General features: G+C 43.6%; 48 protein-coding genes and 2 pseudogenes. 40 read left to right on the top strand and 10 right to left on the bottom strand.

Annotated features, from left to right (window positions below; all coding sequences use genetic code 11):
• Positions 1 to 748 precede the first annotated feature (748 nt).
• A complete protein-coding gene (locus tag HMPREF2955_RS03385) occupies positions 749 to 1,675 on the bottom strand; it encodes a tyrosine-type recombinase/integrase (protein WP_070720970.1) in 927 nt (308 codons plus the stop codon).
• A 101-nt stretch (positions 1,676 to 1,776) separates the two neighbouring features.
• On the opposite strand from HMPREF2955_RS03385, the pseudogene HMPREF2955_RS17030 reads away from it, so the two are divergent.
• Together HMPREF2955_RS17030 and HMPREF2955_RS17025 are read left to right on the top strand one after the other, a co-directional pair.
• A pseudogene (locus HMPREF2955_RS17030) lies at positions 1,777 to 2,274 on the top strand (restriction endonuclease subunit S); the annotation flags it as partial.
• Positions 2,275 to 2,439: 165 nt separating this feature from the next.
• Positions 2,440 to 2,913: a restriction endonuclease subunit S gene (locus tag HMPREF2955_RS17025; RefSeq protein ID WP_371326379.1), complete on the top strand. Its 474-nt coding sequence runs from the start codon at positions 2,440 to 2,442 to the stop codon at positions 2,911 to 2,913.
• Here HMPREF2955_RS17025 and HMPREF2955_RS03375 read toward each other — a convergent pair.
• The 4 genes from HMPREF2955_RS03375 to HMPREF2955_RS03360 form a co-directional block, all read right to left on the bottom strand.
• Positions 2,906 to 4,099: a restriction endonuclease subunit S gene (locus tag HMPREF2955_RS03375; RefSeq protein WP_070720966.1), complete on the bottom strand. Its 1,194-nt coding sequence runs from the start codon at positions 4,097 to 4,099 to the stop codon at positions 2,906 to 2,908. The two genes, HMPREF2955_RS17025 and HMPREF2955_RS03375, sit on opposite strands and share 8 nt — an antisense overlap.
• Positions 4,100 to 4,211: 112 nt before the next feature.
• Complete coding sequence (locus tag HMPREF2955_RS03370) at positions 4,212 to 5,765, bottom strand: type I restriction-modification system subunit M (RefSeq protein ID WP_070720964.1); 1,554 nt, start codon at positions 5,763 to 5,765, stop codon at positions 4,212 to 4,214.
• Between the two features lie 4 nt (positions 5,766 to 5,769).
• Complete coding sequence (locus tag HMPREF2955_RS03365; RefSeq protein WP_139145465.1) at positions 5,770 to 6,321, bottom strand: hypothetical protein; 552 nt, start codon at positions 6,319 to 6,321, stop codon at positions 5,770 to 5,772.
• 4 nt (positions 6,322 to 6,325) lie between these two features.
• On the bottom strand, positions 6,326 to 9,169 hold the full coding sequence (locus HMPREF2955_RS03360) for a type I restriction endonuclease subunit R (protein ID WP_070720959.1): 2,844 nt from the start codon (positions 9,167 to 9,169) through the stop codon (positions 6,326 to 6,328).
• Positions 9,170 to 9,710: 541 nt separating this feature from the next.
• Between HMPREF2955_RS03360 and HMPREF2955_RS03355 the strand changes: the two genes are divergently transcribed.
• The 37 genes from HMPREF2955_RS03355 to rplQ all read left to right on the top strand — a co-directional run bounded on the left by HMPREF2955_RS03355 (position 9,711) and on the right by rplQ (position 34,221).
• Positions 9,711 to 9,905: a hypothetical protein gene (locus HMPREF2955_RS03355; protein ID WP_139145464.1), complete on the top strand. Its 195-nt coding sequence runs from the start codon at positions 9,711 to 9,713 to the stop codon at positions 9,903 to 9,905.
• 594 nt (positions 9,906 to 10,499) lie between these two features.
• The gene (locus tag HMPREF2955_RS03350; RefSeq protein WP_070721013.1) at positions 10,500 to 11,942 is read left to right on the top strand and encodes a Fic family protein; all 1,443 of its coding nucleotides are present in this window, start codon (positions 10,500 to 10,502) and stop codon (positions 11,940 to 11,942) included.
• Positions 11,943 to 12,315: 373 nt separating this feature from the next.
• Complete coding sequence (locus HMPREF2955_RS03345) at positions 12,316 to 13,455, top strand: Fic family protein (RefSeq protein WP_070720952.1); 1,140 nt, start codon at positions 12,316 to 12,318, stop codon at positions 13,453 to 13,455.
• A gap of 582 nt (positions 13,456 to 14,037) precedes the next feature.
• Positions 14,038 to 14,625 (top strand): porin family protein, encoded by a 588-nt coding sequence (locus HMPREF2955_RS03340; protein ID WP_070720950.1) that lies wholly within the window; start codon positions 14,038 to 14,040, stop codon positions 14,623 to 14,625.
• An 800-nt stretch (positions 14,626 to 15,425) separates the two neighbouring features.
• Complete coding sequence (gene rpsL, locus HMPREF2955_RS03335) at positions 15,426 to 15,809, top strand: 30S ribosomal protein S12 (RefSeq protein WP_009231178.1); 384 nt, start codon at positions 15,426 to 15,428, stop codon at positions 15,807 to 15,809.
• A gap of 322 nt (positions 15,810 to 16,131) precedes the next feature.
• Positions 16,132 to 16,608 carry a 30S ribosomal protein S7 gene (gene rpsG / locus HMPREF2955_RS03330; RefSeq protein WP_009231177.1) on the top strand — a complete coding sequence of 159 codons (477 nt, stop codon included), beginning with the start codon at positions 16,132 to 16,134 and terminating at the stop codon, positions 16,606 to 16,608.
• A gap of 25 nt (positions 16,609 to 16,633) precedes the next feature.
• Positions 16,634 to 18,748: an elongation factor G gene (gene fusA / locus HMPREF2955_RS03325; protein WP_070720947.1), complete on the top strand. Its 2,115-nt coding sequence runs from the start codon at positions 16,634 to 16,636 to the stop codon at positions 18,746 to 18,748.
• A 104-nt stretch (positions 18,749 to 18,852) separates the two neighbouring features.
• A complete protein-coding gene (gene rpsJ / locus HMPREF2955_RS03320; RefSeq protein WP_009231175.1) occupies positions 18,853 to 19,158 on the top strand; it encodes a 30S ribosomal protein S10 in 306 nt (101 codons plus the stop codon).
• Between the two features lie 128 nt (positions 19,159 to 19,286).
• Positions 19,287 to 19,901, top strand: coding sequence for a 50S ribosomal protein L3 (gene rplC / locus HMPREF2955_RS03315; RefSeq protein ID WP_009231174.1), 615 nt, complete (start codon positions 19,287 to 19,289; stop codon positions 19,899 to 19,901).
• Complete coding sequence (gene rplD / locus HMPREF2955_RS03310; RefSeq protein WP_070720944.1) at positions 19,901 to 20,530, top strand: 50S ribosomal protein L4; 630 nt, start codon at positions 19,901 to 19,903, stop codon at positions 20,528 to 20,530. The genes rplC and rplD overlap by 1 nt, the downstream gene beginning before the upstream one ends.
• A 16-nt stretch (positions 20,531 to 20,546) precedes the next feature.
• A complete protein-coding gene (gene rplW, locus HMPREF2955_RS03305; protein WP_009231172.1) occupies positions 20,547 to 20,891 on the top strand; it encodes a 50S ribosomal protein L23 in 345 nt (114 codons plus the stop codon).
• A gap of 8 nt (positions 20,892 to 20,899) precedes the next feature.
• A complete protein-coding gene (gene rplB / locus HMPREF2955_RS03300) occupies positions 20,900 to 21,724 on the top strand; it encodes a 50S ribosomal protein L2 (RefSeq protein ID WP_009231171.1) in 825 nt (274 codons plus the stop codon).
• Between the two features lie 14 nt (positions 21,725 to 21,738).
• Positions 21,739 to 22,005: a 30S ribosomal protein S19 gene (gene rpsS / locus HMPREF2955_RS03295; RefSeq protein WP_009161014.1), complete on the top strand. Its 267-nt coding sequence runs from the start codon at positions 21,739 to 21,741 to the stop codon at positions 22,003 to 22,005.
• A 31-nt stretch (positions 22,006 to 22,036) separates the two neighbouring features.
• Positions 22,037 to 22,441 (top strand): 50S ribosomal protein L22, encoded by a 405-nt coding sequence (gene rplV / locus HMPREF2955_RS03290; protein WP_070720939.1) that lies wholly within the window; start codon positions 22,037 to 22,039, stop codon positions 22,439 to 22,441.
• Between the two features lie 7 nt (positions 22,442 to 22,448).
• Entirely contained in the window at positions 22,449 to 23,183 is a 735-nt protein-coding gene (rpsC, locus tag HMPREF2955_RS03285; RefSeq protein ID WP_009231169.1) for a 30S ribosomal protein S3, read from the top strand.
• A 15-nt stretch (positions 23,184 to 23,198) separates the two neighbouring features.
• Entirely contained in the window at positions 23,199 to 23,627 is a 429-nt protein-coding gene (gene rplP, locus HMPREF2955_RS03280) for a 50S ribosomal protein L16 (protein WP_070720936.1), read from the top strand.
• A gap of 3 nt (positions 23,628 to 23,630) precedes the next feature.
• On the top strand, positions 23,631 to 23,825 hold the full coding sequence (gene rpmC, locus HMPREF2955_RS03275) for a 50S ribosomal protein L29 (protein WP_009231167.1): 195 nt from the start codon (positions 23,631 to 23,633) through the stop codon (positions 23,823 to 23,825).
• 13 nt (positions 23,826 to 23,838) lie between these two features.
• Positions 23,839 to 24,096, top strand: coding sequence for a 30S ribosomal protein S17 (gene rpsQ / locus HMPREF2955_RS03270; RefSeq protein WP_009231166.1), 258 nt, complete (start codon positions 23,839 to 23,841; stop codon positions 24,094 to 24,096).
• A gap of 2 nt (positions 24,097 to 24,098) precedes the next feature.
• Complete coding sequence (gene rplN / locus HMPREF2955_RS03265; protein ID WP_009231165.1) at positions 24,099 to 24,464, top strand: 50S ribosomal protein L14; 366 nt, start codon at positions 24,099 to 24,101, stop codon at positions 24,462 to 24,464.
• 20 nt (positions 24,465 to 24,484) lie between these two features.
• Positions 24,485 to 24,802: a 50S ribosomal protein L24 gene (gene rplX / locus HMPREF2955_RS03260; RefSeq protein WP_070720933.1), complete on the top strand. Its 318-nt coding sequence runs from the start codon at positions 24,485 to 24,487 to the stop codon at positions 24,800 to 24,802.
• 2 nt (positions 24,803 to 24,804) lie between these two features.
• Positions 24,805 to 25,359, top strand: coding sequence for a 50S ribosomal protein L5 (rplE, locus tag HMPREF2955_RS03255; protein ID WP_009237631.1), 555 nt, complete (start codon positions 24,805 to 24,807; stop codon positions 25,357 to 25,359).
• 5 nt (positions 25,360 to 25,364) lie between these two features.
• Positions 25,365 to 25,667, top strand: a complete 303-nt coding sequence (gene rpsN / locus HMPREF2955_RS03250) for a 30S ribosomal protein S14 (RefSeq protein WP_009231162.1) — start codon at positions 25,365 to 25,367, stop codon at positions 25,665 to 25,667.
• A 147-nt stretch (positions 25,668 to 25,814) separates the two neighbouring features.
• Entirely contained in the window at positions 25,815 to 26,210 is a 396-nt protein-coding gene (gene rpsH / locus HMPREF2955_RS03245; protein WP_009231161.1) for a 30S ribosomal protein S8, read from the top strand.
• A 16-nt stretch (positions 26,211 to 26,226) separates the two neighbouring features.
• Entirely contained in the window at positions 26,227 to 26,793 is a 567-nt protein-coding gene (gene rplF, locus HMPREF2955_RS03240; protein ID WP_009231160.1) for a 50S ribosomal protein L6, read from the top strand.
• 18 nt (positions 26,794 to 26,811) lie between these two features.
• Complete coding sequence (gene rplR / locus HMPREF2955_RS03235) at positions 26,812 to 27,156, top strand: 50S ribosomal protein L18 (RefSeq protein WP_070720930.1); 345 nt, start codon at positions 26,812 to 26,814, stop codon at positions 27,154 to 27,156.
• A 6-nt stretch (positions 27,157 to 27,162) separates the two neighbouring features.
• Complete coding sequence (gene rpsE / locus HMPREF2955_RS03230; protein WP_009231158.1) at positions 27,163 to 27,675, top strand: 30S ribosomal protein S5; 513 nt, start codon at positions 27,163 to 27,165, stop codon at positions 27,673 to 27,675.
• An 11-nt stretch (positions 27,676 to 27,686) separates the two neighbouring features.
• Positions 27,687 to 27,863, top strand: coding sequence for a 50S ribosomal protein L30 (gene rpmD, locus HMPREF2955_RS03225; protein WP_009231157.1), 177 nt, complete (start codon positions 27,687 to 27,689; stop codon positions 27,861 to 27,863).
• Between the two features lie 25 nt (positions 27,864 to 27,888).
• A complete protein-coding gene (gene rplO, locus HMPREF2955_RS03220; RefSeq protein WP_070720927.1) occupies positions 27,889 to 28,335 on the top strand; it encodes a 50S ribosomal protein L15 in 447 nt (148 codons plus the stop codon).
• Positions 28,336 to 28,339: 4 nt separating this feature from the next.
• Positions 28,340 to 29,683: a preprotein translocase subunit SecY gene (secY, locus tag HMPREF2955_RS03215; protein WP_070720923.1), complete on the top strand. Its 1,344-nt coding sequence runs from the start codon at positions 28,340 to 28,342 to the stop codon at positions 29,681 to 29,683.
• Between the two features lie 21 nt (positions 29,684 to 29,704).
• Positions 29,705 to 30,505, top strand: a complete 801-nt coding sequence (map, locus tag HMPREF2955_RS03210) for a type I methionyl aminopeptidase (RefSeq protein WP_070720920.1) — start codon at positions 29,705 to 29,707, stop codon at positions 30,503 to 30,505.
• 181 nt (positions 30,506 to 30,686) lie between these two features.
• On the top strand, positions 30,687 to 30,905 hold the full coding sequence (gene infA, locus HMPREF2955_RS03205) for a translation initiation factor IF-1 (protein ID WP_009160996.1): 219 nt from the start codon (positions 30,687 to 30,689) through the stop codon (positions 30,903 to 30,905).
• A 13-nt stretch (positions 30,906 to 30,918) separates the two neighbouring features.
• Positions 30,919 to 31,035 carry a type B 50S ribosomal protein L36 gene (gene ykgO / locus HMPREF2955_RS14910; protein WP_009237638.1) on the top strand — a complete coding sequence of 39 codons (117 nt, stop codon included), beginning with the start codon at positions 30,919 to 30,921 and terminating at the stop codon, positions 31,033 to 31,035.
• 36 nt (positions 31,036 to 31,071) lie between these two features.
• Entirely contained in the window at positions 31,072 to 31,452 is a 381-nt protein-coding gene (gene rpsM, locus HMPREF2955_RS03200) for a 30S ribosomal protein S13 (protein WP_009231152.1), read from the top strand.
• Between the two features lie 81 nt (positions 31,453 to 31,533).
• Positions 31,534 to 31,920, top strand: a complete 387-nt coding sequence (gene rpsK, locus HMPREF2955_RS03195) for a 30S ribosomal protein S11 (protein ID WP_025815525.1) — start codon at positions 31,534 to 31,536, stop codon at positions 31,918 to 31,920.
• 77 nt (positions 31,921 to 31,997) lie between these two features.
• Entirely contained in the window at positions 31,998 to 32,603 is a 606-nt protein-coding gene (gene rpsD, locus HMPREF2955_RS03190; protein ID WP_009231150.1) for a 30S ribosomal protein S4, read from the top strand.
• A gap of 12 nt (positions 32,604 to 32,615) precedes the next feature.
• Positions 32,616 to 33,608: a DNA-directed RNA polymerase subunit alpha gene (locus HMPREF2955_RS03185; RefSeq protein WP_009231149.1), complete on the top strand. Its 993-nt coding sequence runs from the start codon at positions 32,616 to 32,618 to the stop codon at positions 33,606 to 33,608.
• A gap of 79 nt (positions 33,609 to 33,687) precedes the next feature.
• Complete coding sequence (rplQ, locus tag HMPREF2955_RS03180; RefSeq protein WP_019189032.1) at positions 33,688 to 34,221, top strand: 50S ribosomal protein L17; 534 nt, start codon at positions 33,688 to 33,690, stop codon at positions 34,219 to 34,221.
• A gap of 514 nt (positions 34,222 to 34,735) precedes the next feature.
• Here the strand turns inward: rplQ and HMPREF2955_RS03175 are convergent.
• The 5 genes and pseudogenes from HMPREF2955_RS03175 to HMPREF2955_RS14900 form a co-directional block, all read right to left on the bottom strand.
• Entirely contained in the window at positions 34,736 to 35,071 is a 336-nt protein-coding gene (locus tag HMPREF2955_RS03175; protein ID WP_070720917.1) for a hypothetical protein, read from the bottom strand.
• Positions 35,072 to 35,092: 21 nt separating this feature from the next.
• A complete protein-coding gene (locus HMPREF2955_RS03170) occupies positions 35,093 to 36,520 on the bottom strand; it encodes a hypothetical protein (RefSeq protein WP_070720914.1) in 1,428 nt (475 codons plus the stop codon).
• 2 nt (positions 36,521 to 36,522) lie between these two features.
• Positions 36,523 to 37,707, bottom strand: a complete 1,185-nt coding sequence (locus HMPREF2955_RS03165; RefSeq protein WP_070720911.1) for a 3'-5' exonuclease — start codon at positions 37,705 to 37,707, stop codon at positions 36,523 to 36,525.
• A gap of 6 nt (positions 37,708 to 37,713) precedes the next feature.
• On the bottom strand, positions 37,714 to 40,119 hold the full coding sequence (locus HMPREF2955_RS03160; RefSeq protein WP_070720908.1) for an Hsp70 family protein: 2,406 nt from the start codon (positions 40,117 to 40,119) through the stop codon (positions 37,714 to 37,716).
• Between the two features lie 693 nt (positions 40,120 to 40,812).
• Positions 40,813 to 41,096, bottom strand: a pseudogene (locus tag HMPREF2955_RS14900) (transposase); the annotation flags it as partial.
• A 305-nt stretch (positions 41,097 to 41,401) separates the two neighbouring features.
• Here HMPREF2955_RS14900 and HMPREF2955_RS15610 point away from each other — a divergent pair.
• Complete coding sequence (locus HMPREF2955_RS15610; RefSeq protein ID WP_139145463.1) at positions 41,402 to 41,851, top strand: hypothetical protein; 450 nt, start codon at positions 41,402 to 41,404, stop codon at positions 41,849 to 41,851.
• Positions 41,852 to 42,046 lie beyond the last annotated feature (195 nt).

Below are 42,046 nucleotides of genomic sequence, written 5' to 3'. Positions count from 1 at the left end.
TTAGCGGCAAAACGCATTGCATTTAGCACCAAAATGCACTGCAAAATGCAGCTAAACACTGGCCAATATGCTGCAAAACGCAAGGTTAAATGCAATAATATGCACAACATAATGCAACAAAATACGGTGAGTATTGGCACTTAAAGCATTTGTTTCGATAGTATGACGTATAGAATAAGGGCGAAATACACTTCAAAATGTGGTTTTTTAGGTGCAAAATGCAGGAAATTGGGGGTGGAGAAAACACGAACAGGCTACCATCTAGAAAGGCAAAATGGTGCTAAATGCACTCCGTGTTCTTAAAAGTGGATATATTAAGAGCGGCGGAATATGGGAAATAGCGTTCTTTTTCCTACTTTTAGACCATTGTTTTCGCTAGAATGTGTTGGTGAGCAGCGTGTGTTTTGTCAAGTATTATTACAGCAATTAACTTTCTGGGGTTATGGGTTTGTTAGTTCGTGGGTTGCCGATATATCCAGTTAATGAGTAGTTAAGTTTAAGGCTTAGGGGGTAAGTTATTAAACCTATCTTTTCATACTCCTTGTATACGCTGTCATTGAACCGCGCTTAAAGCAACATCTTTTGCTGTCTTTCTGTTTTTGTCTGGTATCTTTCACTTGCCTTTTCGATGGCATAGCCCAACGATGCTCACTCAAAATGCAGGTGAAAGATGCCAGATAAGTCCCAAAAACTGACAAAGACGTTTTTTAGGACTTGCCTTTAGCCATTGACTATCGCAAAAACAGACTTACTTATTGAGGTATTTAAGCATTTTTGTGATACACCGTTTCTTCTGATCCATATTGGGGTGAACATAGAGATTGAGGGTTGTTGTGATGTTCGCATGCCCAAGCAACACGCTTACTGTTTTATAGTCGCAGTTGCTTTCAATGCAGCGCGTGGCAAAACTGTGGCGCAGTCCGTGATATTTCAGCCGAGGAATATCCAAATGTCCCATCAACCGATGGAAATAGTTTCGGTAGGTTCGTGGCTCTGTGGGTTTTTCTTCATTGGTTAGCACATAGAAACTTGCGTTTACCACTTTTTTCAGTGGTTTCACCATAGCCAATAGTTCTTTGTTCATCGGTATCTCACGGCAAGAATTCTTAGTCTTTGGCGTGTTTATAACCAGCTCCGTGTGTTTGCGCTCACCTTCTACGATATAGATACGCTCGATGGTACGGCTTACGGTGATTGTGCCCGTGTCTGTGTTGATGTCGGCCCACGTCAAACCACATATCTCACCAATCCGCAAGCCAGTGGTTAGGCTGATGTAGATGCCAAGGTTGCGAAATGTGAAGTTCTGCCTGATGAAATCGAGTATCTTTTTGTGTTGTGCCACCGTCAGCACTTCTATTTCTCTGTTGCCCTCTGTGGTTGGGTACTTAATGTCCCACTCGCAATAGTTCATCCAACCGTTCTTCACTCCAAACTTCATCACCATTCTCAATACGATGAGCATGTCTTTCACCGTTTTAATGCTGAGCCCGGCATTGAGTTTTTGCAGCACAAATTCTTGTACTAGTTTCTCACTAAGAACGTCACAATCACCAAACGATGACAGTAAATGGTTCTCTAAAATCAACACATAAGCAGCATAGGTGGACTGCTTAACGTAGCGTTGCTTTTCACTTTTCCAAGCCAACGCAATTTCTCTAATTGTTTTTGCTTTCATATTTAATCCTTAATCTAGAAAAGGTACATAATAATTAGAGAAAAGCATTAACTTATGTCCCAAATCTAAGATTTCCGGAGTTTGAGGGGGAGTGGAAAAGTTGCAAGTTGGGTGCTATTGTGGTGGTAGTTGGTGGCGGTACTCCAGATACAAATAACCATAAATATTGGAATGGCGATATTCAATGGTTCACTCCATCAGAGATTGGTAGAGACAAATATGTAACCAATAGCTTGCGTACAATATCAGAAGAAGGTTTGAATAAATCCAGTGCAAAACTTCTTCCGATTGGGACAATATTGTTAAGTTCCAGAGCGACAGTAGGAGAATGTTCTATAAACAAAGTGGAATGCACAACTAATCAAGGATTCCAATCTTTAATTCCCAAGGAATATTTCTCGAAGGAGTTTGTATTTTATTTGATGCAGACCAAACGAAAAGAGTTAATAAGAAAATCTTGTGGTTCTACCTTTTTGGAAATTTCAGCAAACGAAGTACGAAAAATAGAAATAGCAGTACCGACATACAAGGAGCAGGAGAAAATAAGTAAACTTTTAGCTTTACTTGACGAGCGCATTTCTACTCAAAACAAAATCATTGACAAGTTGCAATCCTTAATCAAGGGGCTAAATAATTCTTTATATTCTCAGTATAGTCATGAGGTTTTGACTTCTTTTGCAAAACTTGGCATTTCATATTCTGGATTATCGGGCAAATCTGCACAAGATTTTGGTTCAGGAAAACCTTTCATAACGTACTTGAATGTGTATTCCAATAATATCATCAATGATAAAGATTTTCAATATGTATCAATCAAAGATGGTGAAAAACAAAATGTTGTCGAATATGGGGATGTATTATTTACTCTGTCATCGGAAACGCCAGAAGAAGTTGGTATCGGTTCTGTATATCTCGGCAAGGAGAAGGTGTACTTGAATAGTTTCTGTTTTGGTATTCATATCATAAATACAGAGGTTGTCTTTTCTCCATATCTATCTTACTATGTATCATCAACACCATTCCGCAAATTTATCTATCCTTATGCACAAGGAAGTACAAGGTTCAACCTTTGTAAGGCGGATTTTGAAAAAGCCAGTATCAAACTGCCCTCTTTGGAAAACCAAAGACGTATATATTCAGTATTGTGTCATATAACCAGTAAAGTAGAAACAGAGAAAAGTTTACTTGACTTCTACAATGCTCAAAAACAATACCTGCTTCGCCAAATGTTCATATAAACATCTGACGGAGCAAGTATTGTTTTTGTTTCTGATATTGTTGTAGTATGCTTTTCTGATATTTAATCTTGTCATTAAAAGAAAGTAACAATTTTGAGATCAGTAATAGTTCATTAGCACATACAGGCATCGGGACACTATTTTCTAAGAATCGTTGATTTGTAATGTTGATGGTGTTCTTTGCTCCTTTTTGAATCAGCGGATGCAAATAGTTGTGCGTATTTATTTCACTCATAAAATATTCATGGAGATATGTTCCAACAGAAAGACTATTGGGTATATAAACACCATATAGTGGTGAAACTGCAACATTTTCTTGGTTAAGGTTTTGTTTAACTATGCCATAAGGGTATGCTCCCGTAGGACTTTTTGTATAAACTAAGTCACCATAATGTACTACATTATATTTTGATATGTCTCTAGCTGCAAATGAACGTCCAAGATAATCTACTTGATTAATAACACCTCGACTAACAGAAACAGAAAAGACTTGATAAAAGTTAGTGTTACGTTCATCCCTTTCCGTGAGAACTTTACTAAGAAGTACATTTCTCCAATTGCCTTTATTTTGTCCTTGCTTTTGCAGTTCAACCATAATCCCCTTGATTAAGGATTGCAACTTGTCAATGATTTTGTTTTGAGTAGAGATACGCTCATCAAGCAATGCCATAAGTTTAGCGATTCTTTCCTGTTCTGCTAATGTTGGGAATGAAAAAGAAAGGCTCTTTACAATATCCGTTGATAGATTCCCTTGTCCACCCTGTAAATATTTCATTAGGATTTTTGAAACGTGTTTATTCCAAACAGACTCAATAAATTTCTTGTTCTGTTTGGTCCTGATACATAGTATTGCTTGATTTATTGCACCTTTAATCTTTGATATAGCGATATCACCGCTCGTTGCTCCATACATTGCTAACAATAAATCTCCTACATCTACCATTTTTGCAGAAGAACTTTCAAATCCTTTCTGCGTAATAAACAATTCTGTTTTATTTGCATGAAGTTCACCAGATCGAATAAATGCAATTTTTCCTCCATAGAAATCTTTGTTAGAGGAGTTTGGCGTTCCACCAGAAAAGAATGTGCAAAGGTCTGATAATTTGCATTTCTCCCACTCCCCCTCAAACTCCGGAAATCTTAGATTTGGGACATTGAGGACTTTTTTATCTTTATTTTCTACCATGGTTGTTACTCTTTAATTATGTTGGTATGTTGAGTTGTTGCAAAGTAGGGTATGTGTATCTTTTCTTTTTAGCACAACTGCTGTGTTGTTACGTTTTTTGCAATTTCTCATATTACACTATTCCCAATTCTTTCAGATACACCTCAATCTCCTTATCCAGTTCCGCGCGTTTGGTTTCCAGTTCCTTGATTTCCGCCATTACAGCCTTTATGTCGATTGGCTCTTCCTCTTCGAAAGTATCAACGTAACGGGGGATGTTGAGGTTGTAGTCGTTTTCGGCTATTTCCTCCAAGGTAGCAAGATGGCTGTACTTTTCTATTTCCTTGCGGTCGCGGTAGGTGTCTACAATCTTTTGGATGTGCTGGGGGCGGAGTTTGTTCTGCGTCTTCACTTTCTCAAACTCCTTGCTGGCGTCGATGAAGAGAATGTTTTCGTCTTCTTTACGGCATTTTTTAAACACCAAGATACAGGTGGGTATGCTTGTGCCATAGAAGATATTGGCAGGCAATCCGATAATTGCATCAACATAGTTTTTCTTCTCTATGAGGAAACGGCGGATAACGCCTTCGGCATTTCCACGAAAGAGCACACCGTGAGGAGCAACGCAAGCCATTGTGCCACCCTCATTCAGGTGGTAAATCATGTGGAGGATGAATGCATAATCGGCAGTTTTACGGGGAGCGAGTCGCCCTGTTTTGCTGAAACGGTCGTCGTTGTTGAACTTCTCGGCAGCACTCCACTCTGCCGAGAACGGCGGATTGGCAACAACCGCATCAAACTGAGTGTCGCCAAAGGCATCAGCTTCGAGCGTATCGCCATTCTCTATGCGGAAATTGCTGAACTTGATGCCGTGCAGCAACATGTTCATACGGGCAAGATTGTAGGTTGTGGGGTTTTTCTCCTGCCCAAAGATTTCGTTAGCATGGCCGATGTTTGCAGCGCGAAGCAAAAGTGAGCCACTGCCGCAAGTAGGGTCGTAAACATTGCGAAGACGTGCGTGGCCCAGGGTTACAATGTCGGCCAAGATGTGGCTTACTTCTTGCGGAGTGTAAAACTCGCCTGCTTTTTTACCAGCACCAGCGGCAAACTGACTAATCATATACTCATAGGCATCGCCAAGAATGTCTATCTCTTGTGAGGCCTCCACACCAAAGTCTATGTCGTCAAGGGCAAGAAGCACGTTGCTTACTAATGTGTTTTTATCGTCTGCTGTCTTGCCTAGTTTGGGCGAAGCGAGGTCGATGTCAGAAAATAGTCCTCCAAAATCCTCTTCGCTATCTTGCCCAAGCGTGCTGTCCTCAATACGTTTCAACGACCGTTCAAGTATAGGCAGTATGTTTTCTTTCTTTTTAATGTTCTCAATGATGGACGAGAATAGGAAATGTGGCTCAATGAAGTAGCCGATATTCTCCAGGCATTCGGTTTTTACTTCTTGTTGTAGGGCTTCAATGTCATCATCATTCTCCATTGCCCACAGTTCTTTAAACGTGACCTCATCATCAGCCAATGCCTCATTGGCATGCTTCTCTATTTTCTCTGACAAATACTTGTAGAAAATAAAGCCAAGGGTGAAATACATGAAGTCGCTGGCAGACATGTTGCCACGCAACTTGTTTGCGACTTCCCAAAGCTGGTCACGGAGTTTTTGTTGTAATTCCTCGCTCATATTGTTATTTCTTTTGTTGCTTTTTTAATTTCTTTGAAACATATAAATAGTAGTTGAACGCACTGTCATTTGCCTTGTTGACAATGACATCTGCTACAATGTTAGCAGGAGAACTCCTTGATAATTTGCTCCAGGCTATTCCGCTGTTTGGGTTTATCCATTCTGACAGCACATATACATTGCTTGTTGGCAAATAGAAGTTTATCTTATTAAGCATCTTGTCACCACCCACTTCGCCTACGAAATAGGATGTTAACATGTTCTCAACAAGCGTCACGTCATTATGAGACGCCTTTTTATTTGCGAAACAGCCAAGCCATATTTCATTGATCCTTGAAAAATCATTAATATGGTGGTCCTTGTCCTTAAATCTATCAGTTATTAGGTTTCGCTCTGTTTTCCCTATATAGTAGTGGATTGATGATTTGGCATACTTCTTCATGCCACTCATCAAATACAGACTGCAAGGAATATGGTTATTCAATTCCCAATGCCTTATGCTTTCCACATCAGGAAAAGGCCCATACCATCTTATTATGTATATGTTCTTCTCCATAATGTTATTCCAAACAGTATGTTCGTATGATATAATGCAACCTGTCCATGATACGTTTTAACGTGTTGCGCCTTTTTACTAAGCCCAAATGCTTTTCTTTCAGTGCCTGTTGTATAATTTCAGGTTGCTCTTTTTGCAAGTAATCATATTCGGACAAGTAATGATTGAGAACCGTTACATCCAAGTCTTCGTCTTTTGCAAGTTCATCCACAGCGTCGTTTCGCTTGTTGGTGATGTAGTTGTTCAATTGCTCTTCAAGGTCGCTTGTGCCATCAGCCCGTTGTTTGCGTGCCATAAAGTTGTCGCGGTCGTCATCCACGTTCTGCTGTATAAAGTCGTCAATCAGTTTTGCCTTGCTACGTAACTCAGCATCTTTAATCATCGTGTCGATGATATGCGTACGTTTTTCTTGATAATCCTCACTATAAGGATTGAGGTCGGCAATCAGCTCAAGTATGTAGGTAACATTGATGATGTCGCTATGCAACAATTCCAGACAGAAATCAATGTCACCAATTACTGAGTCTGTTGAAGTTTCTGTGGGCTCTGCGTCTTCGTCGGGCGTTGAGTCTTCTCCCGAAGGTTTGCGTCCACCATCAACTGCATCGTAAATATCAAGGTATTTGCTTCGGAAGTCCATAAACTGTTGTTCGGACATGCCAAGGTCTGTTGCATCTTCTTCAAATTCATCGTAAATCTGAATTTCTGCATGTTTCTTAATAACATCGCGGAATGCAAGAATAAACTGCGTTTTGTCTCGTTCGCTCTGCAACAAATCTATGCTACTCGGCGTTGGGTATTGCTCCAAGAAACTTGTTGTAAGTTCTTGATAATTCTTCTTTACTTCATTAAAAGGTGGGCGAATAATATCTTCAAGATTGTTGCTGTTGCTGAAAAGCTTGATAGAAGCATCCACTTTGCTTTTCAAATCACGGAAACAGACAATCTTACCGAAGCGTTTCTTTTCATTCAATACCCGGTTGGTTCGACTGAATGCTTGCAACAAGCCGTGGTAGTCCATGTTCTTATCTACGTAGAGCGTATTGAGTTTTTTGCTGTCAAAACCAGTCAAGAACATACCAACTACCAAACAAAGGTCGAGCGACTTCATGTCTGCTTTCTTTTTCTTCATGCGCAGATTGACGTCATCATAATATGCACGGAAGTTTTCTGTAGTGAAACTTGTACCAAACATATCATTATAATCATCCATAATAGCTTGCAACTCGTCTGCTTCTCCCGTGCTGTCACTTACATAGCCACCCGTGTTCATGCCTGTAAGGGCGTCGTCCTGGCTACTATTGGCTGCATATGTAAACACGGCACCAATTCTTATTTTAGGATTAAGGCTCTTAAACAGCTTATAATATCGTATAAGCATTGGTACAGACTGCACTGCAAACAATGCGTCAAACTCTCCGTCGAAGGTCGACTTATTGAAATTATTAAGGATAAACTTGGCAATTTCGGTCATGCGGTTTTGGTCGGCATTGTCTACATCTGCATTGCCATGATAATATTCTACAAGGAAACCAAGCACGTTTTCATCGGCAATGGCATCCTTTATGAGATACTTGTGAAGATTGTTGCCAAAGATTTCCTTTGTAGTATGCCCTTCCACAGCATTCTCTACGAAGATAGGCGTACCGGTAAACCCGAACATCTGTGTGTTGTCGAAGAACTTAACAATATTCTTGTGGCAATCTCCGAAATGACTGCGATGACACTCATCAAAAATCATCACAATGCGAGAATGGCGGATTTCTTCGATTCGGCTACTATACCACTGCTTAGTAACTGCTGCATTGAGCTTTTGGATAGTGGTGATGATAATTTTAGAATTACTGTGAAGGCGTTTCACAAGTTCGTCCGTATTATCGGTGCCATCAACCGCACCAGGCTCAAAGGCTTCATATTCAGCTTGTGTCTGTGTGTCAAGGTCGTGGCGGTCAACCACAAACATTACCTTGTCAATGTCGCTCAATTCAGCAACAAGCTGAGCTGCCTTAAATGAAGTAAGTGTTTTGCCAGCACCTGTTGTATGCCAAATATAGCCATTGTCATTGGAGTTTACAACACGGTCGAGAATTTTTTCAACCGCATAAAACTGATAAGGACGGAGCACCATTAGGCATTTGTCGCCCTCATGCAGTACGATATACTTGCCTATGATTTTACCCAAAGTGCACTTATCAAAGAAAGTGGTGGCAAACTTCTCCAAGTCATTGAAAGGGATATTGGCAGCGTCTGTCCAATTGAATGTGAATTTGTACCCGCTGTTGGGATTATTGGCAAAATAGCGTGTGTTCACCCCATTGGAAATCACAAACAATTGAATATAGTCGAACAGCCCGTGGAAGGAAGTTTTATGATAACGTTGTATTTGGTTGTAGGCTTGTTTCAGCTCCACACCTCTTCGCTTTAACTCAATCTGCACCAAAGGCAAACCGTTTATCAGTATCGTTACGTCATAACGACATTTCTTTCTCCCCTCGACAGTAATTTGATTGGAAACCTGGAACTCGTTTTGACACCAGTGCGTGCGGTTCAGAAATTCCACCCACAGCCGTTCGCCGCTTTCCAATTCAAGTGGAAAGAGGTCACGAAGTTTCTTTGCTTTTTCAAAACGTGTGCCGCCCTCAAGATAAATAAGGATTTTCTCAAATTCAGATTCGGTGAATTTGGTACGTCCGAATTCTTCCAGCCTCTTTCGATTATGCTTTTCTAATTGAGTTTTGAAGTTGGCACGTAGGTTCTTTTCTTCTTCGATGTGCACATAGCCATAACTCATTTGCTGAAGAGTAGCAATAAGTCCGTTCTCAAGGGCAGCTTCACTTTGTACTGGCATGTTTTTGTTTTATTTTAGTTGTTCGTTGCAATAAGATTCTCTGCACGAACTATTTCATTTTGCAAATCGTTTCACAGACACCTTGTTTCCACAGCTAGTACAGTCTTAATTCTATTTATCGCTGTTGTCTGTTGATTTATTTTCGTTCGTTGCAGAATACGCAGGTACAAAGGTACGCTTCTAAGTTTATTATTCCAAACCGAATCTAAAAATGTTGTGTTCAAGGACCAAAAATAGTGGCGAGTGCTATGAACGCTCTACAACTCAAAGGCGACATTCTGCAACTTGTCAAGGGCGACATACTGGGGCGCATGGTATAGGATCTGGAGATAAAGACTAAGAAAAGGGCTTCAAAGAAATAGGCGATGGAAAAGCTGGACGTAGTGGCCTGTTTTGATTGGCTGGAAAAAGAAGAGAAGGTAGGTATGCTAGGACATGAAACCCTGCGGAGCTCTGACGTGTTCTCATTCGAGTTTGACGGTGACTTGCTGAAATGTTGTGCCGATATCTGCTTTGGCAGAGATTTACCAAGGTTGAGTATATGCAGAAAGACGTGATGGCGCAGCGAAAAACCTCCACCAAATATCTCGATAGAATAGTCGAGGCGGGATTACTCCAAAAGATGAAGTTCGGCTGTAGCGATTATTACATCAACATGACGTTGATGGATTTGTTTATCCATCATCGTGTTGACGAAAGCAACGACACCGAGAGTATTGAGTCTGTCAGAGAGTGAGAATATGTATCCTAGAATGGATTTTCAGGTACACATTGGTTTGGATATGTACCCGAAAACGCGAAAACGGGTACATGTTGGCTTGGATGTGTACCCAAGAACGTCATTGGGGTACATATAGTTCAGCTCATACGGTTCACGGTCTCCATAGTGCCTTACTGTCAGGCTGTGAAGAAATTTGTTAAACCCCAATCGGTTCATTCATTGAGAATAGGGTTGAATGCCCTAGGCGGAGTATGCCTTATCTTTTCGCACTCCTTATTATATATAGGTGTCGCTTAGCTGTTTCTTAGGTGATAGATCTTTGCTTATGTGCAGAAAAGGCATGCTATAAAACAAGCAATATAAAGTATTATTAGTTAAACATTATTTCGTATCTTTGTATCACAAAAGATGCATTATGACGAAATTTACCAAATCGAACTGGATGACCAGAGGGTTGCAGGAGAAACTGAATGTTGTTGGTGAACAGTTTCGCCTAGCAAGGCTTGAGAACATTGCGGAATACAAGAAAGAGTTGGAGTCACTTCTAACCCCTCAATTTCCGATTGGTTGATTCTTAAGCCACTTCGTTTTGACTACATAATAGAGGCTATGGTAACAAAAGAAGAAATACTTGAACTTTTGCACAGTACAGAGAGCTACAGGATAGAGCGTACCGTTTCCACTGGGGATATGGATAAGTTTCAGGAAGCCATTTGTGCATTTTCAAACGATTTACCCAATTCCCGAAAAAATGGTTATCTTATTTTGGGCGTCCGAGATAATGGAGCTTTATCGGGCTTAAAGGTTGATGACGCTTTGATGAAGAAAATAGCAGGCATTCGTTCTGATGGCAACATACTTCCGCTGCCTATTATGTCAGTAGAAAGGTTTGAGTATGATGAAGGAGATTTACTTGTCGTAGAGGTGTCGCCTGCGTGGGTGCCACCAGTGCGCTATCGTGGCCGCACCTTTATTCGCATAGGCCCTCGTAGGGATATAGCAACCGAATCGGAAGAAAGAATCCTTTTGGAAAAAAGGACATCTTATATGGCGACATTCGATGCCACGCCTTGTTTTGGGTCGTCGCTGAAGGATATTGATACACAGTTTATACAAAAAGAATATCTCCCGCAGGTTATAGATGCTGATATTCTTCTGACAGATAAACGCCCTTTGAAAGAGCAATTGGCAGCAATTCATCTTTATGACATTACCAACGATTGTCCTACAAATGCTGCTATTATCCTTTTCGGGATGAATGCCTCTTTTTTCTTGCATGGTTGTTATGTTCAATATGTGCATTTCGCAGGAGAGGACACTGGAAGTAAAATTCTTAACGAAAGGCAGATTCGTGGCAGTCTGTGTTCAATACTGCCTAAATTGGAAAGCTTTGTAAGAGACGCAATTGTTACGACCCGTCCGATGCCTGTTAGTATGCTACGAGAACAGATTGTGTTTAACTACCCAGAATTAGCACTTAGGGAACTGCTGATGAACGCTTGTATGCACCGAGACTATCAATCCAATATGCCTATCAGAATTTACCAATTCAGCAATCGTATTGAAATTCTCAATGCTGGAGGCTTGTATGGGGAAGCCCGTCCTGAGAACTTCCCTACGGTTAATGATTATCGAAATCCTATTATTGCGGAGGCTATGCGTGGAATGAAATACGTTAATATGTTCAACCGCGGTGTTCAGCGTGTCAAGAACATGCTAAGAGAAAATGGAAATCCAGAGCCAAAATTCAATGTGAGTAAAGTAACGGCTTTTGAAGTGATGGTGAAACCGTCTATGTCACTTAACTTAGTCACTGGTGACGAAAAAGTGACTAAGTCGGCTGCTAAGTCTACTGATACGATGAACGAGGTGTTGGCTTTCTGCAATCAAGCCCGAAGTCTTACGGAGATTATGGCGCACTTAGGCCTAAAGCACCGTAATAATGCTAAAAGTAGATACATCGACCCGTTGATAGAGGGTGGTTTTCTTGAAATGACGATACCAGACAGGCCTAACAGTAGAAACCAAAAATACGTAAGGTCTTTATCTTAGTCACTTATCTTAGTCGCTTATCTTAGTCGCTTAGAAGTGACTAAGTCGCCTTGTTGGTAATTCCAATTATAGAATAACATTTTCAGTGGGTAAATTCTCAATTTGTGTATAGTAATTCGCAATTTGTAATATGGTATTCAAGACGAAGAAAGAAGGAATGATATAAAAGAAGTATAAACTTGGTTTAGAGCAACTCATCATTTTATCTTTCAGAAGTAATGTGTTATAACGGAAGAACCATTTTTTTTCGTATGCAACACTGGCTTTTTTGAAGTAATTTGCTGAGTCTTGTTTTTCAGAGTTTCCCTGCGGTGTAAGAAGTTGACAACCAATATCAATATACGAAACAAAAACGATAGAACTATGAAAGGATATGAAACAGAAATATAATGTACCACAGTTGCCCCTTCCATACGATTTTGAAACGAAAGCTGTATTGAGACAAGTAAATGCTGCCAACCGACGACTGGCGGAATTGAAAGGAATAGCCCTGACCATTCCTAATGAGAATATCCTGATCAGCACTTTGGTTTTGCAAGAAGCGTTAGACAGTTCGGCTGTTGAGAACATTGTCACCACTTCTGACGACCTATACAAAGCCGACTTGAATATGGAGGGGCATATCAGCAATGCTGCTGCTAAAGAGGTGTTGCTGTATAGGGAGGCCATGTCTATAGGATTTAGCCTTGCTCGCAACAATAAACTTCTTACACTCAATGATATGCTTGCTATACAGCGAGTTTTAGAACGTAATAGTGCTGGATTTCGTAAGGTGCCTGGCACTGTGTTGAGGTCTTCAAACGGCGATGTGGTATATACTCCGCCTCAGGAGTATGATGAGGTGATACGCCTTATGACCAATCTTGAACAATACATCAACGACAGCAGTATGCACGAGGTGGATCCCTTGATAAAGCTAGCTATCATTCACCACCAATTTGAAAGCATTCACCCTTTTTATGACGGCAACGGCAGAACGGGCAGAATACAGATTATATTGTACCTCATCATCAATAACCTACTGGATTTGCCAATTCTCTATTTGAGCCGATATATCACGCACAACAAGGGGGAATATTATCGCCTTATCCAACTCATAAGGGAAAAGAATACCGACAACTTCAAGGAATGGGAGCAATGGGTGTTGTTTATGCTTAAAGGCATAGAAGAAACGGCGATGCAAACGATTGAGCTTATCAAGCAGATTTCAAACCTTATGGCCGAATACAAGCGTAAATTACGCCCACTTTTTGGAAGGTTGTATAAGCACGAACTAATAAATAACCTATTCTTTCATCCATACACCAAAATTGAGTATATGCAGAAAGACATGATGGTGCAGCGAAAAACTGCCACCAAATACCTCGATAGAATTGTTGAGGCGGGCTTACTCCAAAAGGTAAAGTTCGGCCGCAGCAATTATTACATCAATACGAAACTGATGGATTTGTTTATCCATCATCGTGTTGACGAAAGCAACGACACTGAGAGTATTGAGTCTGTCAGAGAGTGAGAATACGTATCCTAGAACGGAATTTCAGATGCACATGGAGTTGGATGTGTACCCAAAGATGTGAAATAGGGTACATGTTGGGGCGGATATGTACCCAAAAACGCGAAAACGGGTACACGTTGGCTTGGATGTGTACCCAAGAACGGTATTTTGGGTACACATAAAGTTCAGCTCATACGCCTCACGGTCTCGATAGTGCCTTACTGTCAGGCTGTGAAGAAATTTGTTAACCCCAAATCGGTTCGTTAATTAAGAATAGGGTTGAATGCCTTAGGCAAATTATGCCTTATCTTTTCATACTCCTTATTATATATAGGGGTGTCGCTAAGCTGTTTCTTTTGAGGTAAATCTTTGCTTTTGTGCAGTAAAGTGCATACCTTTGCATCCGCATTTTGACGTTGTTCTTGTCTTAACGCAGGCGGCTCCTTAAAGAAGGGTGTGGACTTGGCTAGTATAGGACGCCATTTGGCTGACTATCTACTATGCGGGCAAGTAGGCGCATGAACAAATCAAAGTTAGCAGGCAAGGGTTGTTATGTCGAACTTGCATAGATGTAATATGTTTGTAGTTTTAGAATAGAGAATGAAGAAGATAATTTATATTTTGATGTTGGCCATCGTGTTTAATGGCATTGCCAACGCGCAGCATGAAGTGAAGTCGTTATCGTTGCAACCTAAAATAGGGTTGAATTTGTCGAAACTAACCAACCACTTCGATTCTGATTTTAAGCCAGGTATGGTTGTTGGACTTGAAACTGAGTGGCAATCGAAGGCCAAGTTTGGATGGTCTGTTGGTTTGCTTTACTCGCAACAAGGTACAAAATACGCTTTGGGCGAGTTTAAGTACACTTACAATTACAACTATATTAATGTGCCTGTGCTGGCTAACTTCTATGTGGCTAGAAACCTTGCGCTCAAAACAGGCTTGCAGTTTGACTTTAATGTAAGCAATGGTTATACCATTGAGGGACCAGGCTCGAAAGAAAACCGCAACGACCCTGACGTTAAAGCTGTGGAGGCCTCGATACCCCTGGGAGTATCGTACGAGTTTAATCAGTTTGTGGTAGAGGCTCGATACAACTTGGGGTTGACGTATGCCGTGCCGCGCACAAGGTTTAGTACCTTCCAATTTACACTTGGTTATCGGTTTGATGTGGTGAAGGGAAATTAAGGATAGCTTATGGCTTAGCTAGGGCAAGTGGAGTTAGGGCTGGTTTAGAAAAACCAAACTTGATGTTGCCATAACTTAGACGTAAATAAAACTCCCATCGGAGCATGCAGCCTGCAATGGCCTGCTTGTGGGCGATGATTTGTAACGCTTAACAGCAGTCGATTGTAGGCTGTATGTGTAACCCAAGGGTGCTAGTGCGTTTTTGGCTTTCCGAAATATCCTTCTCTTTTGCACATTGTAACCGATGGCTATGTGGGTAAAGGCTTTTGTGCGAGTTATAGAAAAGGACAACTATTCTCTGTGTATATCCTCTTTAGCTATTGTTGCATGTTCGTTTTGCAGGTGTTTTTATAGTTGTTTGGCGTTGGTTCGTCGGTAAATGTCCTAGCCGTGAGGTGTTAGTATTTTCTTGAAATGTTAGGTTGGAGTTAGACCAATTTTACCTATACGCCCTCTTGCATGTTCTTACAGATTTTGCCATCTTTTGGATGTGGGTTGTGTTGTATTTTTTGCTAGATTATGGAGAAGCAGCTGTCTTCGCTCAGTTGATGTTTAAACAAGGACGTTTTTGTTGATTTTATCGACCGAAGGCGTGCGAATGATGTGGGGTGGGGGATGTGTTGTATGTTAATAATGTTTAAATAAATCAAAATATTATATCGTGGACGGAAATGAAAGGGATGTATGTTAGGTAGTTAGGAGAATTGTTAGTAACTTTGCACCCCGAAAAGGCATATTGTGCCGTTTCTGTATTCGCTTGATAATAACGAAAATAACATATAAAATTAAAAAGTAAAATTATGCCTACTATTTCACAGCTAGTAAGAAAAGGCAGAAAGGTGCTTGTGGACAAGAGCAAGTCGCCTGCGTTGGACTCGTGTCCGCAACGCCGTGGCGTTTGTGTTCGTGTTTACACCACAACCCCTAAGAAGCCTAACTCGGCAATGCGTAAGGTTGCCCGTGTGCGTCTGACAAACCAAAAGGAGGTTAACTCTTACATTCCCGGAGAAGGCCACAACCTGCAAGAGCACAGCATCGTGCTTGTTCGTGGCGGTCGTGTTAAAGACCTCCCTGGTGTTCGTTACCACATTGTTCGCGGTACGCTTGATACCGCAGGTGTAGCCAACCGCACGCAGCGCCGTTCGAAGTATGGCGCAAAACGTCCTAAGGCCGCTAAGAAATAACATGCGCGCCGCAATAAGTTTTTAAGTTCGTGAACTCATACGCCGGTAAGGCTTGCGGTAGCAAGGACTTCGGGGCTAGGCGAGAGGTGTTTGCCGGGGTTTGCAAACTTAAAAGCTTATTCAGAAAAAGACAAGTGAACAGAAACGTCGTGGTGCAGACGATAAAGGCACCAAGAAAGTATAAACCGTTTTGCTGGTGAATTGTTTGAGGCGGGTTTTGATAAGTTTTGTAACACGCCTAAAAGGTTGAGTAAACATCCGGGTGCGGAAGTTGAAGAACAAGTGACAACCCCATGCAGAATTATTTTTTTTCAAAACAAAAATGAGAAAAGCAAAACCAAAGAAACGCGTGATCCTTCCCGATCCCGTGTACAACGACCAAAAGGTCTCTAAGTTCGTTAATCACCTGATGTACGATGGTAAGAAGAATGCCTCGTACGAAATTTTCTACAACGCCCTTGATACCGTAAAGGCAAAGATGGAGAAGGAAGAGAAGTCGCCCCTCGAAATCTGGAAGACGGCCTTGGACAACATCACACCTCAAGTGGAGGTGAAGAGCCGCCGTATTGGTGGTGCCACGTTCCAAGTTCCTACCGAAATACGTGCAGAGCGCAAGGAAAGTATCTCGATGAAGAACATGATTTCTTACGCCCGCAAACGTGGCGGCAAGACCATGGCCGACAAATTGGCTGCCGAGATTATGGACGCCTTTAACAACCAAGGCGGCGCTTACAAGCGTAAAGAAGACATGCACCGCATGGCAGAGGCAAACCGCGCATTCGCACATTTCAGATTCTAATATATAAATAGGTATACAAAAGACAATGGCAAATCGCGATTTACATTTGACTCGTAACATCGGTATCATGGCTCACATTGATGCCGGTAAGACCACAACTTCTGAACGTATCCTTTTCTATACGGGTAAGACCCACAAGATAGGTGAGGTGCACGACGGTGCCGCCACGATGGACTGGATGGCCCAAGAGCAGGAGCGTGGTATAACCATTACTTCTGCCGCTACGACGTGTAACTGGAACTATGACGGGAAGTCGTTTAAGATTAACCTCATCGACACTCCGGGTCACGTTGACTTTACCGCCGAGGTGGAACGCTCGCTGCGCGTTCTCGACGGTGCTGTGGCTACCTATTCGGCTGCCGACGGCGTTCAGCCCCAATCGGAAACCGTATGGCGCCAAGCCGACAAGTATAACGTTCCACGTATTGGCTACGTGAACAAGATGGACCGTTCGGGTGCCGACTTCTTCGAAACGGTTCAGCAGATGAAGGACATTTTGGGCGCAAACCCTTGCCCCGTACAGATACCTATCGGCGCCGAGGAAAACTTCAAAGGCGTTGTAGACCTTATCAAGATGAAGGCCATCCTGTGGCACGACGAGACGATGGGCGCCGAATACAGCATCGAGGACATTCCCGCCGACTTGCTTGACGAGGCCAAGGAATGGCACGACAAGATGGTGGAGAATGCCGCCAACTTCGACGATGCCCTGATGGAGAAGTACCTCGAAGGCGTGGAGCCTACGGAGGAAGAGCTGATTGCCGCAATCCGCAAGGCAACCATCGCAATGGAACTTACGCCTATGGTGTTGGGTTCCTCGTATAAGAATAAAGGTGTGCAGCCCCTTTTGGATTATGTTTGCGCATTTTTGCCTTCGCCGCTAGATACGGTGGCCATCGTTGGCGTTAACCCCAACACCGACCAGGAGGAAGAGCGTAAGCCTAGCGAAGACGCACCCACTTCTGCGTTGGCGTTTAAGATTGCTACCGACCCCTTCATGGGCCGTTTGGTGTTCTTCCGCGTTTATTCGGGTAAGGTTCAGGCCGGTTCGTATGTTTACAATGCCCGTTCGGGTAAGAAAGAGCGTATCAGCCGCTTGTTCCAGATGAACTCTAACAAGGAAATCCCGATGGAGAGCATCGACGCTGGTGATATTGGTGCTGGTGTAGGTTTCAAAGATATTCGCACAGGCGACACGCTTTGCGACGAGAACGCGCCTATCGTGCTCGAATCGATGACCTTCCCCGATACGGTTATCTCTATCGCCGTTGAACCTAAGAGCCAGGCAGACATTGCCAAGCTTGACAACGGTTTGGCTAAGCTGGCCGAAGAGGACCCCACTTTTACCGTTCGTACCGACGAGCAGAGTGGTCAGACCATTATCTCGGGTATGGGTGAGTTGCACTTGGACATCATCATCGACCGTTTGAAACGCGAATTTAAGGTGGAATGTAACCAAGGTAAGCCCCAGGTTAACTACAAGGAGGCTATCACCAAGGACGTTACACTTCGCGAAGTATATAAGAAACAGAGTGGTGGTCGTGGTAAGTTTGCCGACATCATCGTTACCGTTGGGCCTAAGGACGAAGACTATAAGGAGGGCAACTTCCAATTCATCAACGAGGTGAAGGGCGGAAACGTTCCCAAGGAATTCATCCCCTCGGTACAGAAGGGATTCGAGAGTGCCATGAAGAACGGCGTGCTTGGCGGATATCCGATGGAGAACTTGAAGGTAACGCTGACCGACGGTTCGTTCCACCCCGTAGACTCTGACCAACTTTCGTTCGAATTGGCAGCCATCAACGCTTATCGCAACGCTTGCCCCAAGGCAGGTCCTGTGCTGATGGAGCCTATCATGAAGGTTGAAGTGGTAACGCCCGAAGAGAACATGGGTGACGTTATCGGCGACTTGAACAAACGCCGTGGCCAAGTGGAAGGCATGGACGAGGCTCGTAGCGGTGCGCGCATCGTGAAGGCACAAGTGCCATTGGCAGAGATGTTCGGCTATGTTACTGCTCTGCGTACCATCACATCGGGCCGTGCAACGAGCTCGATGGAGTACGACCACCATGCACCGCTGTCTAGCTCGATTGCTAAGGCAGTGCTTGAAGAAGTAAAGGGACGCACCGACTTGGTGTAACAACATCGTAAGAACGGAGGGACGGAGCGTTGGTTAGCGAATGACTCTTAACCGGCGTACTTCGTTCCTCTACATAATAATCATTTAAAAACAACTTAATCGACATGAGTCAGAAAATTAGAATTAAGCTGAAGAGTTACGACCACAAGTTGGTGGACAAGTCAGCAGAGAAAATCGTAAAGGCTGTTAAGGCCACAGGTGCAATCGTAAGCGGACCCATCCCCTTGCCTACACACAAGCGCATCTTCACCGTTAACCGAAGCACCTTCGTTAACAAGAAGAGCCGCGAACAATTCCAGTTGCAGAACTTCAAGCGTCTTATCGACATTTACAGCTCGACGGCTAAGACCGTAGATGCACTGATGAAGCTAGAATTGCCCAGTGGTGTGGAAGTAGAAATCAAGGTGTAGTGAATGGCTTATGAGAGCAAAGCAGGCGTGTAGGCATTTACACTTAACGGTGCAGACGCGCAGCAAGCTTGATAAACCTTACAGCTTATAAACGTTTAAACTATTTATTTTATTAATATATTATTGAAATGCCAGGATTAATTGGAAGAAAAATCGGAATGACATCCGTTTTCAGTGCCGACGGTAAGAATGTACCGTGCACTGTTATCGAAGCTGGTCCTTGTGTTGTTACCCAGGTTAAGACCGTAGAGACCGACGGCTACAAGGCTGTTCAGTTGGCTTACGGCGAGGCAAAGAAAAACCGCACCACCAAAGCAATGGCCGGTATCTTTGAAAAGGCAGGAACGACACCGAAGAAGCACTTGGCCGAGTTCAAGTTTGATACGGAATACAACTTGGGTGACACCATCACGGTGGACCTTTTCGAAGGTGCCGAGTTTGTAGACGTAGTAGGAACCTCGAAAGGTAAGGGTTTCCAAGGAGTTGTTAAGCGTCATGGTTTCGGTGGTGTGGGACAAACCACTCACGGACAGGACGACCGCGCCCGCAAACCGGGTTCAATCGGTGCTTGTTCTTACCCTGCAAAGGTGTTCAAGGGCATGCGCATGGGCGGCCAAATGGGAGGTGACAGAGTAACGACTCAGAACCTTAAAGTGTTAAAGGTAATTCCTGAACACAACCTCATCCTTGTGAAAGGTAGTGTTGCCGGATGCAATGGTTCAACCCTTTTAATTAAGAAATAATGGAAGTTAGCGTATTGAATATCAACGGTCAGGAGACCGGAAGGAAAGTTGTGCTCAACGACGCGATTTTCGGCATCGAGCCCAACGACCACGTTCTTTATCTAGACGTGAAGCAGTATCTCGCTAACCAACGCCAAGGCACAGCCAAAACGAAGGAAAGGAGTGAGATGAGCGGTTCGACCCGCAAGCTCGGCCGCCAAAAAGGCGGTGGCGGCGCACGCCGAGGCGACATCAACTCGCCCGTTCTAGTTGGCGGTGCTCGCGTGTTTGGCCCCAAGCCTCGTGATTACAGCTTTAAGCTCAATAAGAAGGTGAAGGTTCTGGCCCGTAAGTCGGCCCTGAGCTACAAGGCAAAGGAAAATGCCATCATCGTGGTAGAAGACTTCGAAATGGTAGCTCCAAAGACAAAAGAATACGTAAATATAGTTAAAAATCTCCAATTGGGAGAGCGTAAGTCTTTGCTTCTTTTGCCAAATGTGAATAAAAATGTATATTTGTCGGCTCGTAATTTGCAACGTTCCGAAGTGATGACCGCCAGCGCCCTCAACGCCTACAAGGTGTTGAACGCCGACGTGCTTGTTATTACTGAGAAATCGTTGGAGGCTATCGACGGAATCTTAAACAAGTAAAAGGAGACAAAAGAAAATGGGATTTATCATAAAACCTATCGTCACCGAGAAGATGACGGCAATTACAGAAAAGTCTTCTCGCGATAAAAGCTATAAGGTAAAAGGTGAAGTTAGAACCAAGGCTGCTACGCCACGCTATGGTTTCATCGTTCGCCCCGAAGCCAACAAGCTGCAGATTAAGAGCGAAATCGAGAACTTGTATAATGTTACGGTGTTGGACGTAAACACCATGCGTTATGCAGGCAAGCGTTCGAGCCGTTATACGCGTGCCGGCCTCGTGAGAGGACAGAAGAGCGCTTACAAGAAGGCTATCGTCACCTTGAAGGCTGGCGACGAAATTGATTTTTACAGCAATATTTAAAATAAGAAATGGCAGTACGTAAGTTTAAACCGGTAACCCCGGGACAAAGACACAAGATTATTGGCACGTTCGAGGAGATTACTGCATCCGTGCCAGAGAAGTCTCTCGTTTACGGAAAACGCTCAACCGGTGGTCGAAACAACACCGGTAAGATGACCGTTCGCTACATGGGCGGCGGCCATAAGAAGAAGTATCGTGTAATCGACTTTAAGCGAGAGAAAGATGGTGTTCCCGCCGTAGTTAAGACAATCGAATACGATCCGAACCGTTCGGCTCGTATCGCCTTGTTGTATTATGCTGACGGCGAAAAACGTTACATTATTGCTCCCAATGGACTGCAAGTGGGCTCCACGTTGTTGTCGGGTGCGGAGGCGGCTCCTGAGATTGGAAACGCCATCCCCTTGGCAAACATTCCCGTAGGTACCGTAATTCACAACATTGAATTGCGCCCCGGACAAGGAGCTCTATTGGTTCGTTCGGCTGGTAATTTTGCTCAGTTGACTTCTCGTGAGGGCAGTTATTGTGTTATTAAGCTTCCTTCAGGCGAGACCCGCAAGGTTCTCTCCGCTTGTAAGGCTACCGTGGGTAGTGTAGGCAACTCTGACCACGCCTTGGAACAGTCTGGTAAGGCAGGCCGTTCTCGCTGGTTGGGTCGTCGTCCTCACAACCGTGGTGTTGTTATGAACCCTGTAGATCACCCCATGGGTGGTGGCGAAGGCCGTCAGAGTGGTGGACACCCACGCTCGCGCAAGGGCTTGTATGCTAAGGGTCTGAAGACACGCGCACCCAAAAAGCAGTCTAACAAGTATATCATTGAAAGAGCTAAAAAATAATTAAAGAGTAAATTATGAGTCGTTCATTAAAAAAAGGACCATATATCAACGTATCACTCGAGAAGAAAATTCTCGCCATGAACGAAAGTGGCAAGAAGAGTGTCGTTAAGACATGGGCTAGGGCATCGATGATTTCCCCCGACTTCGTGGGTCATACGGTGGCAGTTCATAACGGAAACAAATTCATCCCTGTCTACATTACCGAGAACATGGTTGGCCATAAGCTGGGCGAGTTTTCTCCCACGCGTCGTTTTGGCGGCCACTCTGGTAACAGAAAGTAAAGGGACAACCATTTAAATTATAGGAATAATAATGGGAGCAAGAAAACATATAGCGGCCGAAAAGATGAAGGAGGCCCGTAAAAATTTGTATTTTGCCAAGCTCAAAGGCGTTCCTTCTTCCCCACGTAAGATGCGCTACGTTGTAGACATGATACGCGGAATGGAGGTTAACCGTGCTCTGGGCGTGCTCAGGTTTTCCAAGAAGCAGGCAGCTGCCGACGTAGAGAAACTGTTGCGTTCGGCTGTGGCTAACTGGGAAACGAAAAACGACCGCAAGGCTGACGAAGGAGAACTTTACATAAGCAAGGTGTTTGTTGACGAGGGCGTGACGATGAAGCGCATGAGACCAGCCCCCCAAGGGCGCGGTTATCGCATCCGCAAGCGTTCGAACCACGTTACTTTGTTTGTTGACGCCAAAACTAACGACGAAAAATAAATAGATAATGGGACAGAAAGTTAATCCGATAAGCAACCGTCTAGGTATTATCCGTGGTTGGGATTCAAATTGGTTTGGTGGAAAGAACTTCGGCGACAACATCGTTGAGGACATGAAGATACGTAAGTATCTCAACGAGCGCTTGGCTAAGGCCAACGTTTCGCGCATCGTCATCGAGCGTACGCTGAAGCTGGTTACCATCACCATTTGCACAGCCCGCCCCGGTATCGTCATTGGTAAAGGTGGACAAGACGTTGATAAGCTCAAGGAAGAGCTTAAGAAACTCTATAAGAAGGATATCCAGATCAATATCTTCGAGGTGAAGAGACCTGATCTAGACGCCACAATTGTTGCGAACAACATCGCTCGCCAGGTAGAGGGTAAGATTGCTTACCGCCGTGCTATCAAGATGGCCGTTCAAAACACGATGCGTGCTGGTGCCGAGGGTATCAAAGTTCAAATCACAGGACGTCTCAACGGTGCCGAAATGGCCCGTAAGGAAATGTACAAGGAAGGCCGTACGCCGCTCCATACTTTCCGTGCAGACATCGATTACTGCCAAGCAGAGGCGCTGACCAAGGTTGGTCTTCTGGGTATTAAGGTGTGGATTTGCCGTGGCGAAGTTTACGGCGACCGCGATCTCACGCCTAACTTTACTCAGGACAAGCAGAGTGGTGGCCGTTCTAATAACGCTGGTGGCCGTTCGGGCCGCGGTAATCGTAAGAGAAACAATAACCGCTAAAAGTAAGAAGTTATTATGTTACAGCCCAAAAGAGTAAGATATAGAAGACCACAAGACGGCCGCGGCAACAAAGGCAATGCCAGCCGTGGTACGCAATTGGCGTTCGGCTCGTTCGGCATCAAGACCCTTGAGGCCAAATGGATAGACAGCCGCCAGATTGAAGCAGCACGTGTGGCCGTGAACAGATATATGCAACGCGAAGGCCAGGTTTGGATTCGCATCTTCCCCGACAAACCCATCACTCGCAAGCCCGCCGACGTGCGTATGGGTAAGGGTAAGGGAGATCCCGCTGGATGGGTGGCACCCGTCACTCCCGGCCGCATCCTCTTCGAAGTGGAAGGCGTAAGTTTCGAGATCGCCAAAGAGGCCTTGCGCCTTGCAGCACAGAAACTGCCCGTTAAAACCAAGTTTGTTGTTAGACGTGATTACGATAAAAACGCTTAAGATATGAAGATGAAAGAACTGAAAGAACTCGAGACCAAGGACTTGGCCGAGAAGCTGGAGAATGCTGTGGCAGCTTACGACCAGATGAAGCTCAACCATAACATCACCCCGCTTGAAAATCCATCGCAGATCAAGAGCGCTCGTCGCGACATCGCTCGCATGAAGACGGAACTTCGTCAGAGAGAACTTAACAAATAATAATGGTCCACAGATGGAAACAAGAAATTTAAGAAAAGTAAGACAGGGTGTTGTCTTGAGCAACAAGATGGATAAAACCATTGTTATTGCAGCTAAGTTCAAAGAGAAACACCCGATATATGGTAAGTTCGTTCAGAAAACGAAGAAGTACCATGTTCATGACGAGAAGAACGAAGCCAACATCGGCGACACGGTTCTTATCATGGAAACCCGTCCTTTGAGCAAAACGAAGCGATGGAGATTAGTTCAAATAATTGAAAAGGCTAAGTAATTATGATACAAGCAGAATCAAGACTTACAGTATGTGATAACAGCGGTGCGCGCGAGGCTCTTTGCATTCGCGTATTGGGTGGAACCCGCCGCCGTTACGCTAGCGTGGGCGACGTGATTGTCGTTTCTGTCAAGAACGTTATCCCTTCAAGTGATTTGAAGAAAGGTGCGGTATCAAAGGCCCTGATTGTTCGTACGAAGAAAGAGATTCGTCGTGCAGACGGTTCTTACATTCGTTTCGACGACAACGCCTGTGTGTTGCTCAACAACGCCGGCGAAATTCGTGGTAGCCGTATCTTCGGCCCCGTTGCTCGCGAGCTTCGCGCCGTTAACATGAAGGTGGTTTCTTTGGCCCCTGAGGTTCTTTAATATTTAATAAACAGAAAGTAATGAGTAAGTTACATATTAGAAAAGGTGACGAGGTTATCGTTCTGGCCGGAGACGACAAGGGCCGGAAGGGTAAGGTGCTCAAAGTCTTGGTGGATAAGCAGCGCGCCCTCGTTGAAGGCGTGAACATGGTCTCCAAGAGCATGAAGCCTTCTGCAAAGAACCCCCAAGGTGGTATCGTTAAGCAGGAAGCACCCATCCACGTCTCGAATTTGAGTTTGATTGACCCTAAGAGTGGCAAGGCTACTCGCGTAGGAATGAAGAAAACCGACGACGGCAAGAAAGTGCGTGTCGCCAAGAAAAGCGGGGAGGTGATTTAATAATGAATACAGCACAATTAAAGAAGGTTTACGCCGAGACTATCGCCCCGGCATTGCAAAAGCAGTTCAACTATTCTTCTTCCATGCAGGTTCCTGTCTTGAAGAAAATCGTCATCAACCAAGGCTTGGGCGATGCTACGCAAGACAAGAAGATTATCGAGGTGGCCATCAACGAGATTACCGCCATCACGGGTCAGAAGGCTGTTGCAACGTATTCGAAGAAAGACATCGCCAACTTCAAACTCCGTAAGAAGATGCCCATCGGTGTGATGGTTACCCTTCGTCGCGAGAGGATGTACGAGTTCTTAGAGAAACTCATCCGCGTGTCGCTGCCCCGTATCCGCGACTTCAAGGGTATCGAGAGCAAGTTCGACGGTCGTGGCAACTATACGCTTGGTATTGCCGAACAGATTATCTTCCCTGAGATTAACATCGACGGCATCGACCGCATTCAGGGTATGAACATCACGTTCGTTACCACTGCCAACACCGACGAAGAGGGATACGCTTTGTTGAAGGCATTCGGCCTTCCTTTCAAGAACGCTAAAAACGATTAAGCAATATGGCAAAAGAATCAATGAAAGCCCGCGAGGTGAAACGTGCCAAACTCGTTGCCCGTTACGCCGAGAAGCGTGCTGCTCTGAAAAAGATTATCGCTACTTCTGAGGATTACGCCGAAGCTTACGAGGCAGCTCGCAAGTTGCAGTCGATTCCCAAGAACGCTAACCCCATCCGCCTGCACAATCGCTGCAAGATTACTGGCCGCCCCAAAGGCTATATCCGCCAGTTCGGTCTGTCGCGTATCCAGTTCCGCGAGATGGCTTCGGCCGGACTTATCCCCGGTGTGAAGAAAGCAAGTTGGTAATCACGGAGCAAGATGAAAGTTTTCGATTAGTGGCGGGGCGTTGTCCCATGTGGCCGATGGTTTGTCGCTAATCCTAACCTTCCATCTGCAAACAAGAAATTATTTAATATTGTCGGGAAAGTCCCGATCAATTAAACATTTTATAATATGACAGATCCAATAGCAGATTATCTGACCAGACTTAGGAACGCAATCATGGCGCACCATCGCGTGGTTGAAGTTCCTGCGTCTAATTTGAAGAAAGAGATCACCAAGATTCTCTTCGAAAAGGGTTATATCCTGAACTACAAGTTCGTGGAAGACGGCCCCCAAGGTTCAATCAAGGTTGCCTTGAAGTACGACCCCGTGACGAAGGCCAACGCCATCACGAGTCTGAAACGTGTCTCTACTCCCGGTTTGCGCCAGTACACCGGCTATAAAGACATGCCGAGAGTAATTAACGGATTAGGTATCGCCATCTTATCTACATCCCAAGGTGTAATGACTAACAAAGAGGCTGCCGCCTTGAAGATTGGTGGCGAGGTGCTTTGCTACGTTTATTAATAAGGAGGGTATAAGTATGTCAAGAATAGGTAAATTGCCAATCAGCATCCCCGCGGGTGTTACCGTTACTCAGGCCAACGGCGTAGTTACCGTTAAAGGTCCCAAGGGCGAGTTGTCGCAACATGTCGACTCTTCCATCAAGGTGAACATTGAAGATGGTCAGATTGTCTTCGAAGTAGATGAAAACAGCCCCGTAAACATTAAGCAGAAGCAAGCATTCCACGGCTTGTATCGTTCGTTGGTTCACAACATGGTTGTTGGCGTAAGCGAAGGTTACACCAAGGTGTTGGAACTTGTCGGCGTAGGTTATCGCGTATCCAACCAAGGCAACCTCATCGAGTTCTCCTTGGGTTACACGCACCCCATCTTCATTCAGCTCCCTGCCGAAGTGAAGGTAGAAACCAAGTCGGAAAGAAACCAAAACCCCTTGTTGATTTTGGAGTCTTGCGACAAGCAGTTGCTGGGTCTCATCTGCGCTAAAATTCGTTCTTTCCGCAAGCCTGAACCTTATAAGGGTAAAGGTATCTTGTTCAAGGGTGAGGTTATTCGCAGGAAGTCTGGTAAGACGGCCTCAGCTAAGTAACTTTAAATTTAGACGATTATGACAACAAAGAAAGTAGAAAGACGAATTAAAATCAAATATAGAATTCGCAAGAGCGTTAACGGCACTGCCGAGCGTCCCCGCATGAGCGTGTTCCGTTCGAACAAGCAGATTTACGTTCAGATTATCAACGACATCACCGGCACCACCCTTGCCTCTGCCTCTTCGCTGGGCATGGAAGCCATGCCTAAGAAAGAACAGGCACAGAAGGTTGGCGAACTTGTTGCCCAAAAGGCACAGGCTGTTGGCATCACCGCCGTTGTATTCGACCGTAACGGCTACCTCTATCACGGCCGTGTGAAAGAATTGGCTGATGCAGCCCGCAAAGGTGGACTTAATTTTTAAACGATTATGGCAATGAATAAAGTAAGAGTGAATAGTGACGCAGAATTGAAAGACCGCTTGGTTGCCATCAACCGTGTTACCAAGGTAACAAAGGGTGGTCGTACCTTTACGTTCGCTGCTATTGTCGTTGTGGGTGATGGCAATGGCGTTATCGGTTACGGTCTGGGTAAGGCCGGCGAAGTAACAACGGCTATCGCCAAGGGCGTTGAGTCTGCAAAGAAAAACTTGGTTAAGGTTCCCGTACTCAAAGGCACTGTTCCCCACGAAGTGGAGACTTCGTACGGTGGAGCACAGGTATTGCTTAAACCAGCTGCTGCCGGTACCGGTTTGAAGGCTGGTGGTGCTATGCGTGCCGTGCTCGAGAGCTGTGGCATCACCGACGTGATTGCCAAGTCGAAGGGTTCTTCCAACCCCCACAACCTGGTGAAGGCCACCATCGAGGCACTCAGCCTCATGCGCGACGCCTATACCATCGCTGGTGTTCGTGGTATCAGTATGGACAAAGTTTTTAACGGATAAGGAGCAACATCATGGCAACGATTAAAATCAAACAAGTAAAGAGTAAGATTGGTTACCCCATCGACCAGAAGCGTACGCTCCAGTGTCTGGGACTTCGCAAGATTTCTCAGGTTGTTGAAGTGGAAGACACTCCCAGCATCCGCGGTATGATTAGAAAGGTTCACCATCTGGTAACCGTAGTTGAATAACAAACTTAGTCAAATTAGCACATTTATGAAATTACATAATTTGAAACCGGCTGCTGGTTCCACTCATTCACGTCGTCGTATCGGTCGCGGCCCAGGTTCGGGCTTGGGCGGAACGTCTACCCGTGGACACAAGGGTGCCAAGTCGCGCTCCGGTTATAAGAGGAAGATTGGTTTTGAAGGTGGACAGATGCCGTTGCAACGCCGCGTGCCGAAGTCGGGTTTCAAGAACATCAATCACAAGGAGTATTTCCCCGTTAACCTTTCAACACTTCAGGCTTTGGCCGAGAAGAAGGGGCTGACCAAAATCGGTGTTGCCGAACTCAAAGAGGCTGGCCTGTTCAATGGCAAGTCGCTCGTGAAGGTTCTTGGCAACGGCGAAATCAAGGCCGCCCTAACTGTTGAAGCTAACGCATTCTCCAAGTCTGCCGAAGAAGCTATCAAGGCAGCAGGAGGTAACACTACTTTAATCTAAGACAATGAAAAAGTTTATCGAGGCACTAAAGAACTGTTGGAAAGTTGAGGACTTGCGTCAGCGTCTCCTCATTACCATTCTATTTGTAGCTATTTATCGTTTTGGATCGTTTGTAGTACTTCCCGGTATCAACCCGTCCCAGCTCGACACACTACAAAAGCAGACCTCTGGTGGCTTGATGTCGCTTTTGGATATGTTTTCCGGTGGTGCATTCTCCAACGCCTCTATCTTCGCGTTGGGAATCATGCCTTACATCTCAGCCTCCATCGTGATGCAGATTTTGGCCGTGGCAGTGCCATATTTCCAGAAGATGCAGCGTGAGGGCGAGAGTGGACGGAAGAAAATAAACTGGTACACGCGTGCCCTGACGGTAGTTATCCTACTGTTTCAGGCACCGTCGTACCTTATCAACCTAAAGATGCAGGCCGAGGGTGCCTTGGCTTCTGGCATCTCATGGTCGGTGTTTATGATTCCTGCCACCATCATACTTGCAGCAGGTAGTATGTTCGTTCTTTGGTTGGGCGAGCGTATCACCGACAAGGGAGTAGGAAACGGTATCTCATTGATTATTATGGTTGGCATCATCGCCCGCTTGCCACAGGCTTTCATCCAGGAAGCGGGTTCGCGCCTGGAAGCAATCGCAGGTGGCGGTCTTGTCATGTTCATCGTCGAGATACTCGTTCTCTATGCCATCGTTTGTGCCGCAATCCTTTTGGTACAAAGCACACGTAAGGTTCCCGTGCAATATGCCAAGCGCGTAGTTGGCAATAAGCAATACGGCGGCGCACGTCAGTATGTGCCCCTCAAGCTTTTCGCTGCCAACGTTATGCCTATCATCTTTGCACAGGCCTTGATGTTCATTCCCTTGGCCCTCGTGAGATATCAATCCGAGAATGCAAGCTATGTGGTACAGTCGCTGATGGACAACCGCTCTTTGCTGTATAACATCATTTATGTGACGCTCATCATCGCGTTCACCTATTTCTATACGGCAATTACGCTCAACCCCACTCAGATGGCTGAAGACATGAAACGCAACAACGGTTTCATTCCAGGCATTAAGCCAGGAAAAGACACGGCCGACTATATCGACACGGTGATGTCGCGCCTCACTCTTCCCGGTTCTCTGTTTATCGCGTTCATCGCCGTGATGCCCGCGTTGGCCGGATTGCTCAACGTGCAACAAGGTTTCTCGCAATTCTTCGGCGGAACTTCGTTGCTCATTCTCGTGGGTGTGGTTATCGACACCTTGCAGCAGATAGAGAGCTATCTCATGATGCGCCATTACGATGGTTTGCTCAATTCGGGCCATACTCGTAACGCCGCAGGCGTGCCTTCGGCTTATTGATTTGCCTTGTGAACTTCGCAAATGAAGGTTTATCTCAAGACTGAAGATGAAATCCAGCTGATGCGCCAGGCCAACCAACTTGTTGGTAAAACCTTGGCAGAATTGGCTAAACATATTGTTCCGGGTGTAACGACCCTCCAATTGGACAAGATAGCGGACGAGTTCATCCGCGATCATGGGGCCATCCCCACGTTCAAGAACTTTCCCAATCCTTTTGGAGGGCCTTTCCCCGCGAGCATCTGCACCTCGGTTAACGAGGTTGTAGTGCACGGCGTACCTAGCGAAAAGACCGTGTTGAAAGACGGAGACATTATTTCTGTCGATTGTGGCACACTTCTTGCGGGGTATAACGGTGACAGTTGTTACACGTTTTGTGTCGGAGAAGTGGCACAAAATGTCAGAGATTTCCTCTCTGTGACACGAAAGTCGCTGTATCTTGCCATCGAGGCTGCCGTTGCCGGCAACCATCTTGGCGACATAGGCCATGCCGTGCAATCGTTTTGCGAGAGCCACGGGTATGGCATTGTGCGCGAACTAACCGGCCACGGCATCGGCCGCGAAATGCACGAAGAACCCAAAGTGCCCAATTATGGCAGTCGCGGAAGCGGCATGATGCTTAAAGAAGGCATGTGTATCGCCATCGAGCCGATGGTTACGATGGGCGATCGTCGCATAGGGCTCTTACCCGACAAATGGTCTATCCGCACCGTCGACGGCAGTTGGGCTGCTCATTACGAGCACACCATCGCCATCAGGAAAGGCAAGGCCGAGATTTTATCATCATTCAAAGAAATAGAACGTTTAGTTCAGCCAAATGGCTAACAACGAAGACTGGCAGAGAATGTTGTTAACTCGTTAATCCTTTAACTTGTTAGCTAACACCCAGACGTCTTTGTTATGCCGAAAGGTAAATGTCAAGCTTGCTTGAACCATAGCCGTTGCGCAGAAACTAACCGTTCGAGAAACGAGAAAAGAACTTACAGATAAAGCAAAGAGTTAATTTATGGCAAAACAATCTGCTATTGAACAAGATGGAACAATTGTAGAAGCATTGTCTAACGCGATGTTTCGCGTAGAGCTTGAGAATGGTTGCCCCATAACGGCGCACATATCAGGAAAGATGAGGATGCACTACATCAAGATACTGCCTGGCGATAAGGTAAAGGTGGAGATGAGCCCCTACGACCTTACCAAGGGTAGGATTGTGTTTAGATACAAATAATTCAATTTAGAATATGAAGACAAGAGCATCGTTGAAGAAACGTACACCCGACTGCAAGATTGTTCGTCGTAAAGGTCGCTTGTTCGTTATCAACAAGAAGAACCCTAAGTACAAGACGCGTCAGGGTTAAACGTTTAATCATTATCAAATCATTTATCATTAACAAATGGCAATAAGAATTGTTGGAGTAGATTTGCCCCAAAACAAGCGTGGCGAAATCGCATTGACTTATATCTACGGTATAGGTCGAAGTAGTTCAGCAAAGATATTGGACAAGGCTGGTGTGAACCGTGACCTGAAAGTCAGCGAGTGGACTGACGACCAGGCAGCCAAAATCCGTGAAATTATCGGCGCTGAATTCAAAGTAGAAGGTGATCTCCGTTCGGAGATTCAATTGAACATCAAGCGTCTCATGGACATTGGTTGTTATCGTGGCGTACGTCATCGTAACGGTCTTCCCGTTCGCGGCCAGAGCACCAAAAACAATGCTCGCACCCGTAAGGGAAAGAAGAAGACTGTTGCTAACAAGAAGAAGGCTACTAAGTAATATTTAGTTGGAAGTTGAAAGGCGGGGCTTGCCCCGATGCTTAAAACTCGAAACTTGAAACTTTTAAACTAAAAAGAAATTATGGCAAAGAAAATAGCAGCAAAGAAGAGAAACGTCAGGGTAGACGCTCTTGGACAACTTCATGTTCATAGCTCATTCAATAACATCATTGTGTCTTTGGCTAACAGCGAAGGTCAAGTAATCTCTTGGTCGTCGGCTGGTAAGATGGGGTTCCGTGGTTCTAAGAAGAACACGCCCTATGCCGCCCAAATGGCAGCCGAAGATTGCGCCAAGGTAGCATTCGACCTCGGCCTCCGTAAGGTTAAAGCCTACGTTAAGGGTCCCGGCAACGGCCGCGAAAGCGCTATCCGTGCCGTGCACGGTGCAGGTATCGAAGTAACCGAGATTATCGACGTTACGCCGCTGCCCCACAATGGATGTCGTCCTCCCAAGCGTCGCCGCGTATAACACGCACTTTTCACAACGCTTGCACCCAGTGTGGCAGGCAACAAAGATACACAAACAAAAAAGTTATAAAATAAACAATGGCTAGATACATAGGTCCGAAATCTAAAATTGCTCGTCGTTTTGGTGAACCCATCTTCGGCGCAGACAAAGTTTTGTCCAAGAGAAACTTCCCTCCTGGACAGCATGGCAACAACCGTCGTAGGAAAACTTCCGAGTACGGCGCCATGTTGGCAGAGAAGCAAAAGGCTAAATACACTTACGGCGTGTTGGAGCGTCAGTTCCGCAACATGTTCGAGAAGGCAGCTAAGGCTAGCGGCATCACCGGCGAGGTGCTGTTGCAAAACCTCGAAAGCCGTCTGGATAACGTAGTGTTCCGTCTTGGTCTGGCTCCTACCCGTGCAGCCGCACGCCAGCTCGTTGGCCACAAGCATATCGTGGTAGACGGCAAGGTAGTAAACATTCCTTCTTATTCAGTGAAAGCCGGCCAAGTTGTCGGCGTGCGCGAGAAAGCTAAGTCGCTCGAAGTTATCGAGGCTGCCTTGGCTGGTTTCAACCACAGCAAGTACCCCTGGATTGAGTGGGACGACGCCTCAAAGAGCGGTAAGTTCCTGCACAAGCCCGAGCGTGCCGACATTCCTGAGAACATTAAGGAACAGTTAATCGTTGAGTTGTACTCTAAATAAATCATTGAATTAATGGCGATATTAGCATTTCAAAAACCTGATAAAGTTGTAATGTTGGAGGCCAACGACAAATTCGGTCGTTTCGAATTTCGTCCACTTGAGCCTGGGTTCGGCGTTACCATCGGTAACTCCCTCCGCCGCATTCTCCTTTCATCGCTAGAAGGTTTCTCCATCAATACCGTGCGCATCGCCGGTGTTGAGCACGAGTTCTCTTCTGTGCCTGGTGTTAAGGAAGATGTGACCAACATTATCTTGAATTTGAAACAAGTAAGATTCAAGCAAGTAGTAGAAGAATTCGAGAACGAGAAAGTTAGTATCACGGTTGAGAACACCACCGAGTTCAAAGCTGGTGACATTGGCAAGTATCTGACTGGATTTGAAGTGTTAAACCCCGATTTGGTGATTTGTCATTTAGATGCCAAAGCTTCATTGCAGATTGATCTCACCATTAACAAAGGACGTGGCTACGTGCCTGCCGACGAAAATCGTGAGTTCTGCACCGATGTGAATGTAATTCCTATCGATTCCATTTACACCCCCATCCGTAACGTACGCTATTCGGTTGAACCTTATCGTGTTGAACAAAAAACCGACTACGACAAGCTCGTTATCGACGTGACGACGGACGGCTCCATCAGTCCCAAAGACGCGCTGAAAGAGGCCGCTAAAATCCTCATCTATCACTTTATGCTCTTCTCCGACGAGAAAATCGCCGTTGAGAACCAAGACGTTGACACCAACGAAGAGTTTGACGAGGAAGTGCTGCACATGCGTCAGCTGCTTAAAACCAAGCTTGTGGACATGAACCTCAGCGTTCGCGCCCTCAACTGTCTCAAAGCTGCCGATGTGGAAACACTGGGCGACCTTGTGCAATACAACAAGACCGACCTCTTGAAGTTCCGCAACTTTGGTAAGAAATCGCTCACAGAGCTTGATGATTTGCTCTTGGGTCTGAATCTGTCTTTTGGAACCGACATTTCAAAGTATAAACTGGACAGGGACTAAATATCAGCACCGGTGGGTGATGGGCGCATAGCCTTCGCCCACCAGCTGTTACCCCCTCCGCTATTTAAGAAAAATAAAAATGAGACATAATAAGAAATTCAACCACCTGGGTCGTACTGCACCTCACCGCAATGCCATGCTTGCTAACATGGCCATTTCGCTGATTATGCACAAAAGAATCACTACGACTCTCGCCAAGGCAAAAGCCTTGAAGAAATATGTAGAACCGCTTATCACACGTTCAAAGGAAGATACCACCAACTCGCGTCGTGTGGTTTTCCGCTACTTGCAAAACAAGTATGCCGTTACCGAACTGTTCAAAGTGGTTGCTGCTAAGGTGGGAGACCGTCCCGGTGGCTATACCCGTGTCATCCGACTGGGTTTCCGCAAGGGCGATGCCGCTGAAATAGCGTTCATCGAACTGGTAGACTTCGACGAGAACATGGCCAAGACGCCTAAGGCAGAGGCTAAGAAAACACGTCGTAGCCGCAAGAGCACCAAGGCCGAAGGCGAAACCGCTGCTGCCGAAGTTGCTCAACCCGTTGCCGAAGAAGCTCCTAAGGCTGAAGAGGCTCCCAAGGCAGAAGCTGCCGAAGAAGCAAAGGCTGAATAAACAACAGTTATCGACTTATAAATTAAACGTCTCTATCCGTGAGGGTAGGGGCGTTTTTTTGTGCACGCATATTTCTTTTCTATTGCATCAAGTGCATCAAGACCATTGCTGTGTGCCAATCATCGCTTGTGAGTGGAACAAAGCTTGATACTACTGAAAAATATAGATGAATCTTAATATTGCTGTCTGGTAAAACTTTATTCTCCCAGTCTGTGTAAGAAGAATTGCCTTTAATACTACATTTCTGTACCTTAAATTCCAAAACTAAACCATTATCTAATAAAAAAACAAGTGCATTTTATAGTGCTTACGATTTGTAACTGGAATTCAAGCCCCATAGATATAAAAACGCCAGTATTGGCCTTAGACAAACGGATTGCAGACTTTCAATTTACTTTTACCGGACAGCAATAAATTCTTAACAACTAAAGTAGGCTGGTTGCTCCAGCCTACCATATGTTTATTACTATCAAATTTGCGACAGAAGGGAGGAATTCAAGGGATATTTGATATTTTATTTGTCAAATTTCTTGTCTATGTGAGCAAATTCTTGGACTACATCGTATATTAGTACCTCATTAGCATCAATATCCTCGTCAATAACAATCATATTCGCCATCAGTTCAGCAAAGTAATCCTTTTGCTCATTATCAAACATTTTGATTTGTGCAAGTGCCATCAGGGAGTTTTTTTCTTCCACATCCCTGCGGGAATCTTCTGATATTTCAAATTTTTCTTTAAGCTGATTGAAATAGAAAACTTCACGAGCATCAATGCGTCCATCAGCATGGATAATATCTAATAAGATACGCATCATGGCTACTTTCTGCTGATAATTAAAAACAGTCATATTGCTTTATTATTAACATTATTATATCTTTTTGTTTTTCATCAACCGTTTTTTTTCTTCTTTCGGGTCATACCCATAAGACTTTATAATTTCTTTAACGGTTGTATCAAATCGTGTTACAGGGTTGTATCCCATTCCTTCTAACTTAGAGCGTTCACTTTGGTTAAAAACAGGACGAATGTCGGCTTTTTTTCTTTTTTCTTTCCTCTTCATCCATAAAACAGGCTCGGGAAGAACTTCTTTGGTATTATCCACGGGGAATGGTTCTTTTTGTATATATGGGTCATCTGGATTTATCCCATCAGTAGATGCAGTTACTATAGCCTTACAATCTTCCTGTGATTTATTACCATTTTCTGTGTTGTTTGAAGATTCTAATCTTGGATTCTCTGACGGTTCATTAAAGTGAGAGTCGACACTCTCCCAATCGCCATAAATTGTGTTAGAAACTTCCCTAATATCCGACTTTTTAAAGAAAGATAATTTTGCTGATTCGTAGAAGACATCATATGTCTTATCATAACCTAATGAAATGCCAAGGAGATAAATTGCGATAGAACATTCAAAGCCACCAATCTCTTTTGCATACTTAATTAACTTGGCACTTGGCTTATGCACCATTCCGCCCGCAAATTCAGATTTTAAGTATAAGAATAAAGGAGCTGCGATTGCGAATCTACATCCTGATGCTTGTTCCGACATCCGATATAATTTCGAGGACTCAACGATCTTTAGTAGTTGTATAAATTGTGGCTTCTTACATGCCATAAATTGAGAATATAATTCTGTTGTTTCTGCAACTTCCCCACTGAGTTCTTGTTTTTTTGAGTAATTACAGAAGACATGAATAAAATCACAGAAAAAACCAATCATTCCTTTAGGATAATAACTATGTCTTTCATATCTTAAAAGATATGTCCAAATTGATTGTTCACCAACAGGTCTTTCATGAGCGTATAGCTCACGGAATGCCTCCTGCACTACATCAGGAGTTATTATTACTTCACATTTTGATAAATCAGACTCAGGCAAACCAAAAATAGTCCAAGTATTTTTGACCCCTCGAGTGCTTTGTATTATACTATTTTTTTGCTGAAGCTTTAGGAATTTGTCTGCCCATGGTGAAACATGTAATTGTATTCGAGGGTCAAAAGAAATAGACATCTCCTTTTTTGCTTCTTCGTCAAAAGCATAAATATTACAAACGTTTTCTATGGTTAGGGAAATAGGTTGTTCGACATGATCGTCTGCTAAAAAATGAATTATGAGATATTCAAATGAATATTCAAACATATTCATTCTAGAAGTGAGCATGTCAAACAGTTTATTATCATCACTATGCGATGCAATATTTCCATCAAATTCAACAGCATTATTTATAAAATAATGTCCATATTTGAACAAATCAACAAAGTCTAGCTTGCGTAAAATTGCTAAATAATTTTTCATAATTAGAAGCCCCAAGTGTTATTACCACTGGTTTGTGGTGTTTGTATTGTAGAAGTGATGTCAATTTGCGAACAGTTTGATTTAAATGCGTCAAGATAGTTGCTTGGGTAACCATTATAAGTGATGTATAAATTCTTTCTTGTACGGGTCATTGCTACCATGAATAACGTTTTTGCAAGGGAGTCGTTAGGACAGATATACATACTTGCATTTGCAAAAGGGATGAAAACGTTTTCGAAGTCAAGACCTTTTGCGCTATGGAATGTCATAACAATTATGCGACGATCATTTTCGTCAAAACTACCATATCCATTTCCTACGTATTGCATTTTAAGTCCCTCTTTGTGTAAATGAGAATTCATGGAACCAAAATCAACTCTTCCCCAGTTATTTGTAGATTCAACCCATTCTGATTTGCCTGCATCTCTAAGTGCCTGATTGATAAAGTGTATGATTTTTTGAGCAGTAGGTATTAAGATGGCAGTTGAATCTCCTACATTAATTGCCTTTGTTGCTTGTTCCATAATGTATTTTACTTCCTTTGCTTCAGAGGGAGCTTCACAAAGACGAATTTGTGTATCTTCCTTTGTCATATCTCTCTTTGTAGAGAATATGTTCATTCTAGGTAAGAAACGTTGCACAGCATCTATTAGTGAACGAGAAAGTCTATGTATAATTCCCAATTCATATTGATCTCCATTTATGAGTCTGCTAATTTCAGAGGGTGTAACAGTATTTTCTCTCCAACGTGGGTCTCTTTCAAATATAGATTGATTAGAATCACCTGCTACAATTATATTCGAACTTCTGGCATTCATCTCACGAATGACACGTGTAGTCAAATCTTGAACTTCATCACAAAGAATGAAATCATAATGAGCTCTACTCGTCATGAATCCGTAATACGTGTCAATGCTTATTTTTTTTTCTAAGCCAATCTCTTTGAAGTCTGCCTTGAACATTTCTACAAGGGACTGAGTAAATACGATAACTAAAATACGTGCATTTGGCTTTTTGGCTAGAATTGTTTTGGCGGCATATGCGAGTAAAACGGACTTTCCAGACCCTGCAAAGCCTTGAATCCATTGGTTGCGAAAACTTGAGCTAGAACTATCAATTAAGGTATTAACCTTATCAAGAAAAGCCTGCTGTTGAGGGTCTAACTTGTTAGAAGGAGGAATGTGCATAATAAACTATTCTTTTGTTAACATGTTTGTTTTTGTTTTTGAAAGATTTTCTAGATTATAATATGATTCGCTCCCAGATTTTGGGGTAGAGCAACGTATCTCATATGCAAAATCTTTCTCTCCTAGTTCTTCTGCAAGAGAAGCAAACCATCCATAAGCATATGAAGGCAAAGAATTGGTTTTCCATTGGCGTATGTATTTGTCATAGGCTTTTTGGAATTTTTCTATTGCTTTGGTGATATCTCCCTCTGATTTCTGAATTCTTCCGAGCTCGATGAGTGCAATATCATGATCTGGGTCTATAGAGAGAGCTCTCTGTAAGCATTCTTTTGCACGTTTAGGGTTGCTATACCGAAGTGTTGAACCTAAATTTGCATTCGCATGCTTATGATTAGGATTTTCTTCTAATGCTTTTTCATAGAATTCAATGGCTTTGTCTGTAGCTCCTGCATTGTTATAATGTACAGCTATGCTGTTATACATATTTGCTTCTGGATATAATTCGTTCTGAAGTTCAAATGTTTCAGCTGCCTTGAATGTATGTCCAGCTTCGCTATAGGCTAATCTCAAAGCAATTAATGTTTGCTTAGAAGGAACACCTCCGTTCAATTCTGCTTCCAAATTAGCTTGTCGTTCTGCTTTTAGGGCCATACGTTCTTCCGTACTGAGTTCTTTGTTTGCAAATGGACTTAACGGCTCCACATGGCACACAACTCCCATACAAGTGGCTCTTGCAATAAACATTTTGTCCGTATTTACTTCGACTGCAAGCTGAATAGGACAGTTAACAGGGAATCCCGATGGAAGTGGGGATTCGATTTTAAGATTGAAAAGAAGTTTTCTTACATCTCCAACACATATAGGCAATTCGATAATTTTCTGACCTTCCCTACTTGTAACAAGGTCGTCAATTATAATTGTATCACAAGGGAATTGGGTTCCTGCGGGGAGAATAACTTTAGGCTTCTCGTCTTTTGTAATGATAAAAATTGGCTCGCTAGAGATTGGTTGTATAAGGCATTTATTCATACCATTGAATAAAAGACTATGTATGGCAGCTCCTTGTGAAACATGAGTTTGTAGATTCGAAGGTACCAATATTTCCGAATCTTCAAAATAATTTTTTAATTCCTCTTGAATATAAGGGCTTTGAGCGCTTCCTCCAATAAGTAGAATATAATCTATTTCTTCTTTACGAATTTTCGACTTCTTAATTGCACTTTCTATTGGAGAATAAATACTATTATATTCATCTTCCCCTTTAATCCTAGTAGTTTTTCCATAACCTTTCTTCAAGAAATAGGTCATCGCTTCGGTCATTTCTTTATTAGTCAAGTAGAAACTAGTTTGTTTAAGAACCCCCTTGTTGGTAAATACTATCACATCTGACTCCAACGAAGTCTTGGTATCGCTATGCTTTAGATCTGGCATAACAAAATTGTCTGTTAGAGTCGCAAGTGATTTGTTTATTAGAATTTTTAAGCGTTCTGCTACTTTATATAAAGCAGAAGCGATCTGCTTTTTTTCATTAGTGCGGAAGTGCTCCATCTTTTTACCATTTGCTTTTAAGAATCTTGGCATTAAGTAGTGATAAGTAAGATACCTATCTATATCATCACCTCCTAATTTGGTAAACTTTGATATAGCAATGTTTTTTGAGAAAAAACCATTTGCGTTTTGTCCTATTTCCAAAATGGAAATATCACATGTACCACCTCCAAAGTCAAAGACCAGTATTTTAGGATTGTAATCAGAATTTACAAACAGTGGTTGCCCCTCAGTTGCGCGGGTTACAGCATAACTAATAAAAGCAGCATTAGGCTCATCAATCAGAGCTTGCTTGGAAACTTTCATCTCATTTGACATCAGAACGTCAAGGAGGTCTTTACGCTGGTTAGCTTCAAAAGAAGCAGGAATGCTAACCGCATATGATATGTCTTCAGTTAAATTGTGTTTATGACAATACTCTGTGACCAAATACTTAAGATAGGCAAAAAAAACACGAGCGGCATCCTTGGGATTTCTTATGTTGAATGGCGGGATATCACGAAGCTCACTTTCGTAATATTTAGCCCCTAAATCTTCGCCTAATTCCATTTTGAACGAATACCAAATGTTTTTCCCGCTTTTCAATTGATATTTAAGTTGAGATGCACCTTCTCCTACAAGAATTTGTTTGTTCAGCCATGCTATTACAGACGGAACAATCTCAGATGAATAGATCGTTCCATCTGGAAACTTTTGTTTCAAACGCAGAGAGTTTGTATGGATCAAATTGTTATCTTCGTCGTATGAAGCAATTGAGACAACCGTAGTTGATGTACCAAAGTCTATGCCTACATATGTTTTACCTTTTATCAAATCTGTATTTCTGATAGCAGGAAAAAATGACGATGTTGTTATTATATTCATGATTTCTTATTTTGCTAACACTTTTGGTGACAAACCCAGTAAATCGGCAATTTTGAAGATAGTAGATTTATTGAGTTGTTAGCGGTTGCTAACGTGGTGTTGGTAGTGCTGAAACACATACCCGATTCTTTGGCAAGCTATGTTTGGTTTATGCCTCGCTTTCTCAAATGTTCCTTGATGAGCTTGCTATGCTGTTTCTTCTGTCCCATCGAATGTTTGTTTGTCTTGATAGTGATTACAAAGTTATGAACTTATAATGAATAAAACGAAGAAAAACGGGGCTTTAATGCGACTCAAATGATTTTTCTTGTGTCAGGATACAAAAGTAATCTCTTAAGTAGTCAATGATGGTTGGAAACGAAAACCCTTTCGCCTGGAACGGTTCGCTTTTTGAAAATGTATTTAGCGTTTTTAGATAGTCTCTGATTTTACTGCATTCCCCTATACTTCCTACTGTACCCCTGTCTCTTGGAATTGCATTAAAAGCCCTCTATTTTTGCATCGTCAGACCTGACAAAATGCGCTAGGCGCAAAGGCGAGTTGTTCATTTTAAAATATTGCTGTCCGGTAAAACTTAAATAACACAAAAAACATAGCGGGATATCCTTTAAATAAGCAGCCCTGTGTTCTTTTTTGACAATCACCTGGTCAAATAAATAAAATATTTTATGCCAGTTCGGGAGAAGAATTGGTTTAGAAAAGCTCCAATTGCCTACTCTTTTCAATGCGCACGGCAGTGTCTTGGGCTTTTTCTCGAAGAGACTGTATGCTGCAAATGCCGCCGCACAGAGAATCATGAGGAAGTTATGTACGGAGCGATGGCGTGAATGGATAAGGTTGGCCATGTTCTTCAACAATTCGTTGATACATTCTATTATACGCTTGCGCAAAATCATCTTGTCCCACAAGAGCATAAGTTTGTTTTTTATGTTTGATTTGAGCCCATGACCGAGGTGGATGCCATGGTTGAAAAGGTTATAAAGCGGGGTTGTTAAGTCGTTAGGTTGTTCGCTGGTCAACTAAAATTGTTTTCTTCATACGTGTATTAAAGTGTTAAATATGTTTTGTTTGTTTTACAAAACGCGTTTTTCTTTCCATCCCTTTTTAGAGTCAAAACACCGCTAAAAGCATGCTTTTAGCCCTCATTGGTGACCTTACGCGCCCCAATTTCTGTCAAAAAATGATAGCCTGAAGGGCGTTTTGCATCATTTTACCCTTCTAGATTGTTGTCCAACCGCAAAAATTATCGTCCGATTTTTCTGCATTTAGCACCAAAACGGCAGTGGTTAAAGCATTGTTTTGCCCCTTTTTGCACGCTATTTCAGTCCCCCGAAACGCTTTTAAGCCCTTTTATGCACTGCATATTCTTGCAACGGGCTTGCTGTTTGCTGCATTTTACCTTGCATTTTTGTGCTTTTTGCATTGCGTTTTGGTGCATTTTGCATTGCGTTTTGGTGCTTTTTACCCTGCGTTTTGGTGCTTTTTACCCCAAATTATGCTGCAAAAGGCACTTAATGGTGCGCAAATTGTATGTTTAAACAATGTTCAATGGTTATTTATCCACCTCTATGCGCACCTTGTTTTGCCCCAAACAAGTTGGCGCAATACTCGCAAAAATGTGGGCGAGCAGAGGATTGGCTGGAAAAATTGCAGCCATAATGTTAAATTTCGTGCGCAAAACGTTACATTCTCTTGTCGGTGCTTTCGTCAACATAGCATAGTTTTGCTGTGAGCAAACTTTACCCATGCTGTTCTTTAATGGGCAAAAATCGTTTTTCTTGTCTCATCTTGCCCCAACAAATGTGGTAGACTTTCAAGTTTTATTGTAAGTTTGTCCACTCGTTAATATGTCAACTAACCAATCTAAAAATAATGATGGAAGTCTTAGGCTAGTTAGGGTAATTCAGTTAATTCCCTCTTAGGAATC

This window comes from Prevotella sp. HMSC073D09 (assembly GCF_001814145.1).
Lineage (GTDB): Bacteria > Bacteroidota > Bacteroidia > Bacteroidales > Bacteroidaceae > Prevotella > Prevotella conceptionensis.
The sequence above is the reverse complement of the archived record's forward strand: the minus strand, read 5'-3'. Positions and strand labels throughout refer to the sequence as shown.

Coding starts and splice junctions, on each gene's coding strand:
- HMPREF2955_RS03385 (WP_070720970.1), bottom strand. CDS start 1,675: ATGAAAGCAAAAACAATTAGAGAAATTGCGTTGGCTTGGAAAAGTGAA.
- HMPREF2955_RS03375 (WP_070720966.1), bottom strand. CDS start 4,099: ATGGTAGAAAATAAAGATAAAAAAGTCCTCAATGTCCCAAATCTAAGA.
- HMPREF2955_RS03370 (WP_070720964.1), bottom strand. CDS start 5,765: ATGAGCGAGGAATTACAACAAAAACTCCGTGACCAGCTTTGGGAAGTC.
- HMPREF2955_RS03365 (WP_139145465.1), bottom strand. CDS start 6,321: ATGGAGAAGAACATATACATAATAAGATGGTATGGGCCTTTTCCTGAT.
- HMPREF2955_RS03360 (WP_070720959.1), bottom strand. CDS start 9,169: ATGCCAGTACAAAGTGAAGCTGCCCTTGAGAACGGACTTATTGCTACT.
- HMPREF2955_RS03355 (WP_139145464.1), top strand. CDS start 9,711: ATGCAGAAAGACGTGATGGCGCAGCGAAAAACCTCCACCAAATATCTC.
- HMPREF2955_RS03350 (WP_070721013.1), top strand. CDS start 10,500: ATGGTAACAAAAGAAGAAATACTTGAACTTTTGCACAGTACAGAGAGC.
- HMPREF2955_RS03345 (WP_070720952.1), top strand. CDS start 12,316: ATGAAACAGAAATATAATGTACCACAGTTGCCCCTTCCATACGATTTT.
- HMPREF2955_RS03340 (WP_070720950.1), top strand. CDS start 14,038: ATGAAGAAGATAATTTATATTTTGATGTTGGCCATCGTGTTTAATGGC.
- rpsL (WP_009231178.1), top strand. CDS start 15,426: ATGCCTACTATTTCACAGCTAGTAAGAAAAGGCAGAAAGGTGCTTGTG.
- rpsG (WP_009231177.1), top strand. CDS start 16,132: ATGAGAAAAGCAAAACCAAAGAAACGCGTGATCCTTCCCGATCCCGTG.
- fusA (WP_070720947.1), top strand. CDS start 16,634: ATGGCAAATCGCGATTTACATTTGACTCGTAACATCGGTATCATGGCT.
- rpsJ (WP_009231175.1), top strand. CDS start 18,853: ATGAGTCAGAAAATTAGAATTAAGCTGAAGAGTTACGACCACAAGTTG.
- rplC (WP_009231174.1), top strand. CDS start 19,287: ATGCCAGGATTAATTGGAAGAAAAATCGGAATGACATCCGTTTTCAGT.
- rplD (WP_070720944.1), top strand. CDS start 19,901: ATGGAAGTTAGCGTATTGAATATCAACGGTCAGGAGACCGGAAGGAAA.
- rplW (WP_009231172.1), top strand. CDS start 20,547: ATGGGATTTATCATAAAACCTATCGTCACCGAGAAGATGACGGCAATT.
- rplB (WP_009231171.1), top strand. CDS start 20,900: ATGGCAGTACGTAAGTTTAAACCGGTAACCCCGGGACAAAGACACAAG.
- rpsS (WP_009161014.1), top strand. CDS start 21,739: ATGAGTCGTTCATTAAAAAAAGGACCATATATCAACGTATCACTCGAG.
- rplV (WP_070720939.1), top strand. CDS start 22,037: ATGGGAGCAAGAAAACATATAGCGGCCGAAAAGATGAAGGAGGCCCGT.
- rpsC (WP_009231169.1), top strand. CDS start 22,449: ATGGGACAGAAAGTTAATCCGATAAGCAACCGTCTAGGTATTATCCGT.
- rplP (WP_070720936.1), top strand. CDS start 23,199: ATGTTACAGCCCAAAAGAGTAAGATATAGAAGACCACAAGACGGCCGC.
- rpmC (WP_009231167.1), top strand. CDS start 23,631: ATGAAGATGAAAGAACTGAAAGAACTCGAGACCAAGGACTTGGCCGAG.
- rpsQ (WP_009231166.1), top strand. CDS start 23,839: ATGGAAACAAGAAATTTAAGAAAAGTAAGACAGGGTGTTGTCTTGAGC.
- rplN (WP_009231165.1), top strand. CDS start 24,099: ATGATACAAGCAGAATCAAGACTTACAGTATGTGATAACAGCGGTGCG.
- rplX (WP_070720933.1), top strand. CDS start 24,485: ATGAGTAAGTTACATATTAGAAAAGGTGACGAGGTTATCGTTCTGGCC.
- rplE (WP_009237631.1), top strand. CDS start 24,805: ATGAATACAGCACAATTAAAGAAGGTTTACGCCGAGACTATCGCCCCG.
- rpsN (WP_009231162.1), top strand. CDS start 25,365: ATGGCAAAAGAATCAATGAAAGCCCGCGAGGTGAAACGTGCCAAACTC.
- rpsH (WP_009231161.1), top strand. CDS start 25,815: ATGACAGATCCAATAGCAGATTATCTGACCAGACTTAGGAACGCAATC.
- rplF (WP_009231160.1), top strand. CDS start 26,227: ATGTCAAGAATAGGTAAATTGCCAATCAGCATCCCCGCGGGTGTTACC.
- rplR (WP_070720930.1), top strand. CDS start 26,812: ATGACAACAAAGAAAGTAGAAAGACGAATTAAAATCAAATATAGAATT.
- rpsE (WP_009231158.1), top strand. CDS start 27,163: ATGGCAATGAATAAAGTAAGAGTGAATAGTGACGCAGAATTGAAAGAC.
- rpmD (WP_009231157.1), top strand. CDS start 27,687: ATGGCAACGATTAAAATCAAACAAGTAAAGAGTAAGATTGGTTACCCC.
- rplO (WP_070720927.1), top strand. CDS start 27,889: ATGAAATTACATAATTTGAAACCGGCTGCTGGTTCCACTCATTCACGT.
- secY (WP_070720923.1), top strand. CDS start 28,340: ATGAAAAAGTTTATCGAGGCACTAAAGAACTGTTGGAAAGTTGAGGAC.
- map (WP_070720920.1), top strand. CDS start 29,705: ATGAAGGTTTATCTCAAGACTGAAGATGAAATCCAGCTGATGCGCCAG.
- infA (WP_009160996.1), top strand. CDS start 30,687: ATGGCAAAACAATCTGCTATTGAACAAGATGGAACAATTGTAGAAGCA.
- ykgO (WP_009237638.1), top strand. CDS start 30,919: ATGAAGACAAGAGCATCGTTGAAGAAACGTACACCCGACTGCAAGATT.
- rpsM (WP_009231152.1), top strand. CDS start 31,072: ATGGCAATAAGAATTGTTGGAGTAGATTTGCCCCAAAACAAGCGTGGC.
- rpsK (WP_025815525.1), top strand. CDS start 31,534: ATGGCAAAGAAAATAGCAGCAAAGAAGAGAAACGTCAGGGTAGACGCT.
- rpsD (WP_009231150.1), top strand. CDS start 31,998: ATGGCTAGATACATAGGTCCGAAATCTAAAATTGCTCGTCGTTTTGGT.
- HMPREF2955_RS03185 (WP_009231149.1), top strand. CDS start 32,616: ATGGCGATATTAGCATTTCAAAAACCTGATAAAGTTGTAATGTTGGAG.
- rplQ (WP_019189032.1), top strand. CDS start 33,688: ATGAGACATAATAAGAAATTCAACCACCTGGGTCGTACTGCACCTCAC.
- HMPREF2955_RS03175 (WP_070720917.1), bottom strand. CDS start 35,071: ATGACTGTTTTTAATTATCAGCAGAAAGTAGCCATGATGCGTATCTTA.
- HMPREF2955_RS03170 (WP_070720914.1), bottom strand. CDS start 36,520: ATGAAAAATTATTTAGCAATTTTACGCAAGCTAGACTTTGTTGATTTG.
- HMPREF2955_RS03165 (WP_070720911.1), bottom strand. CDS start 37,707: ATGCACATTCCTCCTTCTAACAAGTTAGACCCTCAACAGCAGGCTTTT.
- HMPREF2955_RS03160 (WP_070720908.1), bottom strand. CDS start 40,119: ATGAATATAATAACAACATCGTCATTTTTTCCTGCTATCAGAAATACA.